Source organism: Segatella intestinalis (genome assembly GCF_029348455.1).
Lineage (GTDB): Bacteria > Bacteroidota > Bacteroidia > Bacteroidales > Bacteroidaceae > Prevotella.
On record NZ_JARJVV010000012.1, the window covers coordinates 57,672 to 115,342 of the forward strand.

The following is a 57,671-nucleotide window of genomic DNA, read 5'->3' on the forward strand; positions in this document are numbered from 1 at the left end:
CTTCGGACTGGTGGCAAGATAGACCACAGCCTCTGCCAAGGCGATACGTCCCTCGGGCCATCCTATCTTCATCACGGTATCGAAAGCCGCATTTGCCAACAACAAGGCATTGGGATTGGCCAATCCCACATCCTCACAGGCACTTATTACGACTCGGCGAGCGATAAATTGTGGGTCTTCTCCGCCTTCTATCATGCGTGCCATCCAGTATAAGGCTGCATCAGGATCGCTGCCTCGTATACTTTTGATAAACGCCGAAATGATATCGTAGTGCATGTCACCCTGCTTGTCGTAGGCCAGAGGATTCTGCTGCAGCTGTTCCTCAACCATCTTGTCGGTAATAACCACCTCGTCAGAACCTGCCGACTCTACCACCAACTCCAGGATGTTGAGCAACTTGCGGGCATCACCACCGCTGAAACGCATCAAGGCACCCATTTCCTGTAATTCTATATGCTTCTTCTTCAGTTCTATGTCCTCAGTCAAAGCCCTATGCAAGAGCTCCTCCAAGTCTTCCTTGTCCAACGACTTGAGCACGTAGAGCTGGCAGCGAGACAACAATGGGCGTATCACCTCGAAGGAAGGATTCTCCGTGGTGGCCCCAATCAGCGTCACAACTCCCTTCTCCACCGCACCTAACAGAGAGTCCTGCTGACTCTTGGAGAAACGATGAATCTCATCAATAAAAAGAATGGGTGAAGCAGAATTGAAGAACCTGCCGCTCTTGGCACGCTCTATAACTTCGCGTACATCCTTCACGCCACTGGTCACAGCACTCAACGTATAAAAAGGCACTTGCAGGGTCTGAGCCACTATCTGGGCAAGCGTGGTCTTGCCTACACCAGGAGGTCCCCAGAGTATAAACGACGATATTCGGCCTGCGTCAATCATCTTGCGCAGCACTGCTCCTTCGCCCACCAAATGTTTCTGACCGACATAGTCAGCCAATGTGCGGGGCCTCATTCTTTCTGCTAATGGTTCACTCATTATGTCTAAGATTATCTGTCATTTTTCTCATACAGTATTCGTCTTTTCTCATATATTACCATACCAGGACAAATCCTGCTTTCATGCAAAGGTAAACAAAAAAAATGAAACCCCAACAAAAAGAGTACTTTTTTATGAAAAACACACAGAAAAATTTGGATATTAAAAATATAGTATTTACTTTTGCAACTGAAAAAACATGTAACAACGATGAAGAAAGAAAAAGCATTGACACTCAAGACTCTGACAAAGAGCAACGTATGGGACATTCAGGAGAACGACGTGTTCCGTCTTTGGGAAGCTGCCGAGAAAGACGCCGACCTGAAAGACTGCCAGAACAAATACGTCGCTATTATCCGTAGCGCCTTCGAGATAGAGGAAGTGAAGATAAACAAGCCTGAAGTCATCGAAAAATATAATCAGCGTGGTTTCAAAGTGGGTGTTTTCCAAATCAACGACAACAAGGTGAAGTATGCCATCAAGAAGCGCCCCATCCTGCGCGTCACCGACCTGACATACGAGAACATCCGTCACATCAGCGCTGCCAAACTCATGGAGGTGCTTGAACGTAACTTTGGTGGTGGATGGGACAGTCTGCCACAGAGCATTCAGGACATTATCCAGAGTGGCTTTGAAATCAGCACCACAACTCTGCCTAAAGACCGACTGCACAAGGCTGGCGGACTGTATGAGAAGAAGGTAAACGACGGTTTCGAAGTTCTCGAGATTCCTAAGGGATCATGGACCGAGGCTATCTTTGCCAAGGAGAAACCTATGGTAGAGAAAGTACGCATGAGATTCGATGACGACGATGAGCTCGACCGCGAGGATGAGTTGGCTGACCGCGAGGAGGACGAGGATGAGGATGCACCAGAGATTGAAGACCACTACAACGATCCAGATGAGGACGATGACGCCTTCGATGACGACAAGTTGACAGAAGAAAGCTATCGCACCACCTTCGAAGATCCTGAGAACCTCGGTCTTGATGACGCAGAGGATGTTGCCGACGATGACGAATACTAAAACATCGAAAGCCACACGAGACTTGTAACATTACACATTATTATATATATATACATACAGAAATGAACGCATTAATTGGATTGATCGTACTCTTCGCAGTAGCTATCATCGGATGGGCTATTGCCGAAATGAAGTACAAAACCTTCACCTTTACACGTTCCGAGAAGGATGTAGAGGAAGAAGAACTATTGGAGAACGAGCATCGCGCACAGGAATTCAAGGAAATGAACATCCGCGACATCATGCGCAACAACTCCACCAATGGCTACAACGCAGTAGGATAATCACATCAAAAGAATGACTATCCAATACTTGATTATAGGTATCACATTGGCGGCATGCATCACGTATGCCGCCATTTGTATCTACCGGGCTGTCAGTTCCGCCCGAAAATGCAAGGATTTTCACTGCGCAGGCTGTGCTTTTTATAATAAATGTAAGAATAATCAGAAAAAAGCAAGAAAAAATTTGGTGGAATAAAATAAAAGCAGTACCTTTGCACTCGCTAATCAGAAATGATGTTGCAACGCTACAAGGTGTCTTAACCGAGCGGTTAGGTAACGGTCTGCAAAACCGTGTAGAGCGGTTCGACTCCGCTAGACACCTCAACAAAGGAAGCTTCTCTACAAGCTTCCTTTGTTGTTTATATAAACCCCGACTCGAATCTTTTTTCATCGAAACCACTTGTTTCTTATCTTTTTTTAGTAACTTTGCCACCACAATAACAGAAGACAACATGGATATCATCAACAAATACTTTCCGAACCTCACGGACAGACAGAAAGAGCAAATAGCGCAGCTTGACGCTCTGTACAGAGAGTGGAACGCCAAGATCAATGTCATCAGCAGAAAGGACATAGATAATCTCTACGAACACCACGTGTTGCACTCCATGGCTATCGCCAAAGCCATCAACTTCAAAGACAGAACCGAGATTCTCGATTTCGGATGCGGAGGAGGCTTCCCGGGTATTCCTCTTGCCATCCTCTTCCCTGAGTGCCGATTCAAACTCATCGACGGTACGGGCAAGAAGATTAGAGTATGCAACGAGGTGGCTGAGGCCATCGGACTGAAAAACCTCAAGGCTGAACACCTGAGAGGAGAAGAAGAAAAGGGGAAATATGACTTCGTGGTAAGCCGTGCAGTCATGCAACTGCCCGACTTGATGAAAATCATTAAGAAGAACTTCAAGAAGACACAGCAGAATGCCCTGCCCAACGGACTGCTCTGCCTGAAAGGAGGCAACCTGAACGAAGAGCTCAAGAGCTACAGCCGGGTGGCTGAAATTACACCACTGAGCACCTTCTTCGACGAAGAGTGGTTTGCACAAGACAAGCAGCTCGTCTACGTACCCTGCTAAGACACCGCAAGGAGACAAAGTAAAAAACATCCAAACAACAACCCTCAAAAAAATAGGAGAAAACTAAAATGTTACATATCGAACGATTCCAGTGCAACATGCTTTCTGAGAACTGCTACGTGGTGAGCGACGAAACCAAGGAGTGCGTCATCATTGACTGCGGAGCCTTCTATCCAGAAGAACGAAAAGCCATTACCGATTATATTACCGGGAATGGTCTCAACCCCATACACCTGCTGGTGACACATGGTCATCTTGACCACAACTTTGGCAACGACACCATCTATCAGGCTTTCGGACTTAAACCCGAGGTGGCACAGGCAGACGAACATCTAATGAAAAACCTGCAGCATCAAGCTGAGTCATTCTATCAGATGAAGATAGACACCGTGTTTCCACCAATCGGTCATTTCTTCGAGGACGGCGAGACCATACACTTCGGCAACCATGAGCTGAGCATCATCCCAACCCCTGGTCACTCTAAAGGTTCGGTCACCTTCTATTGCGAGGCAGAGGGTGTAGCCTTCACTGGTGACACACTCTTCCAAAATTCTATAGGAAGAACAGATTTCCAAGGCGGTTCGATGTTCCAGATTATCAACAGTCTACGTCTCTTGGCACAGTTGCCCGACAAGACCAAAGTGCTGCCAGGACATGGCAACACCACCACCATAGGCGAGGAACTCGCCCATAACCCCTATATGGACAGATAAGAATCAGATAGGTTTATCAACAACAGAAGATGAAACAAGCTAACAAGGCAGAGAAAATCATACTCGGCATAGACCCTGGCACAAATGTCATGGGCTATGGCGTAATAAGGGTCGTAGGCAACAAGGCACAGCTTGTGGTGATGGGCATCATCGATATGCGCAAAGAAAGCGACCCCTACCTCCGCTTAGGCAAAATTTTCGAACGGGTGACAGGTATTATTGACGAATACCTACCCGACGAAATGGCGATTGAGGCACCCTTCTTTGGCAAGAACGTGCAGTCTATGCTCAAGCTTGGACGGGCACAGGGAGTAGCCATCGCTGCAGCCATACATCACGACGTACCAATACACGAGTATGCTCCGCTGAAAATCAAAATGGCCATCACCGGACAGGGTCAGGCCTCCAAGGAGCAGGTGGCTGGCATGCTGCAGAGAATGCTGAAGATCAGCGACAACGACATGCCCAAGTTCATGGATGCGACCGACGCACTCGGAGCTGCCTACTGCCACTTTCTGCAGATGGGAAGACCCGAGACCGACGCGCCACACTACTCCAGTTGGAAAGACTTTGCCATACGCAACAGAGGCAAGGCTTCGACAACCGACAACACACTAACAGGCCCTCAGACCAAACTCCTGGGAGCTCTCAGGAAACATTAATATTAGACAGAAATGCAAACAATTATCAAGATTGAGAATGGCGTGACCCGTATGCCAGAATGGCGAATGGCAGAGCCTGTCAACTTTACAGCCTGTGAGGGCGAGCATATCGCCATCGTGGGAAGAAATGGTAGTGGAAAATCCATGCTGGTAGATATTCTTGTGGGCAGACATCCGCTGCTCATGCACGATCCCGTATACGATTTCTCGCCCAGCAAGAAAACGCTCGTGAGTGACAACATCAAGTATATTACTTTCCGCGACACTTACGGAGGCGACAACGACCGAACCTACTTTCTGCAGCAAAGATGGAACCAGCTTGAGATAGACGAGAATACGCCCATTGTGAAGGACAAACTGGAGGAAGCCTATCAGATGGCTGGCGAGGATACTCCCGAACGCAGAAAACTGCAGCAGCACATCTACGAGCTCTTCCATATGGACAAATTGCTCGACAAGTACATCATCCTGCTGTCAAGCGGTGAGTTGCGAAAATTCAAACTCGCCACCACCCTTTTCTCTGAGCCACGTGTGCTCATCATGGACAACCCATTTATCGGACTGGATGCCGATACTCGTGAACAACTCAAGCAGCTTCTTGCCACCCTCTCTGCCGAACGCGCCCTACAGGTTATCCTGGTACTCAGCAAGAGCGATGACATTCCGCAGTTCATCACACACATCGTGGAGGTTGACGGTATGAAGGTTGGCCGCAAAATGACAAAGCAGGAGTATCTCGACTTACGCAAGCCAGTTCCTGAGCATATCCTTTCGCCCGTCCAGCAACAGGCCATTATCGACCTGCCCTACAGCAATCGAGAATATCACAACCAGGAAGTGGTCAAGATGAACAAGGTAAGCATACGCTACGGACGTCGCACCATACTGAAAGAACTCGACTGGACAGTCATGAACGGTGAGCGATGGGCACTGAGCGGGCAAAACGGAGCAGGCAAGTCTACCCTTCTCAGCCTTATCTGTGCTGACAATCCTCAAAGCTATGCCTGCGACATCGCTCTCTTCGGAAACGCACGAGGAAGCGGTGAAAGCATTTGGGACATAAAGAAACACATCGGCTACGTGTCGCCAGAGTTGCACAGGTCTTATCAGCGCGACCTGCCTGTAATACGAATCGTGGCAAGTGGGTTGAAAGACTCAGTAGGTCTTTATGTGAAACCCAACGAAGAAGACTACGAGAAGTGCCGCTTTTGGATGGAAGTGTTTGGACTCAAAAACATGGAGGAACGTGGATTTCTGAAACTGTCGAGCGGAGAACAACGACTGGCCCTTCTGGCAAGAGCCTTCGTCAAAGATCCCGAACTACTCATACTCGATGAGCCCTTGCATGGACTCGACAACTACAACCGTCGACTGGTAAAGGACATCATTGAGGCGTTCTGTAAACGACAGAACAAGACTATGATCATGGTTACCCACTATAAGGAAGAACTGCCAGCATGCATAGACCACAGCATTTTCCTCATCCGACACGATGAGTAAGCCTGTGACTCCATTATAATAGAAACAAAAATCATAGAAACAATGAAAAAGTTCTTATTTCTTATAGCCGTATGCTGCCTCACTACGACAGCCACCAAGGCACAGGATGTGCTCAACGAGATAGTAAAGACTTCTCTCAGCATCACCAACGACACCACACTGAGCCGCGAGGTACGAAAGGCTGCTGTGTTCAAGTATGATGCCATGTCTTATCTGCGCTCCAAGGTGTTGCCCCCAAATGTTCTGTTGGAACAGAAGATCAGTGCCGACTCACTCAACGCATGTATCAAGATGCTCAATGAGCAGGCTTACGCCATGAACCAGTATGTAACTCTTTATCAAAAGCGACTCTCTGAAGCCAAGAAGCGCAACAAAGGCATGGTGAGAAGCCTCTTCAAGCAAGCCACCATCGACCACAAACTGTTCAACGACAGCGATACTGAAATCACACTGGCTTACTTCAACCGTTCCGACTACCCCATACAGTTCTGCCTCGACTGCGACTGGATCAAGACGCTCGCCTTCATCCGCTCTATCGACTGGAGCAAGATTTAGAGATTTGCATAGTCAACCCGTATTATAGCCCCAACTGGAATAGTAACTTATGTAATGTTATTATGTGGTTCTAAGCAATCAAAATCACATCAAACCACTATTACAGGGTAATACGTTTCTTATAAAAAAACAGCAGAGAGTAGTTTACAATAATCGGTAAACTACTCTCTGTTGTTTAGTTCTATCACATACAAAATCTCGTGCAGTACCGTAAAGCCACCGCACTTCACAACTTGCAGTTTCTTTGCAAGCTACAGAATATCTATGCGGTGTGTGTTATTTTTCTTATTGCTTTATCTTTAAAGCCAAATGCTTCAAAGTTTATTTCTTTTTCTTCAATGCCAGCTTTGGTATATGGATTTTCTGACCAGCCTTCACGTCGATAGCGCCGCCATTGACAGCCTCAAGATAACACTCCATACCTGGACCAAGATACAACTTGCTGATACTGCTCAAAGTCTGACCACTCTTGGCAACTATCGAATGATCCACACCCAAGATGCGATAAGCACCTGTTCGTACACGCGGATCGGCATCATACTTGCTTGCAGCCTGCACCTCCACTTTCTGCTTGGCTTCTTTCAAAGCTTTCTGCTTGGCAACTTCAGTCTGTTGCTTAGAGACAATCTCCTTTGCAGCAACTGCTTTTCTGAGGCTGTCAGACTGAGCGGCGGCATTCTGCTCATCAACTCCATTTAACACCTCAGCAGACTGAGCCAAACGAGCACTGTCTTGAAGCGCTTTGGTGCGCAAGTCATCCTTCTGAGCTTGTGCCAAACTGTCTTTCGCCATACGTAACTTCTGCATTTCCTCCAACTGCAAGGCAAGATGATTGCGTTGGGCTTGCATCTTACCATAGTTGAAAGCGAACCAGCCGATACCTCCTATCAAGAGAAAAATCAGAATAACAGCTACAGATATGACATAACGTGGAAGCATGAAATAATGCTTTCTATCTGATGAAGACTCTTCATCGTCCTCTTCGACAGTATTCTCAGGATTACCGACAGGGACAGCCTGCTTAGTTTGAGAAACTGGAGCCATCGTTTCGGGACGAGAGACTACAGTTTCCTCCTGAACAGAAGATGCTGTAACAGATTGAACGAGTACCTCCTTCACTACTGGCTGTTCGGGCTCTTTCACCTCAGCAACTGATTGCTCAGACAGATTGACCGCATCAGGAAGTTCGGGTTCTCGCACCTTTGATACTGGTTGTTCGGACTCTTGAGCATCAGCAACAAGCTGTTCTTTCTCTTTAATCTCTGATACAGGCACCTCAGCTTCCTCAGAAACAACAGATAAATCCTCTACCTGAACTGTTACTTCAGATACGACATCTTCCTTTAGCTCTGATTCGTCAGACATCTCAGCTACATCGGGAATGCTTTCCGCCTTATCTACGGGCGAAGTCTCCGACTCTTCAGCAATCTGTTGTTCATCAGAAGGTGCAGACACCTCCTCTTTGGCTTCGAAGGCAAACTTTCTGTCTATCTCGCTGAAATCAACACCATCGTTGACAACTACAGTCTCAAACTGAGCAAAGGGCTTATTGACAATTTCCTTCAGGATATTGTCAGGAGTGAAGGTTATCTTATCACGCCCGCCAATGATGATACGTTCGCCAGTATTGACATCCACACTTTCACGATCCTTGACAGACGTCACCTTGAAAGTACCAAGCCATCTTATTTTCAACTGCTTGTCAGACTGCATCACACCATTAGCCACATCAAACATCTGTTTGATGAAAGCCTCAGCCTCCAAAATGGTCATATTGTTCTTCTCGGCAAGAATCCTGGCAAGAATTGACATACTGGATCTATTCATCTCCTACTCCTCCATTCTTTAGTTTTTCCTTGATAGCAGCTACAGGACGAAAGGCAAGTACCAACTTGGGCGGTACGAGCTGACGCTTCTTGGTTGTGGGGTTGACAACCATGCGCTCCATACGCTTCTTAACCTCAAAAGTTCCAAAATTAGGAATAGCGACAGCCTCTCCCTCTTCGAACTGAGAGATCATTGCATCAATCACTTTTCTCACCAACTTCTGTGCATCCTCTTGCGAATAACCCGTCTGGCGAGCAAGTTCTGCTATGTATTCTTTATTGTTCATAATGATAAAAATCTATATGTGGATATTGGGAAGAATCCTTAAAATGCAAAATTAGTAAAATAATGACTAAAAACCAAACAAAATGGAGAAAAAGTGAAAGTTGCGAGGCTTTCACCCTGCAGTCAGCATGCGCCAAAAAGAGAAAAAGGAATACCAAGTTTTGACAAACTTGATATCCCCTTTGTTATGATTATGAAGCCACACACCGGAAAAGTGCAGGGCTACAAAGTTCTTTTTCACAAGATATTGAAATGGAAAGACGGAACTAATTGTTCACGCTACCACCCACAATATCGAGCAATTCATTCGTAATGGCCTGTTGACGACTCTTGTTGTACTGCAGGTTGAGCTCTCGCAAGAGTTCATCGGCGTTATCGGTTGCAGTCTGCATAGCTACCATTCGGGCTGCATGCTCACTGGCCTGACTGTCCAGAAGGGCTGTGTAAATCATCAGTCGCAACTGCTTAGGAATGAGCACACCCAATACCGTCTCCAAGTCTGGCTCTACGATGAAGTCATCGTTCAGAGGCTTTACCTCTGACATTTGGTGTTCATCATCCTCTACTTGTTTCTTACGCAAGTATTCCTGAGCCTTCGCCGTAACCACATTGGATGTGAGGTCGCGGTCGTTGTCTCCTCCTATAGCCTCAGTAGAGAGGTCGATAGGCAGGAAAGTTTTCTGTGTCAGGATTTGCGAGCCGGCACTCTTGAAGTGATGATAAATCATCTCCACCTTGTCGAGTTCGCCAGCAGCATACTGCTGAGCAAGTTTATGGGCGATGTCGGCACAAGCTTGTGCATTGGGATGGTCGGCAAGATCCATGAAGTTTCCGCCAGTCTTCAGTCCTAACTTCTGTGCCTTCTCAGCCACCTTTCTGCCTATAGGATAAACCATGATGTCGTCAATGCCTTGAGCCTTATACTCGTCCACCGCCTGCATCATCATCTTGATGACATTGGAGTTGAATCCGCCACACAAGCTGCTGTTGGAACTATAAACCACCAAAGCCACACGCTTAATTACCTTGTGCTCTACCTGCAACTCATGCTCCACATTGGGAGTACTGACCAAGAAACTCTTGAGGATATGCTCCAGCATATTCTCGTAAGGCAACATATTCTGAATAGCTACCTGAGCATGATGCAGCTTGCTCGAAGCAACCATCTTCATGGCACTCGTAATCTTACGGGTACTATTGACACTGGCGATGCGAGTTTTAATCTCTTTTAACGACGGCATAGGCTATTACGCTTTATATTGTCCTGCAACATTAGCCATGGTCTCCTCGATAACCTTGATACAGTCATCGGTAAGTTTACCATCTGCCAAAGTCTCGATAACATCGGAGTGCTGGCTACGCATAGCATCAAGGAACTGGTCCTGACACTCGCGAACCCTATCCATAGGCACATCGTGCATCAATCCGTGTACACCACAATAAAGTATGGCTACCTGCTCGCCTACTGGCATAGGGCGATACTGAGGCTGAACAAGGAGTTGGTCGTTCTTACGACCACGGTCCAAGGTCATTGCTGTCACGGCATCCATATCACTTGAGAACTTAGAGAAAGCCTCCAACTCACGATACTGAGCCATATCAATCTTCAAGGTACCAGCCACCTTCTTCATACTCTTGATCTGAGCAGAACCACCTACACGAGATACAGAGATACCCACGTTGATGGCTGGACGGAAGCCCTGGTTGAAGAGGTCGGTCTCCAGGAAGATCTGACCGTCGGTGATAGAAATCACATTGGTTGGAATATAGGCTGAAACGTCACCAGCCTGTGTCTCGATAATAGGAAGAGCTGTCAAAGAACCACCACCTCTTACCTTTCCCTTCATACACTCAGGCAGGTCGTTCATCTGCTCGGCAACTTCCTGCTGGTCGTTGATACGGGCAGCACGCTCCAAGAGACGAGAGTGGAGATAGAAGACATCACCAGGATAAGCCTCACGTCCTGAAGGACGACGAAGAATCAGTGATACCTCACGATAAGCCACAGCCTGCTTACTCAAGTCATCGTATACTACGAGAGCGGAATATCCACGATCGCGGAAATACTCACCGATAGCAGCTCCCGCGAATGGAGCATAATACTGCATCGCAGCAGGGTCGGCAGCTGTTGCACTTACAATAATGGTATAAGGCAAAGCGCCATGCTCCTTGAGGTTCTGTACCAATGCTGCAACGGTAGAGGCTTTCTGACCGATAGCTACATAAATACAATATACAGGCTTACCAGCCTCATAGAAACTCTTCTGATTGATAATGGTGTCTACTGCTATGGCAGTCTTACCCGTCTGACGGTCACCGATGATAAGCTCACGCTGACCACGACCAATAGGAATCATGGAGTCGACAGCCTTCAAACCTGTCTGCAAAGGTTCCTTTACTGGCTGTCGATAAATCACACCAGGAGCCTTGCGGTCCAAAGGCATCTCGAAAGAGTCGGTAAGATCAATATCTCCCAGTCCGTCAATGGCCTCACCCAGAGGGTTAACGACACGTCCTAAGAAATTGTCGTTCACGCGGATAGAGGCAATACGATGTGTACGCTTTACGCTCTGTCCCTCCTTGATGCCAGCTGTTGGACCCAAGAGGACACAACCTACATTATCTTCCTCCAAGTTCATGACAATTGCCATGGTGCCGTTCTCAAACTCAAGAAGTTCATTAGCCTCGGCATTACGAAGTCCATATATACGTGCCACGCCATCGCTGACAGTAAGCACTGTACCCACCTCGTCAAACTGCTGAGAGCCATTCACCTCCTGTAGTTGTTGCTGAAGAACTTCAGACACCTCACTTGGTTTAATTTTATCTGACATTGTTTGTTTACTTTAATTGTTATACGAGGAGTTAAGGAGTTGAAAGAAGTTGAGACTATACATATTCTCGTCTTCAAATTCATCCAATTTTAAGAAGTACTCCTAATTTATATCAGGCAAAAGGTGTTGATAGTAAACTCCTTTAACTCCTTAAAAACTTAACTACTCAAGAAAATTACTTTTTGAGCTGTGTCAGAATGTTGTTGAGCTTAGTCTTCACGCTCGCATCCATTCTGTAAGTATCGTACTCAAGGATAAAACCACCAATCAGTTCAGGGTTCACCTCAGTCTTGAACTCCACAGTACCTTGCGTTCTCTGTTCCACCATCTTGCGCATCTTGTCCTCAGTAGAGGCATCGACGGCAGTGGCGGTTATCAGCTTACCGCGGATGATGTTCTTCTGTTTCCTGTAAAGAGTGATATACGAAGCAGCCATGAATTGCAGGGTGCTCTCCCTATCCTCTTTCAAGACGAGAGCAATGAACTTCTGGCTCAACTCAGATGGCTTCTTGCCAAGAGCTGTAATGAGAAGTGCTTGCTTCTTGTCTTTGGAAAGCATAGGGTTGTCTATCGTAAATCTCAGTTCAGGCACGTCGATGTAGCTCTTGTAGAGCGTCTGCATCTCCTGATAAACCTGATCTTCGAGCTTCATGCCGAGTGCCGCCTTGATGAGGGCACGGGCATAACGCACCGATATTACACCTATATCCATAAGCTTTACTGTTTGTTGTCAGAAGAAACCTCGTCCAGCAGTCGATTTATCATATCCATCTGTGCCTTGTCATCGGAAAGCTTGGCTTTGAGAACCTTCTCTGCTATCTGAACAGAGAGTTCTGCCACCTGTCCACGTATCTCGCGAATGGCGTTCTGCTTCTCGTTCTCTATCTGCGTCTTGGCATCAGAGAGAAGTCGAGCACCTTCTTCGCGTGCCTTGTCCTGGGCTTTCTCTACGATGGCATCACGAGTTTCTGCAGCATCCTTGAGGATGGCAGCCTGCTTCTCGCGAGCTTCCTGCAAGATGGATTCACCTTCTTTTTGGATATTGGCAAGCTTCTCATTGGCTTCGTGAGCTTTACGCAAGCTCTCGTCGATGTAGTCCTTACGATCATTCACCATCTTAATGATGGCAGGAAATCCTGCCTTCCAGAGGATGAGGAAAACGATGAGGAAGACCAACGTCATCCAGAAAAGCAAACCACTATCAGGAATCAATAAATCCATATATACTGGTTAAAGTTTAACTTAAACGTTTTATTATTAACTAACTCTGATTGCTTTACAGTCCCCGTCCCTGTTCTTATCCTGTAAGGTGTAAACCTCTATAATATAAGGTATAGGTCTTAATATTAAGGTGTACGTCTCTCACATTAAAGACGAGGACCGCAACAGGCAATCATTACATAACGATTGCCAAGATGGCGATGATGACAGCGAAGAACGCAACACCCTCAACCAACGCAGCCGCGATAATCATAGAAGAACGAAGGTCGCCCATCTTCTCTGGCTGACGAGCCATGGCGTCCATAGCCTGGCCACCAATACGACCAATACCAATACCTGCGCCAATTGCGGCTAAACTTGCGCCAATTGCGGCACCTAACTTTGCGAGAGCATCTGCTGCTAATAAAAGTGATAACATAATCTTAAAATTTAAGTTGTTAATATTTTCTTGTTAATTGTCTTTGTTAATTAGTTCCGTAATGTTAGTTTTCTAAACCATATATTACTTCACTACCTCTGGCTCAGCCTCATGATGCTGCACATGAGCCAGCGAGATGAATACTGCACTCAGCATGGTGAACACCAACGCCTGAATGTAGCTTACCAATAATTCGAGGAGCATCATGAAGACACTCATCGCTACACTTACGATTGTCATACCCGTACCTGCCATATAGTTGACGATCATATCTTCACTGATGTTGAACATAATGAAAATAATAGCCGCAAACGCAAGAGCGATAGCGTGACCTGCCATCATATTGGCGAAGAGTCGGATAATCAAAGCCAACGGTTTCGTAAAGATTCCGAATAGCTCGATGAATGGCATCAATGGAACAGGCACCTTCAACCATGTTGGAACCTCAGGCCAGAAGATTTCCTTCCAGTACTCCTTGGTACCAGTGAAGTTGGTAATCAGGAATGTCGTCACACCGAAGAATGCGGTACAGGCGATATTACCTGTCAGGTTACCACCTCCAGGAGGGAAAGGAACGATACCCATGAGGTTGGCCACAAAGATGAAAAAGAAGCAAGTAAGCAACCAGGGTGCGTACTTGGGAGCCTCTTTACCGAGGGTAGCCTTGATCACATCGTCGTAAACCGACATGATAAACATGTGCATCAATCCCACAAATCCCTTAGGTGCAGGATCATCAACCTTGTGCTTCTTGCACCAGCGAGCTGGTATCAGTACACACAGCAACAAGACGATTGCATCGATGAAGAGCACGCAGACGGTTTTCGTGATGGAGATATCGAAAGGACGAACCTCCTGACCTCCCACCTTCTCTACAATCTTGTTGGGATTCGTCTGTGCGTCACCGTTTTTAATTACGAGATTAAATGGTCCGGGACGGTCGCCGTTAACGTCTCTCTCTTCAGAGAACTCGCTACTGCAGAACACGTGCCAGCCCGTTGAACTCTTTACGATGACAGGCAGATGAATCACTACGGGATGACCTCCCACCTCAGTGATATGCCATTCATAAGAATCCTTGATATGACCCCACAATATCTCTTTCACGTCGATGTTCTCCTTAGCTGATACCTGCAGAGGTGCCAACGTGAAGAGCAGCATCGCCATCAAGAGGAATTGCTTGAGATGTTTCATATTCTTTAATTCTTACTTTGTTTATTAATCTTGTTAGTTTCCGAGCCGTTTAAGAGAGTCGGCTCTTTTTCTCTACCCGTGCAAAGTAGATACAGTCGAACACGAGAAGTACGACATAGAAAAGGGCGAAGATAGCGGTAAAGCCTAAGATGTCCTGCTTGTCGCAAGTAAGCACATAGACGAGAAACACCAATGTGCCTGCCACCATCTTGACGACCAAAGCTGCCAGATAGAACTTGGCGAGATTAGCAGGCGAAGACTTTGCAACAGCCTTCCAGGCCTCACCATAAGCTGTACTTGCAACGAGCGAGAATATTGCACTCACTACCAAAGGTTTAACCACCTGAGCAAGGATATCATCGCATTGAGCCGACACCCTGCAGGCAAAGAGGATGGCAAGTGCCAACGCAGCTGTAAGCCACAGAGAAATCTGCTTGTACTTGATACCAGCCTGCCTGATGCTTTGCAAACGCATCTTTTCTTCTTTTTCCATTCCTAATCGAGAATTATTAATGCTTTATTGCTAATTCTTAATTTTAAATTATACTTCCACACAAAGGCTTACTTCGTTTTTCTTGCATTCTACGAATCCGCCGTTGATGTTCATTGTCTGTTTTCCTTCCTTGGTGGTGTATTCCACCTTTCCCACTTCTAACGAAGAGATGATAGGCGCATGGTCATTAAGAATCTCGAATGAGCCGAGAGTTCCTGGAACCAATACGCTTTCTACCTCACCTTGGAAAACTACCTTTTCGGGAGAAACTATCTTTAGCTGTAACATAATCCTTATATTTTAAAATGTTAAGTGTTAAATGTTAAGTGTTAAGTGTAAGCGTTAAATGATTCGTGTCTGAATCTCTAACGACATAGCATTTGGATACTTCACACTTCACTTCTCACCTTTTAGGATTATCCTTGTGCTGCTGCGAGCAACTGCTTAGCTTTCTCCTTTGCATCCTCGATAGTACCTACATTGAGGAACGCCTGCTCTGGCAGATCGTCCACCTCGCCGTCGAGGATGGCATTGAAGCCCTTGATAGTTTCTTCGATTGGAACCATCACACCCTTCAGACCGGTGAACTGCTCGGCAACGGTAAATGGCTGACTCAAGAAGCGCTGTACTCGGCGAGCACGGTTCACAGTCAGCTTATCCTCATCCGAGAGCTCATCCATACCGAGGATGGCAATGATGTCCTGCAACTCATTGTAACGCTGCAACAACTGCTTTACTCGCTGAGCACAATCATAATGTGCTTTGCCCACAATCAGCGGGTCGAGAATACGAGAGGTAGAACCCAGTGGGTCTACAGCCGGATAGATACCCAGAGAAGCGATCTTACGAGAAAGCTCAGTAGTGGCATCCAGATGAGTAAAGGTTGTAGCAGGAGCAGGGTCGGTCAAGTCATCGGCAGGCACATAAACAGCCTGTACTGAGGTGATAGAACCATTCTTGGTAGAAGTGATTCGCTCCTGCATGGCACCCATCTCTGATGCCAAAGTTGGTTGATAACCTACGGCTGAAGGCATACGACCCAACAGCGCAGAAACCTCAGAACCAGCCTGAGTGAAACGGAAGATGTTATCGATGAAGAACATAATATCGGCAGCCTCACCATTCTTTCCTCCATGATCACGGAACTCCTCGGCTACGGTCAAACCAGAAAGCGCCACAGAAGCACGTGCCCCAGGAGGCTCATTCATCTGACCATACACCAAGGTGGCCTGACTCTTGGCAAGCTCTTCCTGGTCGACAAGAGAAAGATCCCACTTGCCTTCTTCCATGGCCTTGCGGAACTTCTCGCCATACTTGATAACGCCAGACTCGAGCATATCTCGAATCAGGTCATTACCCTCACGGGTACGCTCACCTACTCCAGCGAACACAGAGTAGCCGTTGTGTCCCTTGGCAATATTGTTAATCAACTCCATGATAAGCACAGTCTTTCCAACACCGGCACCACCGAAAAGACCAATCTTACCACCCTTCATGTAAGGCTCGAGCAAGTCGATCACCTTGATACCGGTGGCAAGCATCTCCTTGTGCGTAGAGAGCTCATCAAACTTCGGAGCCGCACGGTGGATAGGATAAGCGCCTTTCATGTCCAATTCTTTCATACCATCAATAGGATGTCCGATGACATTCATCATACGGCCCTTGATTTGCTCTCCGGCAGGCATCAGAATTGGGTTGCCTGTAGAGACAACTTCCAATCCACGCTGCAAGCCGTCGGTGTTGTCCATGGCTACGCAACGAACTGTGTCCTCACCGATATGCTGTTGCACCTCGATGACCAGGTCACGTCCGTCTGGGCGTTTCACCTTCAGAGCTTCGTGAATCTTAGGAAGCACCTTCTCTGGATTCTCGCCCTTGGTATCGAAATAAACGTCGATAACAGGACCAATAATCTGAGAGATACGTCCGTTAATTTGTGACATAAGCTATTTTTTTTAATGTTAGTATATTTATTTTTATTCTGACTTGCTGCTATTAAGGTTCTGAACTCATACGAGAGTATGAAAGTTCAGCACAGACTCTTGGCATCAAGTAGTTTGCATGCAAAAGTAACAAACATTCGCGGAAACGCCAAATTAAAGAGAAGTTTTATTCGCCTTTAAACCATTTTTAGTCCCCTTTAAACCATTTTATAAAACAGTTTTTGTCTTTATATTATACATTTTAAGTTGCACCGTATATGATGACCGGAGTTTGTCATATATTGTGACCAAGGCTTGCCATATATTGTGACCAAGCTTGGTCATCTATGATAACCAGGGATTACACCTTAATATATATAAGAGGAACATTACTGCTTTATAAAATGATTATTCTTATATTTCCTCCACATGTAGTGTATGATGAGTTGGGATTAGATACTCAACTCGTCAAGCACCTTGATCAACTTGCGGTCGAAAGGTTTGTCGGAACGGATGGCTTCTGACAGAGGAACATAAACCACCTCGTTGTTTCTTACACCTACCATCACGTTTCTCTGTCCCTGCATAATGGCCTCTATAGCTCCACAGCCAGTACGGCTGGCAAGGATACGGTCGCGTGCAGAAGGACGACCGCCACGCTGCAAATGACCCAAGATAGACACACGCACATCGAACTCAGGGAACTCCTTGCGTACACGGTCTGCATAATAAAGCGCGCCACACTTAGGACTCTCCGATACGATAACGATACAACTCTTCTTTGATTTACGAATACCACGCTCCATAAACTGGGCCAGCTGGTCGACATCGGTAGAGTCTTCAGGAATAATAGCAGCCTCCGCACCACTTGCAATAGCACTGTTCTGTGCCAGGAAGCCAGCATCACGACCCATCACCTCTACAAAGAAGATGCGCTCGTGGCTCTGAGCAGTATCACGTATACGGTCTACACATTCTACTATCGTATTCATGGTAGTATCGTAACCGATGGTATTGTCTGTACCATAAAGGTCATTGTCAATCGTTCCTGGAAGACCAATACAGCAGATATCAAAGTCGCGCGCCAGATTCATAGCACCAGTAAGCGATCCGTTTCCGCCGATAACAACAAGTGCATCGATTTCTTCTTTCTGTATGGTCTCAAAAGCTTTCTGACGACCTTCGTCAGTCATGAACTCCTTAGAGCGGGCTGTCTTCAGAATAGTTCCACCCGTACCAATAATACCACTTACATTTTCTGTTGTAAAAGTCTTGATCTCGTCATTAATCAATCCGTCGTATCCACGAAAAATTCCTTTTACCGTATAGCCATTATAGATGGCCGAGCGAGTAACGGCACGAATAGCCGCATTCATACCTGGTGCGTCTCCACCAGATGTCAGTACACCAATCGTTTTAATCTTTGCCATAACCAAATACCTTTATTTGTAGTACGTTATTTTATGATAATATTTATTTTTTATTGATTTCGTTCAAAAAATGGACATGTTCTTCTTTCCTTATTATCTAATGTCCTTGTTACTGCATCAGCCATAGAAATCCGAGTCCTATGATGCCTCCCACCAAGGCTTTCCAGCCTACATGACGGAAGAACCAGCCTACATGCATGCGCTCCATCTTCATCAATGCCAAACCACTCATTGTTCCAATACCCAAGATGTTTCCACCTGCCATTACGCAGAAGGCTACGACCCTCCAATACAAACCATTGCAACTGTAGACGGTAGAGAGTTCGGATGCCAAGCCTGTTTGTCCCATCTCGTCAGGAAGCGAGAAGAAATTGATGGCAGTCGCAAAATTGTCGAGCACCGTACTCAACACGCCCGCAGCCACTCCATGAAGCCAAACGAAAGGCTGACTATCATTAACACCCAAGTATTCCATCAACTCATCGTATGCTCCAGTTTCCTTCACAACACCTACAGCCAACATGATGCCCATCACAAAGAGAATCATCTGAATGACACCATATTGCAGCACACGAGGCGTACGGCGGTCGACCATTGCATCCATGTTCATCAGCTTGCGATTGAAAATCTCGTTGACAATCCACAAGACAGACAACACACACAGAGCCCCCAAGAAAGGACTCAGTTTGGAGATATTATGGAAGGTCGGGATAAACCACAGTCCACCGATACCCACAAAGAGCATGAGAAGACGCTGCCATACATTGAGTCGGGTATCATCGCCTCGATAAGGCATGACGATCCATTCGGTGTCGACACGCTCGGGAAGACTTCTCGATATCAGATAAGTAGGAACCAACCAGGTCGCAAGACAGGGCAGCAAAAGTGACATAGAGTAACTGGTGGCCGTTACTGCTCCACCGTTCCACAGCACCAATCCCTCAGGATTGCCGATAACAGTCAGCGCACCTCCACAATTGGCAGACAGCAAGATGGCGCTGCCATAAAACATACGCTGTCTGCGACTGGGAATAATACCATGCATGATGGTAAGCATCATGACAGTAGTGGTCAGGTTGTCAAGATTGGCAGAAATAACAAATGTCACCACAGAAAGTGTCCAAATCATACGCTTGCTATTACGGGTGCGAAGCAACTGGCGGATAAAATCGAAACAACCATTATTGTTGAGAATTTCAACAATCGTCATCGTCGCCAACAGGAACAAGACTATCTCTGCAGCTCTTCCCACATATGGCAGGAAGACAAAACGGGAAATAAAGCTCTTGACTGTTGCGCTGGATTCTGGGATGGCAGGAGTCTGACTGTGCAGATAGCTCGAAAAATCATAAGCATGCTGACTGGTTACGAAATCCATACCAAAACAAATATACAAAACCCATCCCACCGTACCAGCAAAAATGGCCACGGCAGCACGGTTCACCTTGGTAATATTCTCCGTTGCTATAAGGAGACATCCCAACAATAATATGGACACAATGACTATCGTCATATAACTATGCTCTCTTTATTTAAACGCAAAATTAACAATTAATCTGAAATAACAAGCACTTAGCTGCAAAAAAAATCAATTGTTTCATGGAAAAGTAACATATTGCAACATTTTACCATCCATTTTGCTATGTTGAGATAGCAAAAAGCAACTTGTTTGTATTTAAAAATCGAATGACAAATAATCGCAAACAACAAGAGAAAGTTTACTTTTCCTCTCTCTTCAGCAACCAAAATCGTTAAACCACAGTTCAAAGCGGCTTCAATAGTCAATGAAGCCTATTTCGTAGAGCAATGAAAGCGGCTTCGTAAGCAGTTGAAGCCTATTGCATTATTCTGATAGAAACTATCAAAAAATATAGTTGACCACTTTAAACTTTATTAACATCGCCCTACCTGCAAGGGACACATTTGTGCTCTTTAAGGAACATTTTACCGCAAAGGAAAATTACACAGAATGGAAATAATATGGTCAACTGTTTAAGCACTAATCCTTATCCCAGAAATAGAATTTACACAGCAAGCTCCTGCGTAGAAAAAATGACAAAGAAAAAGGTCGCTCCCAAAGGGAACGACCTTTATTCTTTTCATCGAAGAAGATGAGTTGAAGCGAGAATTAAGCCTCTGCAGGAGCCTCCTCAGCAGGAGCAGCCTCCTCAGTAGCTGCAGCCTCAGCCTCTGCCTTAGCAGCAGCCTCAGCAGCCTTCTTGTCAGCTACCTTCTTAGCGATTGCTTCATTTACTTTCTTCTCAGCCTCGAGCTCCTTAGCAGCAGCATCCTTCTTTGCCTTAGCCTCGTTCTCGCGAACAGCAGAAGCCTTAGCATCCTTGCCATTCTTCCAAGCATCGAAACGCTTCTGAGCCTCAGCCTCATCGAAAGCGCCCTTCTTTACGCCACCACGGAGGTGCTTCATCAGGTAAACGCCCTCGCCCTTGAGGATGTTACGTACTGTGTCTGTAGGCTGCGCACCTGTCTCTACCCAGTAGAGGGCACGATCGAAATTCAAATCTACAGTAGCAGGATTGGTGTTAGGGTTGAAAGTACCAATCTTCTCAGTAAATTTACCATCACGTGGTGCTCTAACGTCAGCGATTACGATGCTATAGAAAGCATAGCTCTTACGACCGCCGCGCTGCAATCTGATTTTTGTTGCCATTTTTTTTAAATTTTATTTATTTGAGGTTTGAATTTTATGCTGTTATCACGTAACAGCCGTGCAAAGGTACGGCTTTTTTCCATACCTCACAAGTTTTTTCTTTTATTTTTCTTCTTTTTTAACGTATTCTGTCGGCTGCTCTGACCAGTTTCTCATCATCTGCCACTCCTTTTCGTGCCAATACAACCATAATGATGGCAATAAGTGGCAGACAGGCAGCAAACTTCACCTCTACATTTCCTTCCACCTCGGGCACTGTCACCATGCCGAAAAACAGCAAGGCATAATCTATGTACCACAATACAGAGAACAACAGATTAGTGGCACAAAGTGACAACTGCAGCTTGCGGTTTTTATACAGGAATATTGTCACCAACGACAAGGCTGTAGAGACAGCAAGCAAAATAAAAAGAGGCAGACAGGTGCCCGACACAGTAATCGTTCCGTTGTCATCTACGAAACCAAGGTTGTAGAGAGAAACAACTCCTCCCATTCCCTCTGGCAGAATGACACCTATCGGCATAAAGAAGCACAGCAAACTGGCGATGACAGCAACGAGCAGAAACAATGTTTGTTTGCGTTGTATCATATTCTTTACTGTTTTTAGAAATCCAAAGAGTCCTTTTTGCTTGTCATATTGTCCTTAGAAGGATCGCGCCAGTAGATGTTGCCTTCTACAAACTCCTGTGTAGCAAGCAATGTTGGCTTTGGCAGTTTCTCATAATAACGAGAAATCTCAATCTGCTCACGGTTTTCGAAAACCTCCTCCAAAGAATCGTTATAAGAAGCAAACTCCTGAAGTTTCTTGCTCAGGTCTTGCTTGATCTCAACAGATATCTGGTTGCTACGCTTTGCGATAATGGCCACACTCTCGTAGATATTGCCAGTATTGTCACAAAGGTCCATAATGTTGCGGGTCACGGTATTTACCGGTGCTTTTGATTTCTTGTAATCCATAATCTTGCTTTTATTCTATTTTATTTTCTTTATTTCATTATTTATTCTCTAATTTGCTGTAGCTGTCCTCGGGATGTGCTTTCTCAAATTCCTTGCATTTGGCAATAAACTTTTCGGCAGTAGCACGCTCCTTTGAGTCAGGATACTCGTTGATGAATCCGTAGCACTCGTCCTCTGCATCCTGATATCGCTCCAACTGCTTGCTCTCCACACTCATCTTGGCGAGTTCGTACTTGCCCTTCATAATCAGAATGGCAAATTCCTCGCGCTTGTTGCTGTAGGGATAGTCCTTCAAGGCGTTCTGTGCAGTCACGATACAAGCCTCATAGTTGTTTCCGCCACTGGTACAGTTGCCAAAGTATGTACCCAGATCATAATAGAGTTTAGCATTCTTGTACTCCTTCTCTACCAAGAGGTCCTGCAAAGCAAACAAGCGGTTGGTTGCCTGTTTCTTCAGTTTCGCATCGGGATAAAGATCCAGATATTCCTGAAAAGCAGCTATGGCCGACACGGTGAGCGACTGGTCAAGGCGAGGCTCGGGCGCATTCTTGTAAAGACTCTCTCCTACATAATATTTGGCATTCTCTGCATAAATGCCTTTTGGATAAGTCTGATAATACTTCTTGAAATACTCCGAAGCTGTTTCATAGTCACGCAAGCCATACTCAGCCATTGCCAACATATAGAGACACTCTTCAGCCTCTGTACTGCCCTTCTTCAGAGTTACCAGTTCCTGAAGCAATGTTACTGCACGGGAATACTTTCCTGTGGCATAGCATTCCTTTGCATACTCATATTTAAAGTTGTAATTGTCAGATTTATAAACCTGATTAAACTGGTTGGCGCAGCTCGTCATGAGCAACGCAACACATGCTGTGATTAAAACAGTTTTCTTCATAGGTCACGTTTTGAGTTGCAAAGTTACAGATATTTTGCTTATCCGCAAAGGAAAAAATACATTTTTTCGCAATTTATTAGTCTTTATAACGATTAATGCTCTTTTTTTTGTACTTTTGCAATTTAAAAGACAGTGCATTCACAACTTATTCGTAAGAAAAATGCATGATATCTAAAAAAACAGGAACAGAACATGAACTTTAAGCTGACATCCAAGTACCAGCCTACAGGCGACCAGCCACAGGCCATCAGACAGCTCACCGAAGGCATAGAGCAAGGTGAGCCGGCACAGGTTCTGCTCGGAGTAACAGGCTCGGGCAAGACTTTCACAGTGGCAAACGTCATTGCCAACGTAGGAAAGCCAACCCTCGTGCTGAGCCACAACAAGACTCTTGCAGCACAGTTGTACCAGGAAATGAAAAGTTTCTTTCCAGAAAATGCTGTAGAGTACTATGTGTCTTACTACGATTACTATCAGCCAGAGGCTTACCTGCCGACAACGGATACTTATATCGAGAAAGATCTTGCCATCAACGACGAGATAGACAAGTTGCGCCTGGGGGCTGTATCGGCTCTGCTTTCCGGACGGAAAGATGTCATCGTGGTGTCTTCTGTCTCGTGTATTTATGGTATGGGAGGTCCTACTGCCATGCAGGAGAACATCATCAAGATAAAGAAAGGGCAGCAACTCGACAGGAACGAGTTTCTGCGACAGTTAGTGGATGCCCTGTATGTAAGAAACGATATCGAACTGCAACGTGGCAACTTCCGTGTCAAGGGCGAAACTGTAGATATCTTCATGGCTTATAGCGACAATGTGCTGAGAGTTACCTGGTGGGACGACGAGATAGACTCTATCGAGGAGGTGGACTCTCTCACCTATCACCGGTTGGTTTCGTTTGATGCCTATGAAATTTATCCTGCCAACCTCTTTGTCACCACCAAGGAACAAACCGAGAAAGCCATACGCATGATACAGGATGATCTGGTTGTGCGCGAGCAGTTCTTCAAGGATTTGGGCGACAACATCAAGGCACAGCGCATCAAGGAACGAGTGGAATACGACATGGAGATGATCAAGGAATTGGGACATTGCTCGGGTATCGAGAACTATTCGCGGTACTTCGACGGTCGACATGAGGGCGAACGTCCCTACTGCCTGCTCGACTTCTTCCCCAAAGACTTCCTGCTGGTAGTAGACGAGAGTCATGTCAGCATTCCGCAAATAGGAGCTATGTATGGTGGCGACCGCGCCCGCAAGCAAAACCTGGTGGAATATGGTTTCCGTCTGCCAGCAGCCTTCGACAACCGTCCGCTTACCTTCGATGAGTTTCACAGCATGATACATCAGGCCATCTATGTAAGCGCCACTCCCGCCGACTACGAGTTGAGAGAGTCGGAGGGTGTTGTAGTAGAACAACTTATTCGTCCTACAGGTTTGCTTGACCCAGAGATAGAAGTACGCCCCAGCGAGAACCAAATAGACGACCTGCTCGACGAGATACTTACCCGTACCCATCGCAATGAGCGAGTACTTATCACAACCCTGACCAAGCGAATGGCTGAGGAATTGACAGAATTCTTGCTGAACCACAGCGTGAAGGCAGCCTATATACATAGTGATGTGGCCACACTCGACCGAGTAAAAATCATGAACGACCTTCGTGCTGGCGTTTATGACGTTTTGGTGGGAGTCAACCTGCTGCGAGAAGGACTCGACTTGCCGGAAGTATCACTTGTTGCCATCCTCGACGCAGACAAGGAGGGCTTCCTAAGAAGCCACCGCTCTCTTACTCAGACTGCAGGACGTGCCGCCCGAAATGTGAACGGAAAGGTAATCATGTATGCAGATAATATCACAGAGAGTATGCAACGCACCATTGATGAGACTGCCCGTCGCCGTACTATCCAGTTGCAGTATAATGCCGACCACAACATCACTCCTCGCCAAATAGTGAAGGCTATCACATCGGCCCTGCCTACTTCTAAAGAAACAGAACCTACAACCAGTATGCAAAAGACAGCAGCCCAGCGCGTATATATCGAACCAGAGGGAGCCTCCTTCGCAGCCGATCCTATCGTGCGCAGCATGAGCAAAGAGGAACTGCAGAAGAGTATTGCCAACACGACAGCTCTCATGAAACAAGCTGCCAAGGACCTCGACTTCATGCAGGCAGCGCAATATCGCGACGAGATTATCCGCCTGCAGAAAGAGCTGGAGGAAAAAGAAGCGTAAACCACATACATGTCCAGACCTCTTCCAAAAAAATAAAAGACACACTGGCAAAGACACTGATTTGGACAAAACTATATAAAAATTTCATCAAATGGAATCTCTACAAAAAGACTATTCAAATGACAGTTTCTTGAGTCTTCCTCTCAGCGTCTCTGCTTCCGATTTACGGATAGAGAGAGTGATAGAACAGGTGTTGTCATATTCCTGACTCACAATACGGGGTTGCATTTCCTTGACAACCCGCATCACATCATTCATCATCACATAAGGGAAATCATACTTCACCAGTTCTTCCACCTGTCTTGTCTCTTGTACGGAGTCTTCTATGGCCAAGGCTGCAGCAGCCTTGTATGCCACAATGAGTCCACCTGTTCCCAGGTTGACACCACCATAATATCTCACCACAATAATCAAGATATCAGTAAGGTCGTTGCTGTTAATCTGTCCCAAGATTGGTTTGCCTGCCGTACTGCTCGGCTCGCCATCATCATTGGCCCGAAACTCAGTCCTCTCAGCCCCAAGCATATAAGCATAGCATACATGTCGGGCATCATAATACTTCTTGCGGTAAGAGGCAACAATCTCCTTCACCTCATCAAGTGTTTCCACATGATGTGAAAAAGCAAGGAACTTACTCCGTTTTTCAGAGTAAGTCCCCTCGCCTATTTTATTTGTTATAGTCTTATATTCGTCAATCACCGTACAAATGTTGAAATTCGTATTCTTTATTTAAGTTTGTGAATAATGAGTCCGCTGCGTAACTTAGGCTCGAACCATGTAGCCTTAGGAGGCATTATTTTTCCACTGTCAGCAATATCCATAATCTGTTGCATTGTGACAGGATGCAAGGCAAGAGCCATACGCATCTCTCCACTGTCTACACGACGCTTCAACTCACCTAAACCACGAAGACCTCCAACGAAATCAATACGCTTGTCGGAACGCAAATCCTTAATGCCCAATATCTCGTCAAGAATCAATCGGGAAGAAATATCCACATCCAGCACCCCGATAGGATCGCTGTCATCATAGGTTCCTGGCTTGGCAAATAGTCCATACCATTTTCCGTCCAGATACAAGAGAAAAGAGTGAAGGGCAGCAGGCTTGAGAACATCCAATCCAAATTTATCAATAGCCTCCTCAACAGACATTTTCTCATAACAAGGTATTCCATCTTCCTCGCCCGACACATTGACATTGACTGCGTCAATCTCTATGACCTCGAAGTTCTCTGTCAACTTGTCAAGGAACTGATCGGAAGTAAGACCATTCAGGTCTTTCACGACACGATTGTAGTCGAGAATGGTCAACTGACTGGCCTGGAAACAAACTGCCATGAAGTAGTTGTACTCTTCCTTACCGGTATGATTGGGGTTCAGCTTTGCCTTTTCTGCACCCACGAGTGCGGCAGCAGCAGAGCGATGATGCCCGTCGGCAATATATAGACTTGGCATCTTGGCAAACTCTGCCGTAATTGTAGCAATATCCTTATCGTCGCCTACCACCCAGAACTGATGACGAAAACCGTCGATAGGAGCTATGAAATCATATTCGGGTGTAGTCGCAGCATAACGCATCAATATCTCGTTGAGAACAGCGTTATCGGGATAAGCAAAGAACACGGGTTCGATATTGGCATCGCATACACGCACATGCTTCATGCGGTCTTCCTCCTTGTCGCGACGAGTAAGTTCATGCTTCTTGATAACACCTGTAAGATAATCATTCACGTAGGCACCAACGACCAGACCATATTGTGTCTTGCCGTTCATAGTCTGCGCATAGATATAATACTGTTCCTTGTCGTCCTGCTTCAGCCAGCCGTTTTTCTGAAACTTCTTGAAATTTTCAGCAGCACTTTCATAGACGCGCGGATCATACTCTGAGGTACCAGGTTCGAAGTTGATTTCTGGTTTGATGATATGATAAAGACTCTTCTCATTATCACCAGCCTCTTCACGGGCTTCCTCAGAATTGAGGACATCATATGGACGAGACTCCACCTGTTCTACAAGGTCCTTAGGAGGTCTCACTCCCTTGAAAGGTTTAATAATTGCCATAATAGTTTTCTTTGAGGTTTTGAATATTGAAACCCAATCGGTCATCAGACCCAAGAGATGGGCTTACATCATAATTGTTTATATCCTATAAAACGCAAAAAACTTTGAGACTTGACCAAGAACCATGATGACGACCTTACAAAAAAGTAATCATCCTGCTCTGTGTTCAAATCTCAAAGTCCTATATCAGTTTACTTGTTTACCTGGAACTTTGTGCAGCCGTCCTTGAAGAAGGCATTGATTTGCTTGGCAGCAGCAATACCTGCATTGATATTTGCCTCAGCAGTCTGCGCTCCCATCTTCTTAGGTGTAGAGAAATAACGACCTTCAAACTGTGCAAAGTCGGCATCAGCATCAGGCTTGATGTCTGTGATAAACTTCAAGTCCTCACGCTCTGCAAGAAGCTTTAACAATTCAGGTTCATTGATTACTTCCTTGCGGGCTGTATTGATAAGAATACCACCCTTTGGCAACTGATTTACAGTCTTATAATCGATACTCTTGATGGTTTCAGGAGTTGCAGGAATATGAAGCGATACAATATCGCAAGTCTGGAACAACTCATCCTGGCTCTTTACAGCATGAACACCTGCAGCCTCAATTACGTCGGCAGGACAGAAAGCATCATAAGCAGCCACTTCCATACCAAAGCCCTTAGCAATGCGAGCTACGTTTCGGCCTACATTACCAAAAGCAAGGATACCTAATTTCTTACCCTTCAACTCAGAGCCGGCCTTTCCATTATAGAAGTTACGTACGGCAAAAACGAGCAAGCCGAAAACAAGCTCTGCTACTGCATTAGAGTTCTGACCAGGAGTATTCTCAGCCACTACATGATGGGCAGTAGCTGCAGCCAGGTCGATATTATCATAACCAGCACCAGCACGAACAATAATCTTCAGATTTTTGGCTGCCTCGAGAACCTCGGCATCAGCCTTGTCTGAACGAATGATCATTGCATCTACGTCTTTCACCGCATCGAGAAGTTGCGCTTTCTCTGTATATTTCTCAAGCAGAACCAACTCATTGCCTGCTCCTTCTATTTCTTTCTTGATACCCTCTACAGCAGCTGCTGCAAAAGGTTTTTCTGTTGCAACTAAAACTTTCATAATAATAATTGAATAATAAAATTCGAAAGTTAATATAAAGATGATATAAAAGAGGAGGTCGGATGCTGTAATCAGACAGTTTGCTCAACAGCAGCATCCGCCCATCTATTTTCAACTTGGATTAATGTTGTGCCTCAAAGTCCTGCATGGCCTTGACGAGTGCGTTGACACCCTCCATAGTCATGGCGTTGTAGCAGCTTGCACGGAAACCACCCACAGAACGGTGACCCTTGATGCCCACCATACCACGTTCAGTAGCAAACTCAAAGAAAGGCTTCTCCAACTCTGCATACTCATCGTTCATTACGAAACAGATGTTCATCAAAGAACGAGAAGCTTCTTCAACAGTACCCTTAAACAACTTGTTGCGGTCAATTTCAGCATACAAGACCTCAGCACGCTCATGAGCACGCTTGTCTGCAGCCTCCACACCACCATTCTTTTTCAACCAGCGAAGATTCTCCATCAAAGAATATATAGGAACTACAGGAGGTGTATTGAACATACTTCCCTTGTCTACATGGGTACGATAATCAATCATAGTAGGCAACTCACGTGGAGCCTTACCCAACATATCGTCCTTGACAACTATCACAGTAACACCCGCCATAGAAAGATTCTTCTGTGCACCTGCATAGATAGCAGTATACTTGGAAACGTCTACAGGACGGCTCATGATATCTGAACTCATATCCGCAATCAGTGGGACCGCAACATCAGGATCACGACGCAACTCAGTACCATATATAGTATTGTTGGAAGTGATGTGCAAATAATCAGCATCAGCAGGAACGTTGTTCTCAAACTGTGGATAATAGCTGAAGTTGGCCTCGGACGATGATGCGATCTCAACGACCTCACCAAAATGCTTAGCCTCTTTCATCGCCTTCTTGGCCCAAGTACCAGAATTAACGTAGGCTGCCTTCTTGATGAGGAAGTTAGCAGGAATCTGCATAAACTGTAACGAGGCACCACCACCAAGGAAGATTACGGAATAGCCCTCAGGTATATCGAGAAGTTCCTTGAAAAGGGAGACTGCCTCGTCAACAACTGGCTGGAAATCTTTTGCACGGTGGCTGATTTCCATCAATGAAAGACCAGAACCATTAAAATCCAAAATCTGCTTAGCTGTGTTCTCAATCACTTCGCGTGGAAGCATTGATGGACCTGCATTAAAATTGTACTTCTTCATCTGTTGTTTATTTAAGTTTTAGTGTAATGTTCTCCTTTATTGGAAAAATACATCGGCGAAATTACAATTAATATTTGAAACTACCAAATATTTCTGCACATTTTTAGCATTTTGAGCAAAAAACTAACAATTTATCACTCCATTTCTAAAAAAGCATGCATATTCATGCAGTTTACCTCACTTCTTCTACAACTGTCCTGATGCCTTTAATCTTCTCGCCTGCTACTTGTCGGAGCACCTGTCTGAGGCGTGGACGTGCCACAGCAACATAGGCATATCTTTCTTTTACGTCTATCTTTCCAATCTCTGTAGTCGTAAGACCTCCTTTTTTACAGAGGAAACCTACAATATCGCCCTTGCTTATCTTGTCTTTCTTGCCCTTGCCGATATAGAGCGTTGCCATTCGTGGAAGAGCAGGCGCAGGCAGTTCGGCCGGAATCTCATAATCTTCCACCTCAGCATCAACATACTCAGGAATGCTTTCTGTAGGTCCCAACAGGAAATAGGCTTTACCTTTCGACTCCCATCGTGCAGTTCTTCCCACACGGTGTATGTATCCGTCCTCGCTCTCGGGAAGATGATAGTGAACGATATTGTCGATATTAGGAATATCAAGTCCACGCGAAGCCAAATCGGTGCTTACAAAAATGTTGGCACTGCCATTGCTGAACTTGTAAAGCGCATCCTCACGCATCTTCTGTTCCATACCTCCATGGAAGCAGGAGGTAGAAAAGCCTTCCTGACGCAAAAACTGGTCAGTACGCTCCACACTGTCTCGATAGTTGAGGAACACGATACTGCTTTCATCCCCAAAGCTGCGAAGTAACTTCGACAAAGCCTCAAGCTTATCTTTCTGCTCACTCCTTACCTTATATATATGTACACGCTCAGGAACCTGCTCGTCATCCAGCCGATAGTCAACCTTCTCTACCCTTCCCATATGCACAAACTGCGGGATGGCTTCAGCCTCTGTAGCAGAAAGCAGGATACGCCGTTCCAGATGTGGCAAGGATTGCAAGAGTCTGCTCATCTCGTCCTGAAAGCCCATCTCTAAACATTTATCAAACTCATCGATAACGAGATACTTGACATGCTCGGCAGAAAGGTTTCCTTTATCCAGATGATCGTTGAGACGTCCTGGTGTACCGAAAATGATCTGCGGTCTTACCTGACGCATCACCCTATGTTCATCCATCGTCATTCTGCCTCCATAGCAAGCCATGGCACGCAGACCACTTCCCATATCCTTGAGAACAGTAGCCGACTGCAGGGCAAGTTCTCTTCCTGGTGTAACCACAATAGCCTGCGGCATATCATCGCCAGCATCCACCAGTTGGGTAAGGGGCAAGAGATAGGCCAGGGTCTTTCCACTTCCCGTAGGCGAAAGCACCACCACATCTTTGTCACTTCGTAACAAGGCATGCATTGCATCTTGCTGCATGGCATTAGGGGTTATCCCCATTTTATCTAATATTGATTTCATTTTAAATATTCTAATGTGTTGAATTAAAATAAATGATGACATCATCCCTTCTATTTCATCAGTCGGTCGATTTCATCAAACTCCTTTCCCTTGTTCAGATTGAGGTAAATTGTATACAGGGGCAAAGCCCATTTCTCCTGAGCACCAGGCTCCATTTTACGAAATTTCTCTAAATAGGGCAAAGCTTTTTGGTAATAACCAGTTAGCTCCTGATGACGTTTGCGCGACAGATATGTATTTTTGTCGAGCTCCACCGCCATATTGAAGTAAGCCAATCCGGCATTGTAATACACCTCGGCAATACTGTCATTGCGCTGTATCAGTTTGTTACTCAACTCAAGGCTTTCTTTGTTTTTTCCCTGATTAAGCAAAATTGTGCTTTTAGTGAAAAGATAAAGTCCGCTCTCAGCATCAACCTGCAAAGCCTTGTCTACTACAGCCATTGCCGAATCAAGTTGGTTCTGCTTCGTATAATACTCAATGAGTCGTGGGAAGAAGAACGGGAACTTAGGTGCATGCTCGAATCCTTCCTCAAGAGTCTGCAGATAACGGACCGTATCTTTCTCCAGTTTATAGGTCTCTGCCAAGAACTGGAGCATATAGTCGTAATGAGCCGTATCTTTCAGGGCTTCATAAGAGTGATGAAGTGTTGCCTTGGGATTCTTCATCTTGTATCCACAATACACAGCCCAGTAAGCCGCTGAAGGCAGATATTTGTCATGCTGCTGATAATCGTAACCTTCGAAGAGAGGAATATGCGCGCACGAGATATATTTGTCGAAGAACCTGTAAGCCTCGGCATAGTTCTGCTTACGCACAAACCAACTACCGCCATTGTATAGGTTGGGACGTATCTGGTTGAGATATTCGGCATGTCCCTTCCTTGATTCTATCTCCACCTTTCCTTTACGGTTGGGTATGCTTTCTACCGAGTCGATTCCCTCGGCTATGACAAAAAGCTGACGAGTCAGACTGAACAATTTCGCCGTATCATATTTCTGCTTCAGATACAACTGCTCATTGCCCTGCTCATATTGTTTCCTCACGGCATCGTAGAGCACAGCCCATATCTTACGGTTGGCACGGTTGGCAGAATCGAGCAACAGTTTTTCCATATTCTTCTGTGCTTGGTCGAGGTTTTTCCCGGCCTTGACCAAATCTTTAGCTGCAGCAATCTCCTTCTTCTGTGCCTGCACAGGCTGCACATAGAGCCATGCCATACCTGTCAGCAGACACAGCATACATACGAACTTCTTGAGTCTTGTCAATCTTCTATTATATATTATCAATCGTCTCAATATAATCAATATTCTCATCAAATATTTAGTTCTAATTACTTACCTATTGCCATACTGATAATAATACCAATATGTATTTCCATATGTATCTCGCAGGGCAGCCTGCGTCTGCATAGCATCAGCAAACTTATGTTCCAAAGCCTGATAGTCCTGGAAGTCGGCCTCCATCACATCATCGTGCAGCACTACCATAGGATGAGTACGCCTGTGCACATAGAGCACAAGAGCCTCTTTATAGTGTTTTGGCAAAGGAATACTGTCGGCAATATAGGTGCGTTTTATCTCTGCCACAAAGCGGTCGAGATTCTTGTCGAGCAACAATCCACACAACAGATAGTCCTTAGGCATACGCAGTTTGTTTCCTGCGGTCTTGTTTTGTCTCATCCAGCGTGGCGTTTGCCACATCATTGCCTTGACAGTAACACCATCAGGAATCATCGCCTTGCTTCCTCCCATGAGCGGATATTCGAACAGATGCTCTCCCATGCTTCCGCAGCGATGCAGACAAGCTATACGCAACATGGTCAGCGAAGAGTCGGTGTCCTGCGACTTGTGTCCCACCTTCAAAGCCTGATCATACTTGCCTTCTTTCATGAACCGTTCCATCTTCATGCGCTCATGGAACACCCTGTCGTTGTTGGCCACGAGAATGGTGAGCAGCATCATAACCAAAAGCTGCAACAAGTTTTGCCAAGTGAGTTTTGTAAACCAACCTTCATTATGAGGCAAAGGCTCGAAAGGTTCCACCTGTCTTGCCACCCACATGCCAGTCCCCCATAGCGCGAGCAGCAAAGGGATTATCCACCACCAGGCTCCCAAACTATGATGCTCATCAAAGTCGACCGGAATATCGGTCAATACTGTAAGCATCAGCATCGATGGGAAATAAGTCAAGGCATGGAATCGACGCTTTACCTGTGTAAGGGTACACACACCCATCTGCAGTAGAAACAATGCCAACGTAAGGAGAATGGGTGCCAGTACATAGCTGTAGGTCGTCATTCCTTTCGAAAGCACATATTGTGCTACTGCCAACACATCATCCTGAAAACAATCCAGGTAAAGGTATGTAAACGATATAAAGACAATAGCCATGGTGAAGCGCATCTCCACCATGCTATTCTTTTTATTTCTCATTCTTTTCAAATTTCTATCTTAATTTTTCTTCAACACCAAGGCCGATCGTGCAGGCAGATAGAGCTTGAGCCACTCCTTACGGTCGCCCACATAAAGAGGATCGTAGGTTGTGAGATGAGTCATGGAATCATCATTGAGCCCATTTCCTCCAAACTCCTTGTTGTCGGTATCAAGCACTATACTGTAAGCACCTGTTGGTACAAGAAAACCATAGTCTGTAAACGAGCGCGTTGGCGAGAAGTTGAACACAAAAAGAAGGTCACCTCTCATATATGCCAACACCTGGTCGCCGTCGTTGTGCCATATCTCCTGCACCGGTGTCTTATTGAAGTTTTTCTCACTTTTGATGGTTTTGATCATTGCCTTATCAAAATCACCCAAGTAGCAGTAGCACAGTTCCTTGTTGTCGACCAGGTTCCACTGCCTGCGTGCATACTTGTAACTCCATCCGTTGCCCTCACGAGGGAAATCAATCCACTCAGGATGTCCGAACTCGTTGCCCATGAAGTTGAGATAGCCTCCATTGATGGTAGAAGCTGTCACGAGTCTTATCATCTTATGCAGGGCAATTCCTCGATGTGCCATGTCGTTTTCATCTCCCTTCTTGAAATGCCAGTACATGTCGGCATCGATGAGTCTGAAGATAATGGTCTTGTCGCCCACCAAAGCTTGGTCGTGGCTCTCGCAATAGGATATTGTCTTTTCGTCAGCACGGCGGTTCTTCACTTCCCAAAAGATGCTGCTTGGTTTCCAAGCCTCATCGGGCAGTTCCTTGATGGTCTTTATCCAGTAGTCTGGGATGTTCATCGCCATTCGGTAATCGAAGCCATAACCTCCATCTGTAAACTTTGCTGCCAGTCCTGGCATTCCGCTCACCTCTTCGGCAATGGTAATGGCATGCTTGTTCACCTCGTGAATCAGCAGATTGGCGAGGGTAAGGTAACAGATGGCGTTGTCATCCTCGTGTCCGTTGAAATAGTCGCCATATCCCATAAAGGCCTCTCCGAGTCCGTGCGAATAATAGAGCATGGAAGTCACTCCGTCAAAACGGAATCCGTCGAAGTGGAATTCTGCGAGCCAGTACTTACAGTTGCTCAACAGGAAGTGTATTACCTCGTCCTTTCCATAGTCGAAGCACAGGCTGTCCCATGCCGGATGCTCATGCCGGTCGCCAGGATAGAAGTATTGGTTGGGGTCGCCAGCCAGATTGCCCAATCCCTCAACCTCATTCTTTACTGCATGCGAGTGCACAATATCCATGATAACAGCAATTCCGTTCTGATGGGCAGTATCGATGAGTGACTTCAGCTCCTCGGGAGTTCCGAAACGACTGCTGGCAGCAAAGAAACTGCTCACATGATAGCCAAAGGAACCATAGTAAGGATGTTCCTGAATGGCCATGATCTGTATACAGTTATAACCATCGGCAATGATGCGTGGCAGAACCTTCTCCTTAAACTCAGTATAAGTTCCCACCTTTTCTGCATCCTGTCCCATACCGATGTGACATTCGTAGATAAGCAGAGGCGATGTATTAGGTCTGAAAGACTTTTTCTTCCAGGTGTAAGGCTCAGGATTCCAAACCTGAGCCGAGAATATCTTGGTCTGCTCGTCCTGTACAACACGCTGCGCCCATGCAGGAATTCGCTCACCTTCTCCACCCTGCCAGTGAACCTTCATCTTGTAAAGGTCACCATGCTTGATGGCTTTCTCTGATAGTTTCAGTTCCCAGTTGCCTGTACCGCTGATACGCTTTGCCTTGTACTTGGGGCATTCCTTCCAGTCGTTGAACTCGCCTATCAGATATATCTCAGTAGCATTGGGAGCCCACTCACGGAACACCCATCCACGGGCTGTTTTGTGCAGCCCAAAATAGTCGTAGCCATTGGCGAAGTCGTTGAGTGTCTTCTTGCCATTCTGTGTCAGCTGTCCCAACTTCCACAAAGCATGTTCGTGCCTGCCTCGTATGGCGCCCTCATAGGGTTCCAGATAGGGGTCGTTCTTCACCAGTCCGATATGCTTGGGCTGTACAGTCTTTTTTGTTTTTGACTTTACTCCTTTGGCAGGAGTGGTAGTCTTCTTTGTTGCCATAATAGATTATTTAAAGTTGAAAGTTGAAGGTTAAAAGAAAATTGTTGCGAGCAACTAAGCCTTCACCTTGAATATAGCTTTGTGAATATCACCTTCACCGATGCATGGCTGATGACCGTCCTGTGGCCAGAAGATGGCAAACTCGCCTGGCTTGCAGTTTACATAAGTCTCTGCCTTTGCTCCTGGATATTTTGTGACATCCTTCTCTGCGTTGTACTCTGCTTCTGGCAGATCGGCAAGAGGCAGATATCCATAAGTCTCATTATTGTCGAGTGGTATCTGTATGTCGAGCATATTCTTGTGTGTCTCAAAAACAGCCTCGTCAGCAGTCTTTCCGTGAGCTGTAGTGATGTTTACAAACAAGTCTTTATCCTTGATGAAGTGCTTGCCTGCCTCCAACTTGTTCAGATCATTTTCCTTGATGAACTTCACTACTTCCTCGAAAAGAGGATTCAGAGAAACATATTTCTCCAGATTGTCTAATGTATCTACTACCATATCGTTTAAAATATTGAAAGTTACTATTTTGTGTCTGATATTTGCTTGTTATTATTTTACTCAACTTCCGCTGGGTTCAAAAGTTATAGAAATTAAAGAATCTATCTCTTCCTACGGTCGTTAGAAGTTATAGCATATAGCCTTGGAGGGCTACACCTTTTTATATTATATATAGATAGGCATCTCCACCTTTTATATAGATAGGCATCTCTGCCTTAATATGATACTTGTTCGACTCATCTATGATGACAGCGTCGACTCATCTATTAAAGGCGATGGCTTTCTGATTTTATTCCTCAAATCGCTTTCCGTTCTCGTAATAGCCTTTTGCAGTAACCTGCCCGTTGCGGTCTTTCTCTACAAACTTTCCATCACGCCTGTCGGCACGATAAGTTCCCTCAAAGCGCTTTCCGTCTTTCGTCTCCTCGATACAGAAGCCTTCACGACGTCCTCCACGATACACTCCCTTGAAGCGATTTCCATTTGCATAGTGAATAATCACCTCGCCGTCTACCAATCCCTTTTTGAAGTCCCCCTCGAAGACATCGCCATTCTTCTTTGTCAGTTTGCCTCTTCCGTTCTGTACATCGTCCATCCATGAACCTACATACATGTCGCCATTCTTCCATACAAAGGTTCCCTGACCCGAGCGCTGTCCGTCGTTGAACTGTCCTGTGTACTTTGAGCCATTGGCTGCGCGGAAGATGCCTTCGCCCGTACGCTCGCCCTGTACATAATCGCCTTCGTAGACATCACCATTATGGAACTTATATATTCCTTTTCCATCCTGTATGTCGTCTTTCCAGTCGCCTATATATATGTCGCCATCAGCATATTTGAAGGTTCCCTTCCCAGAGCGTTGGTTGTCCACCCAACTGCCTTCGTAGGTGGTTCCGTCTCCCCAGTTGAAGAAACCTGTACCATTCTTCATGTCGTTCATCCACTGTCCACGATAATATGCCCCTCCGGCATAGGTATAGGTTCCTCTGCCCTGTCGCTTGTCCTTATACCAGTCACCGTCATATTTGTCACCATTGTAATAGTACATGATGCCATGTCCGTGCTGATAGTCGCGGAACCAGAGTCCTACGTATTTATTATTGTTTTGGAAATAGAAAGTACCCTTGCCGTGCTGCTGGTCCTGCATCCACTGGCCTTCATACTTCTCGCCGTCAGAGAAAGTATAAACGCCATAGCCCTCTCGCTTGCCTTTGAGGTAATTGCCCTCATAGGTATCGCCATTTGGGAACACAGTAGTTCCCTTTCCCTGTGGCTTTCCACTGACCATTTCGCCTTTATACTGTCCTCCGTCCTTGGTGGTACAGGAGCCTAATGAAATCTTCTGAGCTCCTGCCGACAGGGGTATAAAAAACAGCATCCATGCTGCTATCCGTATCTTGTAATTCATATTTTTCTATTTGTTTGACCTCCAAAGTTATATATTTTCCGGCAAACAGCAAAATAGATTAAGCAAATTTAACTCAAGTAGCATGTTTGCTATTTCTCAAATTTCGCAAACGGGGAAGTTGAATTTAAAAACAAAAAGAGCGTACCACAAGCAGAACACTACTTATGATACACTCTTTGTCGTATTATTATGCCTCTTTCATTTGGCGCAACAGCTCTTTCTGTCTGTCATTCAGCGTGGTTGGCAACTTCACGTTGTATGTAATCATCAAATCGCCAAATGTTCCGTCACCACGGTCGCATCCTTTTCCACGAACCCGAACCTTGGTTCCGTTCTGCGTTCCAGGCTTAATCTTGAGTTTGATTTTCGAACCATTGCTCAATCTGATAATCCCCTCGCCACCCAGCAAGGCCGTATACATATCGATGTTTACGTTCATCAGCATTTCTCCTGTGCTTTGACGCATATTCTGCGAGCCATATTCCGTTCCGCCACCAAAGCCATCAAAGCCTGCACCTCCAGAACGGCGACGAGCGCCACCGCCAAATAGGTTCTCGAAGAAACTGCTGAATCCACTACCGCCCGAACCAAAATTGCTGAAGTCGAAGCCCTCGAAAGGATTTCCTCCTGCTGAGCCTCCAGCTCCGCCAAAGCCTCCGAAGCCTCCTGCCCCGCCAGCCTGCTCGTAGGCAGCAGCATTCTTCCACTGCTCACCATATTTATCGTATTTGGCTCGCTTGTCAGGATCGGAAATCACGTCGTATGCCTCATTGAGCGCCTGGAACTTAGCCTTTGCCTTAGGGTCATTAGGATGCAGGTCGGGATGAAACTGTTTGGCACGCTTGCGATAAGCCGCGCGCACATCATTTTGTGGTATATTCTTGTCAACACCCAAAATCTTGTAATAATCTACGAATGCCATATTCTTTTGTCCTCCATATTTATTTTAATAACTTTTCTCTAACAAAAAGTATGCCTGTTTGACTTCTTTTTTGTAATTTTGCACTGTAAAACAAAAAATGGCAGATTATGAAACAAATTCTGACAGCGCTGCTCCTGGCGCTCACATTCAATTCTCAAGCTATGGCACAACAGAAAACCATTAAAATCAGAGTTGTAGAAACCAGCGACGTTCACGGCTGTTTCTTCCCATACGACTTTATCAACCGCAAGCCCAAGGCGGGTTCGCTGGCAAGGGTGTCGTCGTATGTCGACTCGCTGAGACAAGAATACAACGACCGACTCATCTTGCTCGACAATGGCGACCTGCTACAGGGACAACCCACCTGCTACTATTACAACTACATCAATACCAAGGCACGCAACGTGGCTTCTGACGTACTCAATTACATGAAATACGATGCCGAAACCTTCGGCAACCATGATGTAGAGACAGGACACGCCGTCTACGACAAGTGGGTGAGCGAGCTGAAATGCCCTGTCTTAGGAGCCAATATCATCAATACCAAGACAGGCAAGCCTTACGTCAAACCCTATGTCATACTGGAACGTGAGGGAATAAGAATCGCCATCTTGGGCATGATCACTCCAGCCATCCCCAACTGGCTCACCGAGAACCTATGGAGCGGCATGCGTTTCGAGAATATGGTGACGAGCGCACGCCAGTGGATGGAATACATACAGCAAAACGAACAGCCCGATGTAGTGATAGGACTCTTCCATAGCGGTAAGGAAGGAGGCATCCAGACACCCGAATACGACGAGGACGCCTCTATGAAGGTGGCACGCGAGGTTCCGGGATTCGACTTGGTACTCTTTGGTCACGACCACACACGCCATGCCGAAACCATCACCAATGTAGCTGGCAAGCAGGTGGTTTGCCTCGATCCTGCCAACAATGCCATGAGTGTGGCAGATGCAGAGATTACGGTAACCATAGACGAACACCAGTTGCATGGCAAGAAACTTCACATCCTGCAGAACAAGAGTGTGGAGGGAAAAATAGCCGATGTGACAGATTGTCCTGTCGATGAGAAGATGCTGAAGATTTTCGAACCACAGATAGCCGAGGTAGACAAGTATGTAAGCAAGCAGATTGGCACATTCAAGAACACCATCTACAGCCGCGACTCCTACTTCGGAAGCAGCGCCTTCAACGACTTCATCCTCAATCTGGAGTTGCAGATTACCCATGCCGACATTGCCTTCAATGCTCCTCTGCAGTTCAACTCCTCCATACAGGCAGGCCCTATCTGCGTGAGCGATATGTTCAAGCTCTACAAATACGAGAACCAACTCTACGTAATGCGCCTCACAGGCAAGGAGATACGCCGCCACTTGGAGATGAGCTACGACCTGTGGGTCAACACGATGAAGAGTCCCGATGACCATCTCCTGTTGCTCGACCAGCAGACGCAAGGCGACCAACAGCGCTTAGGCTTCAAGAATTTCTCGTTCAACTTCGACAGCGCTGCAGGCATCGACTACGAAGTGGACGTCACCAAGCCCGATGGAGAAAAAGTACGCATCCTTGGCATGAGCAACGGCGAGCCTTTCGATGAGAACAAATGGTACAAGGTGGCTGTAAACAGTTATCGGGGAAATGGCGGAGGAGAGCTGCTCACACGTGGCGCAGGCATTCCAAAGGACAGTCTTGAATCACGTATCATCTGGCGAAGCGAGCGCGACCAGCGCTACTATCTGATGCAGGAAATAGAGAAAATGGGCACCGTAGACGCCAAGCCCAACAACAACTGGCGATTCGTTCCCGAAGAATGGGTAAAGCCTGCTGCAGAGCGCGACTTCGAACTGCTCTTCAAAAAGAAATAAACTCACTCGAGGAGTTAAGGAGTTAAGGAGTTAAGGAGTTAAGGAGTTAAGGAGTTAAGGAGTTAAGGAGTTAAGGAGTTAAGGAGTTAAGGAGTTAAGGAGTTAAGGAGTTAAGGAGTTAAGGAGTTAAGACAAATGCTTTAGTGGACTTGAAATTAAACATTAAACACTAAACATTTCCTCCAAAGCTGTTGGCTTTAACTTCTGAACGACCGAAGGGAGTGATAACTTCTTTAACTTCTATAACTTCCCGAAAATTAACTTTCCCCAAAAACGAACAACTTCTGAACTTGCTAAAGTTCAAAGAAAGAATCTCAACATAAAGAATAAAGAAATGACCTATTGGTTTATATTTTGCAAGACCGACCTCTTGCTGCAGAAACAGGCAGACGGAAGCTACACCATTCCCTGCTCTGAAGAGAGTCCGATAGAACTCAAGCCCTGGACCCATGTTCTCAACATCAGTCCTATGGAAGACGGAACCGAGGTAAAGGCTTTCACCATCGACACCCCCGTCACCGACAATCCCAACTATGAGATGTGCGGACTCCGTCCCAGTTACTACAAACTGAGCAGAGACCTGTACCTCAAGGCAGGAAAATGCCATGAACTCATCTACTGGGACCAGAACACACAGTTCTGCGGAATATGCGGAGCACCCATGAAGATGTCGACCGATATCAGCAAGAAATGCACTCAATGCGGCAAGTCGGTATGGCCCTCGCTCGCCACTGCCATCATCGTCCTCATACGCAGGGGAGAGGAAGTCCTTCTGGTACATGCCCGCAACTTCAAGAGCGACTTCTATGGACTTGTGGCTGGCTTTGTCGAGACTGGCGAAACCCTTGAGCAAGCCGTACACCGTGAAGTGATGGAAGAGACAGGACTCACCATCAACCACCTGAAGTATTTCGGTTCTCAGCCCTGGCCATATCCCAGCGGGTTGATGGTAGGCTTCACCGCCGACTATGTAGATGGAGAAATCCATCTGCAGAAAGAAGAACTCTCACGCGGCAAGTGGTTTACCAAGTACAATCTGCCCACCATTCCCGAAAAACTCTCCATTGCCCGACAGATTATCGATGCCTGGCTCGAAGAACAAAAGTCTAATCTATAATAACAATGAATAGCAAAGAGAAACTCTGGAATGCCAATTACATCAAGGTGATGACAACAAACTTTCTGTTGTACTTCGCCTTCTATCTCCTCACCCCGCTCCTGCCCCTCTATCTGAGCGAAACTTTTGGAGCCACCAAAGACACCATAGGCATCGTACTGAGCGGCTACACCGTGGCAGCCCTTATCGTGCGCCCATTTTGCGGCTATGTGGTAGACAGTTTCTCGCGCAAGAAAGTGCTCATGCTGTGCCTTTCGGGCTTTGCCGTCTTCTTTGCCGGATACATAGCAGCAGGCACAATCCTCATGTTTGCCATTTGCCGAACATTGCATGGCGGACCCTTCGGAGCCGTCACCGTAGCCAACAGCACCTGCGCCATCGACGTGCTGCCTTCCAGCCGGCGAAACGAAGGCATCGGACTTTATGGTCTCAGCAACAACTTCGCCATGGCAATAGCTCCATCCATCGGCATCTATCTGCACAACATGGTAGACAGCTACATGATACTCTTCTGGATAGCTTTCGTCGTAGCGATAAGTGCAGTGCTCATCGCATGGACTATCCGGTTGCCCGAAAAAGACATCATTCGCAACAAAGAGAAATTGTCGCTCGACCGCTTCTTCCTCACCCGTGCATGGCTCCTCGCCATCAATATCGCCATGTTTGGCTTCTGCTGGGGCGTATTGAGCAACTATCTCGCCATCTACAGCAAGGAGGTTTTGTCCATCACAGGAGGAACAGGCACTTATTTTGCCCTTCTCTCTATGGGTCTTTTCAGTTCTCGTCTGCAGGGCCGTAAAGCCCTCAGCCAAGGCAAGTTGACACAGAATGCAGCCGAGGGAATGCTCATCTCACTCGTTGGCTTCACCCTCTTTGTGGCCATTCCCCATCCAGTGGCATATTACCTCTCTGCCATCCTTATCGGACTGGGCAACGGGCATCTCTACCCTGCCTTCCTCAACATGTTTGTCCACGTGGCACGACACGACCAGCGAGGCACTGCCAACAGCAGCATTCTTACGGGATGGGACCTTGGCTTCGGCATAGGATGTCTGTTGGGCGGAATCGTTGCCGAACACTTTGGATACACTGCCACCTTCTGGATGGTGGCTGCCGAGAATGCCGTTTCTGTAATCCTCTTCTTCCTTGCCTCACGCCAGTTCTTCGAAAGAAGGAAGATCCTGAAAGACTGAGACTTCCGCTAACTTCTCTTATCTTTCCAGCCAGTAAAGTTCATACTGTTAAACTTTCATAATTGAAAGCAAAAAAGCGTACATAAACTTGCTTTTTTGGAATTATTACAATATCTTTGCAGACATAAGTTGTAAGATACGCTGCTAAGATTATTAGCAATATAACTCAAATTTATTAACATTAAAAACAAAGACATCATGAAAGAACTGAAAGGAACCAAAACCGAGAAGAATTTGTGGGAAGCATTCGCAGGCGAATCGCAGGCCCGCAACAAGTACACCTACTTTGCCAGCAAGGCCAAGAAAGACGGTTATGTGCAAATAGCCAACATTTTTGAGGAGACAGCAGCCAACGAGAAGGAACACGCCAAACTGTGGTTCAAGTACCTCATAGGCGGCGAGATAAAGAGCACAGCCGAGAACCTCTTGGCAGCAGCCGAGGGTGAGAACAGCGAGTGGACCGATATGTACAAGCGCATGGCAGAAGAGGCTCATGCAGAAGGATTCGAAGAAATCGCTGCCAAGTTTGAGATGGTGGCAGAGATAGAAAAGCACCATGAGGAGCGCTATCGCAAATTACTGAAGAACGTAGAGGACAAAGTGGTGTTCTCGCGCGACGGCGACTGCATCTGGCAGTGCTCCAACTGCGGGCACATCGTAGTTGGCAAGCAGGCTCCTGAGGTTTGCCCTGTTTGCAACCATCCACAGAGCTACTTCCAGATAGAAGCTCGCAATTATTAAATCAACTGAGTCCACTTGAAAAAGTCATTTTTACGAAAATCAGCTATTGATTGTCAATATGTTACAAAGACAAAAAATACGATTTTCGACTTTATCAAGTGGACTCATTACTTTTAGAATGGAAGATCGTCTGCACTGCCTGTCTCAGCAGAAGCAGCAGGAGCAGCAGAAGCTGGAGGGAAAGGAGCAGTGGCTCCAGCTGCAGGAGCAGCTGCTACAGGAGCACCTGCTGGTGGGAACGGAGCACCAGCTGGCTGCATTCCGCCAGCCATGGCAGCAACAGTATTAGGATCTACGTGCTGAACATTCCATGCACGAATATTATTAAACCAGCGGCCATTATATTCGTGAGCATCGATATCAAAGGATACCAAGATCTCTTCGCCGCTCTGAATATTAAACTGTGCCAAGCGTTCGGCTCCGAAGACATCGAAGACCAACTTCTTGGGATACTGCTCATGAGTCTCAATGACAAACGACTGTGATTTCCACTCACCTCTTGCAGAGACACCGCTTCTTTCAGGCAAAACGGCAATAACCTTTCCTTGTAATTCCATATTATAATAATGTTTGAATAATGATACTTAAACTTTCCTCTCGAGAAACTATTCACACCCGCAACTCACAACAGAGGTGAAAGATGAAGAAAGTTTTCTCTTTAGACTGCGAAATTACTAAAAATAGTTCATAAACTGAAACTTTTTATCGATTTTTTTGTACGTCATCGATATTTTTTGTATTTTTGTGGTCAGTAAGAAAAGAAATGTAGAACATAAACAAAATTATAAACACTCATGAGATTTGTTTTATCAAGCTCTGCCCTGAGCAGTAGGCTCAACATGCTTGCGAAAGTAATCAGCAGCAAGAATTCCTTGCCCATCCTCGATTGCTTCCTTTTCCAGGTTGCTAACAATGTGATGACCATCACAGCAAGCGACAGTGACAACGTGATCAAAAGCGTCATCGACCTGACTGAATGTGAGGGAGAAGGCGAATTCTGCATCCCCAACAAGGTGATTCTCGACGCACTGAAAGAGTTGCCAGAGCAGCCTCTCACCCTGGACGTGACCCCCGACAGCTACGCCGTGAAAATCGTTTACCAGAACGGTTTGTACAACTTCACAGCGCAGAGTGCTGAGGACTATCCTCGCACACAGAGCATGACCGATGCAGCCAATTCTATCATGATACCTGCCACCGTCCTGATCGACAACATCTCCAGAAGCCTGTTTGCCACAGCCAACGACGAGTTGAGACCTATTATGAACGGTGTGTACTTCGATTTAACCCCCGACGCACTCGCCATTGTAGCAAGCGACGGCCATAAGTTGGTACGCAACAAGAACTTCTCTATCACAAGCGAGACTCCTGCTTCGTTCAATCTTCCCAAGAAACCAGCCAACCTGCTGAAGAACATTCTTACCAAGGACGGCGGTGACGTGCTTATCAAGTTCGACGACAGAAATGCCGAGATCAAATACAACGACGGAGTACTTAACTGCCGACTGATAGACGGAAGATATCCTAACTACAACTCAGTGATTCCTACCGACAATCCAAGTCAGACCACAGTAGACCGCCGTGCCCTTCTCAGCGCCTTGCGCCGTGTGCTCCCCTTCGCCAGCGAGAGCAGCCAGTTGGTTCGTCTGCACATGGAGAATGGCCACTTCGAAGTATCTTCCGAGGATATCGACTTCGCCACATCAGCCAAGGAACAGCTCTCTTGCGAGTACACCGGCACACCTATGAGCATCGGTTTCAAGGGCAGCAGCCTCATGGAGGTTCTGAGCAATCTGAACAGCGACCAGGTTGTCATCATGTTGGCAGACCCAAGTCGTGCCGGCATTATCGTTCCTGCCGAGCAGCCTGAGGACGAGGACGTGCTGATGCTGATTATGCCAATGTTGCTCAACGACTAAAATAATAAAAACATATAATGAAATTAAATCTTAAAAAGCCCTTAGTAGTCTTCGACCTGGAGACTACGGGGCTTGATATGGTTAAAGACCGTATCATCCAGATGTCGTATATCAAGGTCATGCCCGACGGTAGCGAGACTCGTAAGAATCTCTACGTAAACCCCGGAATGCCTATACCCGAAGAAGTCGTCGCCCTTACCGGCATCAGCGACGAGGATGTGAAAAACGCACCTACATTCAAGCAGCTGGCAGCCAACTTGCAGAAGGAGTTTGAGGGATGCGACTTTGCAGGCTACAACTCCAACCGTTTCGACGTGCCTATGCTCGCCGAGGAATTTCTGCGTGCAGGCATCGACTTCGACTTCAGCAAGTGCCGCCTGATAGATGCGCAGACCATCTTTATGAAGATGGAACGCCGCAATCTTGCTGCCGCCTACAAGTTCTACTGCGGCCGAAAGATGGAGGAAGACTTTGAGGCCCATCGTGCCGACCAGGACACCGAAGCTACTTACCGAGTGCTCATGGGCGAGCTGGACAAGTATGCTCCCGGAGTACAGGAAGAACCAGAGCGTGTTCTCAACAACGACATGGACGAGTTGGCCAAGTTCTCCATGCAGAACGACAACGTCGACTTTGCCGGCCGCATCATCTGGCAGGAGCTGAAAGATGCTCAGGGCAACGTGCTTACCGACGAACAGGGAAATCCACGCAAGCATGAGGTGTTCAACTTTGGCAAATACAAAGGCTGGGACGTGGCAGAAATCCTGCACAAAGATCCAGGCTACTACACATGGGTATTGGGCAGCGACTTTACCTACAACACCAAGCAGGTGCTTACCCGCATCCGTCTGAGGGAGTTCAATAAAAGATAAAGTCATGTTCTCAACTTTCGCTGGACGAGTTATTTTTCAAGGAGTTAAGAAAGATTCCTTCCAGCGAAGGTTCAACCATCAAATGTTCAAATCAGAAAAATGAGTCTTAAAGGAAAGAAAATAGTACTGGGCATCACTGGCTCGATAGCAGCCTACAAATCTTGCCTCATCATAAGAGGCCTCATCAAGCGGGGAGCCGAAGTGCAGGTTGTCATCACACCTGCCGGCAAGGAGTTCATCACTCCCATCACGCTCTCTGCCCTTACCCATAAACCCGTTGTCAGCGAGTTCTTCTCGCAGAGAGACGGTACATGGAACTCGCATGTCGACCTCGGCCTCTGGGCTGACGCCATGCTCATTGCGCCCTGTACGGCTGCCACAATGGGAAAGATGGCAAACGGCATCGCCGACAACATGCTCATCACTACCTATCTGTCGATGAAGGCCCCTGTCTTCATCGCTCCAGCCATGGATCTCGACATGTACAGACATCCGTCCACCCAGCACAACATGCAAACACTCCTGAGCTACGGCAACAGAATCATCGAGCCAGCCTCCGGATTCCTGGCAAGCGGACTGGAGGGCAAGGGACGCATGGAGGAACCCGAGATCATCGTCGACAGTCTGGACCGTTACTTCGATGAACAACAGCAGCAGGACCTCAGTGGCAAGAACATCATGATCACTGCCGGTCCTACCTACGAGAAGATAGACCCCGTAAGATTTATCGGCAACTACTCATCGGGCAAGATGGGATTTGCCCTTGCCGAGGAATGCAGAAAGCGAGGCGCCCACGTCACGCTGATAGCAGGCCCAGTGGCGCTGCAATGCGACAACGACATCAGACGCATCGATGTGGAGAGCTGCGAAGAGATGTACGAGGCTGCCACCCATGAGTTTACAGGCTGTGATGCAGCCATCCTCTGTGCGGCAGTAGCCGACTTCCGTCCAGCCGTTGTTGCCGACAGGAAGATCAAGCGCGAGAAGGACGACCTGGTGCTCACCCTGGCTCCCACCCACGACATCGCAGCAGCCCTTGGACAGATGAAGCAGAGCCACCAGCGCATCGTGGCTTTTGCCCTGGAAACCAACGACGAGGAAACCAATGCCGAGAAGAAACGCAGGAAGAAGAATGCCGACTTCATCGTGCTGAACTCCACACGCAATGCCGGCACCACCTTCCGCACCGACGACAACCAGATAACAATCATATCCGAGAAAGGCAAGAAAGAATATGAGAAAAAGCCGAAGACTGAAGTGGCTCGCGATATCATTGACGAGCTGGCTGGCATGCTGTAGTTACGGCCTCCAGGCACAGGAACTGCAAGCCAAAATCACCATCAACCATGCTCAGATACAGGGCACGGACAATGCCGTATTCGACAACCTGCAACAGACACTCGAGCAGTTTGTCAACGACCGGCAATGGACCCATCTGCAGTTTCAGAAAAACGAGCGCATCAACTGCAACTTCAACATCACGGTGACAAAATACGCCAAAGACCAGAACCTCTTCACGTGCAAAGCGCTGATACAGGCCAACCGACCCGTATACAATGCCGCCTACACCACTACTATATATAATAATGTGGACGAGAACTTCACGTTCAACTTTGCACAGTTCGACCAGCTGGACTTCAACGAGGAGAATCTCGACAACCAGCTCACAGCTCTCTTTGCCTATTATGCCTACCTCATCATCGGACTCGACCTCGACACCTTTGCGCCCATGGGAGGCGAGGATGTGCTGCAAAGATGCATGAACCTCACCAACAATGCACAAAACCTGTCGTACCCGGGCTGGAAAGCCTTCGACGACAACAGAAACAGATACGCCATCATAGCCGACTATCTCGACGGAGGAATGCAACCCTTCCGACAGATGCAGTACGACTACTACCGCAAGGGACTCGACGAGATGGCCAACAATGCCGAGCGAGGACGCACGGAGATTACGACCACGCTCGAAACCAATCTGAAGAAAGCAAAGGAGAACAAACCGCTCAGTCTGCTGCCACAGATATGGACCGACTACAAGAAAGATGAGTTGGCAAACATCTACAAGGGCAAGGGCACACAGAAGGAGAAAGAGAGCATCTACGAACTGCTCTTCAACATCAATCCTTCGCAGAATGCCCAATGGGACAAAATAAAGCAATAAAGAAACCGACAACATGCTCAAACAGCTATACATCAAGAACTTTACACTCATCGACGAACTCGACATCCAGCTGCATCCAGGCTTCTCCGTCATCACGGGCGAGACAGGTGCAGGCAAGAGCATCATCCTGGGTGCCATCGGTCTGCTGCTCGGCAACAGAGCCGACACCAAGGCCATCAAGGCAGGATGCGACAGATGCACCATCGAGGCACACTTCGACCTGTCGAGATACGACATACAGAGCTTCTTCGCTGAGCACGATATCGACTATGACGCCGACGACACCATCATCCGCCGCGAGCTGACAGCCGCAGGCAAAAGCCGTGCCTTCATCAATGACACACCCGTTTCGCTCAGCCTGATGAGAGAGCTGGGCGAAAGCCTGGTCGACATCCACTCACAGCATCAGAACCTGCTGCTGCAGAAAGAGGATTTCCAGCTCAACGTGGTTGACATCATCGCTCAGGACAGCAAGTTGCTGGGCGACTACAGGGCCACATACAATCAGTATCACCAGGCCAGGCAGCGACTCGCCAAGTTGGAGGAAGAGATAGCGAAGAGCCGTGAGAACGAAGAGTTCCTCAGATTCCAGTACAAAGAGCTCGACCACGCCCAGTTAGAGGAAGGCGAGCAGGAATCGCTGGAACAGGAAGCCGAGACACTGACTCATGCCGAGGACATCAAGACTGCCCTCTACGAAGCCGACAACACGCTGACCAATGAGGACGGAAGCATACTCGAAAGGCTGAAGTCCACCTGCCAGCAGCTCGCATCCATCAAGGAGGTCTATCCCGCCATAACAGAGGCTGCCGAAAGACTCGACAGCAGCTACATCGAACTGAAGGACATCGCTCAGGAGATAGGCACCAACGTCGACCGCGTCGACTTCGAACCGGCAAGACTCGACGAGATCAACAGCCGGCTCGACACCATCTACTCGCTGCAGCAGAAGTTCCATGTACAGGACATCAATGCCCTGATAGAAATCAGAGAGCACCTCAAGCAGCAACTCGACCACATCGGCAACAGCGACGAGGAGCTGGCAGCCCTGCAGCAGGAGGCCGAGCATTGGCTTTCCAAGGCAGAACAGGCGGCCAGGAAGCTCACCGAGCTACGCACCAGGACAGCCAGGAAGATAGAAACCGAGATGCAGCAAAGACTCGTGCCGCTGGGCATTCCCAACGTGCGTTTCGAGATCAGCTTCACCGCCAAACCACTCTCACCCGACGGAGCCGACAAGGTCAACTTCCTCTTCAGCGCCAACAAGAGCACACCTCTGCAACCCGTCAGTCAGGTGGCTTCGGGTGGCGAGATAGCCCGTGTGATGCTCTCACTCAAGGCAATGATCAGCGGAGCCGTCAAGTTGCCAACCATCATCTTCGACGAGATCGACACAGGTGTAAGCGGAAAGATAGCCGAGAAGATGGCACAGATCATGGCAGAGATGGGCGAACTCGACCGCCAGGTCATCTCCATCACCCACCTGCCACAGATTGCCGCCATGGGCAGACATCACTACAAGGTGCTGAAGGAAGAAACCCCACAGGGCACACGTTCCCACATGACGGAACTCACCGAGGAGCAAAGAGTAAGCGAAATAGCGCAGATGCTGAGTGGAAGCGACATCACCGAGGCCGCCCTCGCCAATGCGCAGGAACTGCTCAGAAGCTATCGCAAATAAATGCTATTGTGGGCATGAAATTAAACATTAAAAATATATGAAAAGACTGTACATCATCATTGCTGCCATGATCATAAGCATATCAGGCATCATGGCACAACCAGGGCCAGTACAGAAGATGGCAAAGAGCGTCTTCACACTGACCACATTCAACAAAGACGGACAAATCATCGCCTCGACACAGGGCGTGTTTATCGACAATAAGGGAACAGCCATCAGTACCTTCAAACCATTCATCGGAGCCACCAAGGCCACTATCGTAGATGCCAGCGGACGCTCTACAGACGTAGACGCCATCCTTGGCGCCGACGAGCTCTATGATGTCGCCAAGTTCAGGATCAAGGCATCCACAGCCGCTGCCACCCTGGCGAGCAGCACCACACCTGCAGGAAGCAAAGTGTGGCTCGTTCCCTACTCCATCAAGAAGCCAGCCTTCCAGCAGGAGGAGATCAGCAGCGTAGAGACATTCAACAACACCTACAACTACTACATCTTCATCACCACGGTGCCCGAGAATGCCATCGGCTGTCCCTTTGCCAACAAGGACGGACAGGTCATCGGACTGATGCACAGCAACGGATCGGTGACAGCCATCGATGCACAGTACGCCAAGCAGCTCAAGGTGACAGGACTCTCCACCCTCGATGCCGCACTCCGCGAGACAGGCATCCGCACAGCCCTGCCCGACACCGAGCAGGAGGCTGTCATGATGATGACACTGAAGAAGGGACAGATAGCCTCCACCGACTTCGATAAGTATGTCGACGAGTTTATCGGCAAATTCCCGGCATCCGCCTACGGATACAAGGAAAAAGCATCCCGGCTCTCCAACGAGGCAAAATATGAGGAATCATCAAAGCTGATGGAGGAATGCATCAAGAAGGCAGCCAAGAAGGACGAGGCTTACTCAGCCTATGCCGACATCATCTATCAGAAGGCAGTGTACAAGGGCGACTCCATCTATTCCGCATGGAACATCGACAAGGCCATAGAGATGATACGCAAGGCATACAGTATCAACGCCCTTCCTGCCTACAAGCATCAGGAGGCGCAGTACAGCTACTTCAAGGGCGACTATCAGCAGGCACTCAGCATGTTCCTCGACCTCACCAAGACCAACATCAACAGTGGCGAACTGTATTACGAGGCAGCCCAGTCGAAAGCCCAGCTCAATGCACCCGCCGGCGAGATAGAGGTGCTGCTCGACAGTGCCATCGCCGTAGGACAGAAGACAGGACTGGCAGCTCCCTACTATCTGGCGCGTGCACAGTTCTTCGACCGCAAGGGCGAATATCGCAAGGCGCTGCCCGACTACAACCAGTACGACTCCCTGACCCATACCGTAGACCCCACCTTCTTCTATGCCCGCTACAAGTGCGAGACGAAGTTGCGTATGTGGCAACAGGCGCTGCTTGACATAGCCCGCACCTGCTACTTGGCGCCCAAGGAGCCCACCTACTTTGCCGAATGGGCAAGTCTCGACCTCCGCGTCAAGCGCATCGACGAGGGCATCAGCGCCGCCAAGGCCTGCATCAACCTCGCTCCCGAATATGCCGACGGCTATCTGCTCTTGGGTCTGCTGCAGCGCGAGAAGGGACTGAAACAGGAAAGCATCGAGAACCTCAAGAAGGCACAGGAGTTGGGTGACACCCGTGCCGAAGAATATCTCAAGCAATAATTTTATCGGCTTCCATGCCCCTGTCAACGAGATAAAGTTGAGTGATAAACACTTAGCGGACAGCAATAACAGCAAATAATCCCGAAAATATTTGGTAGATTGCAAAAAAAGCAGTAATTTTGCATCCGCATTAAGAAACAGAGTATGGTTCCGTAGCTCAGTTGGATTAGAGCAACAGCCTTCTAAGCTGTGGGTCTTGGGTTCGAACCCCAACGGAATCACTCTCATCATGATGCAAAGCAGGTGATATGATCATTAGATTGTATCACCTGTTTTGTTTTAGTACATCCGAAATCGAAAATGACTAATGACTAATGAGCGAGTCATAGAACGTTTTCATCAATCTAAGTATTTATCAAAGTTTCGTCAAGAAGATTTTTGTCTTTGTCAAGAATTTGAGAAACAACGTTCGGCGTCCGAAGGGGAAGCCAATTTAAGAATTTTTCTACAAATGCCTTTGCTTTTCTGTCGGCATTTTCTATTTTGCTACGTGCGGTGAACGTTAATTCTCTGTTTCTCAAATTCTTGACTAAAAATACTCTTGACTAAAAATTATTCTCCGTCACCAGTGCCGCCGCCTTCGGTCTGAGAGCCGCCACCACCCTGGGTATTGTCGGTGCTGCCGCCAGTCTGAGAACCGCCGCCGCCAGTCTGAGAGCCGCCGCCTTCGGTAGTGCCGTCAGTAGAAGGAGAGGCAGGCTTGCTGATGTCGACGTTGTCCTTGCCCTGCTTGATGGCCTTGATGACGGCAGCCTGTGCGTCACGGGATGCAACGAGGTTGAACTCTGCGTCGTCACGGAGAGACTTGAACTCTGCGCCTGGCTCCCAGATCACCTTCACACCAGTGATGTTCTGAGCATTGAAGGCGTTGGGGTCCTCCACACCCTTGCTGGAGAGAGAAACGGAGAAGTCACCGAGGTCGCCGAGGCGGATCTTCTTGCCCTCAAGCAACTGCTCTCGCATACAGTCGACGGTGAGGTAGAGGATGGCTGCGATGTCTGCCCTGCTGTACACGCTGCCGTGGCTTGAGATGTGGCGGGAGAACTTGTCGATGTTCATCACTCCGGTGTACTGTGCGACGGCGAAGGCGTTCTGCTTCTCGGTCTTCACGAGTGCGAGGTCGGCTGGCTGCGGAGTCTTGCCCTCCTTCTTTGCCTGGTTGATGCGTGACTTTGCCTGGTTGATTTCAATGAGGTTTGCGTTCACGCTGCGCTTTACGATGCTGTAATTAATCATAGTTCTGTAGGTTTTTGAATGATAGTTTAATACTTTGTCAGCTGCCCGATAGTGCCACCTTTTGGGTCTTAATAGATGACCGGCGCCTGTCGTCTATTGTGACCGCCCTTGGTCGTAATAGATGCCTCCTGCGAGGCTCCCTGAGCACTTTCATTGGTTGACGGTGCAAAGAAAATGCAAACGAGCGCAATGAAAGCTTGCTTTCAAATTGCCGAGTGCTGCTTTTCTTCTGCAAAGATACGACATTTTTCGGCTGTTTGTTCAAAAACGGGGGTAACTTGTTAAGCAAAGCAGGTTAAAAATGACAAGAAACAGTGCTGTAAGTTGCTGTGTATGTGTGGAATACGAAAACTTCGATTTTTTGCGTATTACCATCAGCTTTATAAAAGCGAACAACTTATTTTTTAGTCATTAGTCATTAGTCATTAGTCATTAAGGAATTTTGAAAATTCGATTTTTATCCAATAAAGAATATATAATAAATATATATATATTTATTATATATTCTTTATTGAGTTTTTTCCATTTTTCTTAATGACTAATGACTAATGACTAATGACTGATTTTACTGAAAGAGTACGCAGTAAAGTAACATTACATATTTATCATCCAAACGGCAGTGCAGAAACGGGAAAAAAATCATATTCAGAACTCCAGACTTTTCTTAAAATCTGTTCATGAAAAGGTAAGTAAAAGTCTTTAAATTAACAATATACAACATAAAAGAGAAAAGTTAGCTCATATTTAACTTTTACTATGTATACTTATTGCAGTTTCCAATCCGTGAATTTGTATAAATATACTAAGCCACATTATCAAGGCAGAATGTATAAATATGCGTTATTGAGAAAACAGGAATTTTCGGTGCAAAGAACGCAGTAAACAGATTTTACAAAAACTGCATCTTCTTCTCGCTTTTCACAGTCATCAATATCACATAATGAAAGCCGTCAGCGAAAGCAAACCGTCTTGCCACATCGACATTTATTTCTTTCTTTCCGTCTCATCGACGCAGGAAACGGCGGATGGCAAACCAGAAGTAGAATGCCAAGAGGACATAACCCACATAATATAGTGTGCAGAGACTGAAGATGATGTAATCGACTGCACAGACTCCGACAAGACCTCCCAGATACAGGATGGCATCGCCAAGACTGAGACGATGCTTTACCTCGTCGAGACAGGCCAATGCCAATATCAATATCGCCCAAACAGACGCCAGGAAGAATCCCAACACACGGGGTACGGCAAAGGGATTGAGAGTGGGATGAAAATAGAAATGACGCCACATCTCGGGTGCAAACAACTGGATGGTGGCATAGAAAGCCGCTGAGAGCGACACCATCAGCACCAATGCCGTAGGATATGGCGAGTCGATGTCGTTGAAATGAACGATGCGCGCATTGCTGTGGGATATCTTGCGCAGAAGATAAGCCACAGAAATCAACACGATGACGATCATGAAGATGAGCAGGTGGGTGTTGCTGAAGATGAGGATGAACTGAGAGATGGGATCGTCGGGGACGACACGGGGCAACAGACGGGACTCGTGTGTCCAGCCAAACTCATTCTCCTCGGTGGCCAACTGTACCCATACGGAGTCTTCTGCGTCCTGGGGAATGATGCGTATGTCGGAAACGACCAGCAGGCAGTGCTTCCTGACGGCAAAGGAGTCGATGCGCAGATGGTTGACATACTCCTCTGGCTGCTGACGTATCAGCATGAGTGAGTCGGAACTGACTACAAAGTTGTATTTGTTGGTGTAATGATGCGTGGAGGAAAACGAGATGGAGTCGAGTTGCCGGTCGCTGTACTCTATCAGGGCGGCATGCTGAGCCTTGCCACCATGACGATGATAGCAACCGCTGAGCAGCAACAGCATGCCCAACAGACAACAGGTAATCCATGTATTTCGTTTTACTTTGCTCATATATCATTCTTTTTTCAACGCTCAGAATACACATTCATTTGGCATTCGTTGCAGGCAAACTGGAGGCGGAACTTCCTGCCGTCGCCCAGACGAAGGAAGAGCGGTTCCTTCCACGTGGGCTTGCGCCCTCCCCGCTTCACACAATAGCCCAACGAATAACGCAAACAGTGGCGGCACTGCATCAGCAGAACCTCCTCCTGCCGCTCTGCCCCGTTGCGCAGCTCGAAGGCATAGCCTGGCTTCGCCATGCCGTGTGCCTGATAGAAAGAGCGGGCACTCTGATTGGCGATATTGTAGAGATAGCTGTACTTGGCGTATTCCGGCTGCCATGCCTTTGCGGGCGATGTCTTGTCGGCGGAAGCCTCTGTTTGTGATGCCTCCGGGGCTGCAACGGCTCCCGACAGGGCTGACACCAAAGAACGGCGCAGGTCGGTAAGCACACTGCTGGGGATGAAATACTGGTCGGCTGCATTGCGAATCTCCACCTCACGGCACTCATAGATGGTGCCGCCCAACTTGCTGAGTTGTTTGATGATATTCTCGCGCTGCGGCTTTTTCGCCATGCTGTGCTCAAAGGCTACGGCTTCGGTAGCCATGTATTCCAAGGAGGCATGCTGCTCGGCATCTCCGCTCACGAATGGGGTCTTTCCCTGCTCCTTGCAGTAATAGGCAGTGGCTGAGAAGCCGCTCACAGCGTCCTCATCGTACAAGTCGAAGACAATCTTGACAGGAATCTTCCGTTCTGCCGTTCTGCCTGCCAATATCCTGCTGAAAGCGACGTCGTTGTTGCGATAGAGCGCCACTCCGGGACGCAGATGACGAGGCATCTCTAAGGGGAAGAGGCGGTTGCCCTCGGCATGGTTGACACGGAAGCCTTCCAGCTCGCGCTCGTCATTGATGAAACACAAGCCGTCGCCATTGGCAAAGCTCGCCACGGATGCTACATTGAAACTGTTGCCGCGCAACTCCTTCACCTTTCCCACATACTCGCCGATGGCCTTCGGGGTGTCGAAGGAGGTGATGTCCATCTGTCTGCCACGAAGGAAATAATGGGTAAAACCACGGTTGAAAGTCTTCTTCAGGTTGGGCTCGAAAGCATAGCGGGGTCTGCCCAGCGATGGACGCTCATACTCGCCGGGGCGCTGGCGGCAGATGTCGTCGAGGCGCTGGCTGTAGGCTGCCACCACATTCTTCACGTAGTCGGCATCCTTCAACCTGCCTTCGATCTTGAACGAGCAGGCTCCGGCGTCTGCCAAGGCCTCCAGGTTGTCTATCTGGCACATATCCTTGAGGGACAGCAGATGGCGCTGATGCTCGATCTCCTGTCCGTCGGCATCGAGAAGGTCGAACTTCATGCGGCAGAACTGGGCGCACTCGCCCCTGTTGGCAGAGCGGCCGAAACAGTACTCTGACGCATAGCACACGCCGGAATAGCACACACAAAGCGCACCATGGACGAACACCTCGAGCTCCATATCGGGCACGGCGGCATGAATGGCCTCTATCTCACTGACCGAGAGCTCGCGAGCCAATACTGCCCGATGAAAGCCCAACGACTGAAGCCACTTCACCTTGTCGGCAGTCCTGGTGTCGCACTGGGTGCTGGAATGCAGTAACTCTGTCCACCCGCCCTCTGTCGACAGAGGGCCCTCGCCCTGAAGGGCATAGAGCACACCCATGTCCTGCAACAGCAGGGCATCGACACCGGCTGCCTGCAACTGCTGAATCATCTGCAGGGTGTCCCTGATCTCGGAATCGTAGACTATGGTGTTGACCGTGACATGCACCTTGGCATGAAACTGATGGGCGTAGTCGCACAGCTGACGGATATCCTCGATCGAGTTACCCGCAGCCGCACGGGCACCAAACTTGGGTGCTCCGATATATACGGCATCTGCGCCATGGTCGATGGCTGCGATGCCGCACTCTAAATTTTTGGCAGGTGCCAGCAATTCCAAAGTTCTCATTCTTCGCTTTTTCGCTTCTTCGCTTTCGCGCTTACTTGATGTCATCAATATTATAAGGTGTCTCCTGGTAAACGTAATAGTTGATCCAATTGCTGTAGAACAGGTTGGCATGCGCCCTCCAGGTCACCATGGGCTCCTCGGTGGGATCGTCGTGATAATAATAGTTCTTGGGCAAGTCGACGTCATCACGCTTGCCCAGGTCGCGACGGTATTCCTTGTCGAGTGTGTCGGGAGCGTACTCCAAATGGCCCGTGACAAAGAACTCCCTGCCGCCACGTGCCATCACGATGCTTACACCGCTCTCGGGCGACTCGGCTATGATGTCAAGCCCCGGCACCTTCTCAATGTCCTCGCGTCGCACCTCGGTATGGCGGCTCTGCGGCATGGCGAACCAGTCATCGAAGCCACGGAAGATAGGCAGCGAGGGGTCGAGGGATTTCTGTCGGAAGATGCCAAACATCTTCTTGCTGAGTGGATGCTTGGGTACGCCATAGAAATGGTAAAGTCCTGCCTGCGCGCCCCAGCAGATGTAGAGTGTGGAGGTGACATGGGTACGAGCCCAGTCGAAGATCTGCTGAATCTCGGGCCAGTATTCCACGTCCTCGTACTGCATGGTTTCGATGGGTGCACCCGTCACGATCATGCCATCAAACTTCTGCTTTGACAGTTCGGCAAAGTCTTTGTAGAACATCATCATGTGCTCGATGGGGGTGTTCTTGGGAGTATGGCTCTTCAGTTTCATGAAGTACACCTCTATCTGCAGTGGTGTGTTGGAGAGCAGTCTGACGAGATCGGTCTCCGTTGTTATCTTCAGCGGCATGAGGTTGAGCACTACGATACGCAGGGGGCGAATCTCCTGACTGTGCGCCCTGCTCTCGTCCATGACGAAGATATTCTCGTGCTTCAGCAGCTCTATGGCTGGCAA

Annotated in this window: 52 protein-coding genes and 2 tRNA genes (2 of these 54 cut by a window edge); 20 read left to right on the plus strand and 34 right to left on the minus strand. The window is 47.4% G+C overall.

Annotated elements, in window-relative coordinates; translation table 11 throughout:
* Positions 1-987: the 5' portion of a replication-associated recombination protein A gene (locus tag P3T48_RS09380; RefSeq protein WP_276506522.1), read on the minus strand. It extends 285 nt beyond the left edge of the window; the window shows 987 of its 1,272 coding nt (coding positions 1-987); the start codon lies at positions 985-987; the stop codon falls past the left edge of the window.
* A gap of 210 nt (positions 988-1,197) precedes the next feature.
* On the opposite strand from P3T48_RS09380, the gene P3T48_RS09385 reads away from it, so the two are divergent.
* The 8 genes from P3T48_RS09385 (at position 1,198) to P3T48_RS09420 (ending at position 6,803) form a co-directional block, all read left to right on the plus strand.
* Entirely contained in the window at positions 1,198-2,013 is an 816-nt protein-coding gene (locus P3T48_RS09385) for a hypothetical protein (protein ID WP_276506523.1), read from the plus strand.
* 62 nt (positions 2,014-2,075) lie between these two features.
* Positions 2,076-2,297: a hypothetical protein gene (locus P3T48_RS09390; RefSeq protein ID WP_022253213.1), complete on the plus strand. Its 222-nt coding sequence runs from the start codon at positions 2,076-2,078 to the stop codon at positions 2,295-2,297.
* Positions 2,298-2,548: 251 nt separating this feature from the next.
* A tRNA-Cys gene (locus tag P3T48_RS09395) sits at positions 2,549-2,619 on the plus strand.
* 130 nt (positions 2,620-2,749) lie between these two features.
* A complete protein-coding gene (gene rsmG, locus P3T48_RS09400) occupies positions 2,750-3,373 on the plus strand; it encodes a 16S rRNA (guanine(527)-N(7))-methyltransferase RsmG (protein WP_217758631.1) in 624 nt (207 codons plus the stop codon).
* Between the two features lie 68 nt (positions 3,374-3,441).
* Entirely contained in the window at positions 3,442-4,086 is a 645-nt protein-coding gene (locus P3T48_RS09405) for an MBL fold metallo-hydrolase (protein WP_158463436.1), read from the plus strand.
* Between the two features lie 29 nt (positions 4,087-4,115).
* On the plus strand, positions 4,116-4,748 hold the full coding sequence (ruvC, locus tag P3T48_RS09410; RefSeq protein WP_276506524.1) for a crossover junction endodeoxyribonuclease RuvC: 633 nt from the start codon (positions 4,116-4,118) through the stop codon (positions 4,746-4,748).
* A 12-nt stretch (positions 4,749-4,760) separates the two neighbouring features.
* Positions 4,761-6,248 (plus strand): ATP-binding cassette domain-containing protein, encoded by a 1,488-nt coding sequence (locus P3T48_RS09415; RefSeq protein WP_217758633.1) that lies wholly within the window; start codon positions 4,761-4,763, stop codon positions 6,246-6,248.
* Positions 6,249-6,290: 42 nt separating this feature from the next.
* On the plus strand, positions 6,291-6,803 hold the full coding sequence (locus P3T48_RS09420) for a hypothetical protein (protein ID WP_158463439.1): 513 nt from the start codon (positions 6,291-6,293) through the stop codon (positions 6,801-6,803).
* A 321-nt stretch (positions 6,804-7,124) separates the two neighbouring features.
* Here P3T48_RS09420 and P3T48_RS09425 read toward each other — a convergent pair whose 3' ends face one another.
* From P3T48_RS09425 to P3T48_RS09505, 17 genes are all read right to left on the minus strand, one after another.
* Positions 7,125-8,630 carry an HU family DNA-binding protein gene (locus P3T48_RS09425; RefSeq protein ID WP_276506525.1) on the minus strand — a complete coding sequence of 502 codons (1,506 nt, stop codon included), beginning with the start codon at positions 8,628-8,630 and terminating at the stop codon, positions 7,125-7,127.
* Positions 8,623-8,916 (minus strand): HU family DNA-binding protein, encoded by a 294-nt coding sequence (locus P3T48_RS09430; protein ID WP_022253220.1) that lies wholly within the window; start codon positions 8,914-8,916, stop codon positions 8,623-8,625. Before P3T48_RS09430 ends, P3T48_RS09425 begins: the two co-directional genes overlap by 8 nt.
* A gap of 265 nt (positions 8,917-9,181) precedes the next feature.
* The gene (locus tag P3T48_RS09435) at positions 9,182-10,156 is read right to left on the minus strand and encodes a F0F1 ATP synthase subunit gamma (protein ID WP_276506526.1); all 975 of its coding nucleotides are present in this window, start codon (positions 10,154-10,156) and stop codon (positions 9,182-9,184) included.
* Between the two features lie 6 nt (positions 10,157-10,162).
* Positions 10,163-11,749, minus strand: a complete 1,587-nt coding sequence (gene atpA / locus P3T48_RS09440; protein ID WP_022253222.1) for a F0F1 ATP synthase subunit alpha — start codon at positions 11,747-11,749, stop codon at positions 10,163-10,165.
* A 175-nt stretch (positions 11,750-11,924) separates the two neighbouring features.
* The gene (locus tag P3T48_RS09445) at positions 11,925-12,461 is read right to left on the minus strand and encodes a F0F1 ATP synthase subunit delta (protein ID WP_022253223.1); all 537 of its coding nucleotides are present in this window, start codon (positions 12,459-12,461) and stop codon (positions 11,925-11,927) included.
* Positions 12,462-12,466: 5 nt separating this feature from the next.
* Positions 12,467-12,970, minus strand: a complete 504-nt coding sequence (atpF, locus tag P3T48_RS09450; protein ID WP_022253224.1) for a F0F1 ATP synthase subunit B — start codon at positions 12,968-12,970, stop codon at positions 12,467-12,469.
* Positions 12,971-13,145: 175 nt separating this feature from the next.
* A complete protein-coding gene (gene atpE, locus P3T48_RS09455) occupies positions 13,146-13,388 on the minus strand; it encodes an ATP synthase F0 subunit C (RefSeq protein WP_022253225.1) in 243 nt (80 codons plus the stop codon).
* An 84-nt stretch (positions 13,389-13,472) separates the two neighbouring features.
* On the minus strand, positions 13,473-14,582 hold the full coding sequence (atpB, locus tag P3T48_RS09460; protein ID WP_217758637.1) for a F0F1 ATP synthase subunit A: 1,110 nt from the start codon (positions 14,580-14,582) through the stop codon (positions 13,473-13,475).
* A 49-nt stretch (positions 14,583-14,631) separates the two neighbouring features.
* Positions 14,632-15,075, minus strand: coding sequence for a hypothetical protein (locus P3T48_RS09465; RefSeq protein WP_276506527.1), 444 nt, complete (start codon positions 15,073-15,075; stop codon positions 14,632-14,634).
* Between the two features lie 48 nt (positions 15,076-15,123).
* The gene (gene atpC, locus P3T48_RS09470; protein WP_217758639.1) at positions 15,124-15,363 is read right to left on the minus strand and encodes an ATP synthase F1 subunit epsilon; all 240 of its coding nucleotides are present in this window, start codon (positions 15,361-15,363) and stop codon (positions 15,124-15,126) included.
* A gap of 128 nt (positions 15,364-15,491) precedes the next feature.
* Positions 15,492-17,018, minus strand: coding sequence for a F0F1 ATP synthase subunit beta (gene atpD, locus P3T48_RS09475; protein WP_276506528.1), 1,527 nt, complete (start codon positions 17,016-17,018; stop codon positions 15,492-15,494).
* A gap of 431 nt (positions 17,019-17,449) precedes the next feature.
* On the minus strand, positions 17,450-18,427 hold the full coding sequence (pfkA, locus tag P3T48_RS09480; RefSeq protein WP_022253230.1) for a 6-phosphofructokinase: 978 nt from the start codon (positions 18,425-18,427) through the stop codon (positions 17,450-17,452).
* Between the two features lie 109 nt (positions 18,428-18,536).
* Complete coding sequence (locus tag P3T48_RS09485) at positions 18,537-19,940, minus strand: SLC13 family permease (RefSeq protein ID WP_276506529.1); 1,404 nt, start codon at positions 19,938-19,940, stop codon at positions 18,537-18,539.
* A 615-nt stretch (positions 19,941-20,555) separates the two neighbouring features.
* The gene (locus P3T48_RS09490) at positions 20,556-21,095 is read right to left on the minus strand and encodes a 30S ribosomal protein S16 (protein WP_022253316.1); all 540 of its coding nucleotides are present in this window, start codon (positions 21,093-21,095) and stop codon (positions 20,556-20,558) included.
* 118 nt (positions 21,096-21,213) lie between these two features.
* On the minus strand, positions 21,214-21,684 hold the full coding sequence (locus P3T48_RS09495) for a DUF4293 domain-containing protein (RefSeq protein ID WP_276506530.1): 471 nt from the start codon (positions 21,682-21,684) through the stop codon (positions 21,214-21,216).
* A 14-nt stretch (positions 21,685-21,698) separates the two neighbouring features.
* Entirely contained in the window at positions 21,699-22,052 is a 354-nt protein-coding gene (locus tag P3T48_RS09500) for a DNA-directed RNA polymerase subunit omega (RefSeq protein WP_276506531.1), read from the minus strand.
* A gap of 37 nt (positions 22,053-22,089) precedes the next feature.
* On the minus strand, positions 22,090-22,950 hold the full coding sequence (locus P3T48_RS09505; RefSeq protein WP_276506532.1) for an outer membrane protein assembly factor BamD: 861 nt from the start codon (positions 22,948-22,950) through the stop codon (positions 22,090-22,092).
* Positions 22,951-23,142: 192 nt separating this feature from the next.
* On the opposite strand from P3T48_RS09505, the gene uvrB reads away from it, so the two are divergent.
* Entirely contained in the window at positions 23,143-25,185 is a 2,043-nt protein-coding gene (gene uvrB / locus P3T48_RS09510; RefSeq protein WP_276506533.1) for an excinuclease ABC subunit UvrB, read from the plus strand.
* 111 nt (positions 25,186-25,296) lie between these two features.
* Here the strand turns inward: uvrB and P3T48_RS09515 are convergent, their stop codons facing one another.
* The 11 genes from P3T48_RS09515 to P3T48_RS09565 form a co-directional block, all read right to left on the minus strand.
* The gene (locus P3T48_RS09515; protein ID WP_276506534.1) at positions 25,297-25,884 is read right to left on the minus strand and encodes an IMPACT family protein; all 588 of its coding nucleotides are present in this window, start codon (positions 25,882-25,884) and stop codon (positions 25,297-25,299) included.
* A gap of 26 nt (positions 25,885-25,910) precedes the next feature.
* A complete protein-coding gene (locus P3T48_RS09520; RefSeq protein ID WP_276506535.1) occupies positions 25,911-27,245 on the minus strand; it encodes a DUF1015 domain-containing protein in 1,335 nt (444 codons plus the stop codon).
* Between the two features lie 191 nt (positions 27,246-27,436).
* Complete coding sequence (locus P3T48_RS09525; protein ID WP_217757495.1) at positions 27,437-28,354, minus strand: NAD(P)-dependent oxidoreductase; 918 nt, start codon at positions 28,352-28,354, stop codon at positions 27,437-27,439.
* Between the two features lie 121 nt (positions 28,355-28,475).
* On the minus strand, positions 28,476-29,546 hold the full coding sequence (gene serC, locus P3T48_RS09530; RefSeq protein ID WP_158463452.1) for a 3-phosphoserine/phosphohydroxythreonine transaminase: 1,071 nt from the start codon (positions 29,544-29,546) through the stop codon (positions 28,476-28,478).
* A 172-nt stretch (positions 29,547-29,718) separates the two neighbouring features.
* Positions 29,719-31,029, minus strand: a complete 1,311-nt coding sequence (locus tag P3T48_RS09535; RefSeq protein WP_022253306.1) for a DEAD/DEAH box helicase — start codon at positions 31,027-31,029, stop codon at positions 29,719-29,721.
* 50 nt (positions 31,030-31,079) lie between these two features.
* On the minus strand, positions 31,080-32,270 hold the full coding sequence (locus P3T48_RS09540; protein ID WP_276506557.1) for a tetratricopeptide repeat protein: 1,191 nt from the start codon (positions 32,268-32,270) through the stop codon (positions 31,080-31,082).
* Between the two features lie 96 nt (positions 32,271-32,366).
* Positions 32,367-33,464 carry a DUF6057 family protein gene (locus P3T48_RS09545; protein ID WP_276506536.1) on the minus strand — a complete coding sequence of 366 codons (1,098 nt, stop codon included), beginning with the start codon at positions 33,462-33,464 and terminating at the stop codon, positions 32,367-32,369.
* Positions 33,465-33,482: 18 nt separating this feature from the next.
* The gene (locus P3T48_RS09550; protein WP_276506537.1) at positions 33,483-35,555 is read right to left on the minus strand and encodes an alpha amylase C-terminal domain-containing protein; all 2,073 of its coding nucleotides are present in this window, start codon (positions 35,553-35,555) and stop codon (positions 33,483-33,485) included.
* A 54-nt stretch (positions 35,556-35,609) separates the two neighbouring features.
* Positions 35,610-36,053 (minus strand): NanQ anomerase/TabA/YiaL family protein, encoded by a 444-nt coding sequence (locus P3T48_RS09555; RefSeq protein ID WP_276506538.1) that lies wholly within the window; start codon positions 36,051-36,053, stop codon positions 35,610-35,612.
* 289 nt (positions 36,054-36,342) lie between these two features.
* Entirely contained in the window at positions 36,343-37,461 is a 1,119-nt protein-coding gene (locus tag P3T48_RS09560) for an MORN repeat-containing protein (protein ID WP_276506539.1), read from the minus strand.
* Between the two features lie 187 nt (positions 37,462-37,648).
* Positions 37,649-38,383 (minus strand): J domain-containing protein, encoded by a 735-nt coding sequence (locus tag P3T48_RS09565; RefSeq protein WP_276506540.1) that lies wholly within the window; start codon positions 38,381-38,383, stop codon positions 37,649-37,651.
* Between the two features lie 107 nt (positions 38,384-38,490).
* On the opposite strand from P3T48_RS09565, the gene P3T48_RS09570 reads away from it, so the two are divergent.
* The 4 genes from P3T48_RS09570 (at position 38,491) to rbr (ending at position 43,302) form a co-directional block, all read left to right on the plus strand.
* The gene (locus P3T48_RS09570; RefSeq protein ID WP_276506541.1) at positions 38,491-40,251 is read left to right on the plus strand and encodes a bifunctional metallophosphatase/5'-nucleotidase; all 1,761 of its coding nucleotides are present in this window, start codon (positions 38,491-38,493) and stop codon (positions 40,249-40,251) included.
* 256 nt (positions 40,252-40,507) lie between these two features.
* A complete protein-coding gene (gene nudC, locus P3T48_RS09575) occupies positions 40,508-41,368 on the plus strand; it encodes an NAD(+) diphosphatase (RefSeq protein WP_276506558.1) in 861 nt (286 codons plus the stop codon).
* A gap of 5 nt (positions 41,369-41,373) precedes the next feature.
* Positions 41,374-42,561, plus strand: a complete 1,188-nt coding sequence (locus tag P3T48_RS09580; RefSeq protein ID WP_022253297.1) for an MFS transporter — start codon at positions 41,374-41,376, stop codon at positions 42,559-42,561.
* 198 nt (positions 42,562-42,759) lie between these two features.
* Complete coding sequence (gene rbr, locus P3T48_RS09585; RefSeq protein WP_158463460.1) at positions 42,760-43,302, plus strand: rubrerythrin; 543 nt, start codon at positions 42,760-42,762, stop codon at positions 43,300-43,302.
* Positions 43,303-43,415: 113 nt separating this feature from the next.
* Here the strand turns inward: rbr and P3T48_RS09590 are convergent, their stop codons facing one another.
* Positions 43,416-43,859 (minus strand): DUF3127 domain-containing protein, encoded by a 444-nt coding sequence (locus tag P3T48_RS09590; protein WP_158463461.1) that lies wholly within the window; start codon positions 43,857-43,859, stop codon positions 43,416-43,418.
* A 237-nt stretch (positions 43,860-44,096) separates the two neighbouring features.
* Between P3T48_RS09590 and dnaN the strand changes: the two genes are divergently transcribed.
* From dnaN to P3T48_RS09625, 7 genes are all read left to right on the plus strand, one after another.
* Positions 44,097-45,221, plus strand: coding sequence for a DNA polymerase III subunit beta (gene dnaN / locus P3T48_RS09595; protein WP_276506542.1), 1,125 nt, complete (start codon positions 44,097-44,099; stop codon positions 45,219-45,221).
* Between the two features lie 17 nt (positions 45,222-45,238).
* Entirely contained in the window at positions 45,239-46,093 is an 855-nt protein-coding gene (locus P3T48_RS09600) for a 3'-5' exonuclease (RefSeq protein WP_276506543.1), read from the plus strand.
* Positions 46,094-46,192: 99 nt separating this feature from the next.
* Positions 46,193-47,392, plus strand: a complete 1,200-nt coding sequence (gene coaBC, locus P3T48_RS09605; protein ID WP_276506544.1) for a bifunctional phosphopantothenoylcysteine decarboxylase/phosphopantothenate--cysteine ligase CoaBC — start codon at positions 46,193-46,195, stop codon at positions 47,390-47,392.
* Positions 47,328-48,254 carry a type IX secretion system protein PorD gene (porD, locus tag P3T48_RS09610; RefSeq protein WP_217757514.1) on the plus strand — a complete coding sequence of 309 codons (927 nt, stop codon included), beginning with the start codon at positions 47,328-47,330 and terminating at the stop codon, positions 48,252-48,254. The genes coaBC and porD overlap by 65 nt, the downstream gene beginning before the upstream one ends.
* A 13-nt stretch (positions 48,255-48,267) precedes the next feature.
* Positions 48,268-49,935 (plus strand): DNA repair protein RecN, encoded by a 1,668-nt coding sequence (gene recN, locus P3T48_RS09615; protein ID WP_276506545.1) that lies wholly within the window; start codon positions 48,268-48,270, stop codon positions 49,933-49,935.
* 37 nt (positions 49,936-49,972) lie between these two features.
* On the plus strand, positions 49,973-51,613 hold the full coding sequence (locus tag P3T48_RS09620; RefSeq protein WP_276506546.1) for a tetratricopeptide repeat protein: 1,641 nt from the start codon (positions 49,973-49,975) through the stop codon (positions 51,611-51,613).
* A 146-nt stretch (positions 51,614-51,759) separates the two neighbouring features.
* A tRNA-Arg gene (locus tag P3T48_RS09625) sits at positions 51,760-51,834 on the plus strand.
* Between the two features lie 331 nt (positions 51,835-52,165).
* On the opposite strand, the gene P3T48_RS09630 is transcribed toward P3T48_RS09625, so the two are convergent.
* The 4 genes from P3T48_RS09630 to metA form a co-directional block, all read right to left on the minus strand.
* On the minus strand, positions 52,166-52,849 hold the full coding sequence (locus P3T48_RS09630) for an HU family DNA-binding protein (RefSeq protein WP_276506547.1): 684 nt from the start codon (positions 52,847-52,849) through the stop codon (positions 52,166-52,168).
* A gap of 1,003 nt (positions 52,850-53,852) precedes the next feature.
* Positions 53,853-54,779, minus strand: a complete 927-nt coding sequence (locus P3T48_RS09635; RefSeq protein ID WP_276506548.1) for a zinc ribbon domain-containing protein — start codon at positions 54,777-54,779, stop codon at positions 53,853-53,855.
* A gap of 14 nt (positions 54,780-54,793) precedes the next feature.
* The gene (locus P3T48_RS09640) at positions 54,794-56,746 is read right to left on the minus strand and encodes a peptidase U32 family protein (RefSeq protein WP_276506549.1); all 1,953 of its coding nucleotides are present in this window, start codon (positions 56,744-56,746) and stop codon (positions 54,794-54,796) included.
* A 31-nt stretch (positions 56,747-56,777) separates the two neighbouring features.
* Positions 56,778-57,671: the 3' portion of a homoserine O-acetyltransferase MetA gene (gene metA / locus P3T48_RS09645; protein ID WP_276506550.1), read on the minus strand. 24 nt of this gene lie beyond the right edge of the window; only the last 894 of its 918 coding nucleotides appear in the window; its start codon lies beyond the right edge, outside the window — the gene reads right to left on this strand; its stop codon occupies positions 56,778-56,780.

What these genes read in the sequence shown, in the direction of transcription:
- P3T48_RS09385 (WP_276506523.1), top strand. Translation starts at nt 1,198, where the DNA reads ATGAAGAAAGAAAAAGCATTGACACTCAAGACTCTGACAAAGAGCAAC.
- P3T48_RS09390 (WP_022253213.1), top strand. Translation starts at nt 2,076, where the DNA reads ATGAACGCATTAATTGGATTGATCGTACTCTTCGCAGTAGCTATCATC.
- rsmG (WP_217758631.1), top strand. Translation starts at nt 2,750, where the DNA reads ATGGATATCATCAACAAATACTTTCCGAACCTCACGGACAGACAGAAA.
- P3T48_RS09405 (WP_158463436.1), top strand. Translation starts at nt 3,442, where the DNA reads ATGTTACATATCGAACGATTCCAGTGCAACATGCTTTCTGAGAACTGC.
- ruvC (WP_276506524.1), top strand. Translation starts at nt 4,116, where the DNA reads ATGAAACAAGCTAACAAGGCAGAGAAAATCATACTCGGCATAGACCCT.
- P3T48_RS09415 (WP_217758633.1), top strand. Translation starts at nt 4,761, where the DNA reads ATGCAAACAATTATCAAGATTGAGAATGGCGTGACCCGTATGCCAGAA.
- P3T48_RS09420 (WP_158463439.1), top strand. Translation starts at nt 6,291, where the DNA reads ATGAAAAAGTTCTTATTTCTTATAGCCGTATGCTGCCTCACTACGACA.
- P3T48_RS09425 (WP_276506525.1), bottom strand. Translation starts at nt 8,630, where the DNA reads ATGAATAGATCCAGTATGTCAATTCTTGCCAGGATTCTTGCCGAGAAG.
- P3T48_RS09430 (WP_022253220.1), bottom strand. Translation starts at nt 8,916, where the DNA reads ATGAACAATAAAGAATACATAGCAGAACTTGCTCGCCAGACGGGTTAT.
- P3T48_RS09435 (WP_276506526.1), bottom strand. Translation starts at nt 10,156, where the DNA reads ATGCCGTCGTTAAAAGAGATTAAAACTCGCATCGCCAGTGTCAATAGT.
- atpA (WP_022253222.1), bottom strand. Translation starts at nt 11,749, where the DNA reads ATGTCAGATAAAATTAAACCAAGTGAGGTGTCTGAAGTTCTTCAGCAA.
- P3T48_RS09445 (WP_022253223.1), bottom strand. Translation starts at nt 12,461, where the DNA reads ATGGATATAGGTGTAATATCGGTGCGTTATGCCCGTGCCCTCATCAAG.
- atpF (WP_022253224.1), bottom strand. Translation starts at nt 12,970, where the DNA reads ATGGATTTATTGATTCCTGATAGTGGTTTGCTTTTCTGGATGACGTTG.
- atpE (WP_022253225.1), bottom strand. Translation starts at nt 13,388, where the DNA reads ATGTTATCACTTTTATTAGCAGCAGATGCTCTCGCAAAGTTAGGTGCC.
- atpB (WP_217758637.1), bottom strand. Translation starts at nt 14,582, where the DNA reads ATGAAACATCTCAAGCAATTCCTCTTGATGGCGATGCTGCTCTTCACG.
- P3T48_RS09465 (WP_276506527.1), bottom strand. Translation starts at nt 15,075, where the DNA reads ATGGAAAAAGAAGAAAAGATGCGTTTGCAAAGCATCAGGCAGGCTGGT.
- atpC (WP_217758639.1), bottom strand. Translation starts at nt 15,363, where the DNA reads ATGTTACAGCTAAAGATAGTTTCTCCCGAAAAGGTAGTTTTCCAAGGT.
- atpD (WP_276506528.1), bottom strand. Translation starts at nt 17,018, where the DNA reads ATGTCACAAATTAACGGACGTATCTCTCAGATTATTGGTCCTGTTATC.
- pfkA (WP_022253230.1), bottom strand. Translation starts at nt 18,427, where the DNA reads ATGGCAAAGATTAAAACGATTGGTGTACTGACATCTGGTGGAGACGCA.
- P3T48_RS09485 (WP_276506529.1), bottom strand. Translation starts at nt 19,940, where the DNA reads ATGACGATAGTCATTGTGTCCATATTATTGTTGGGATGTCTCCTTATA.
- P3T48_RS09490 (WP_022253316.1), bottom strand. Translation starts at nt 21,095, where the DNA reads ATGGCAACAAAAATCAGATTGCAGCGCGGCGGTCGTAAGAGCTATGCT.
- P3T48_RS09495 (WP_276506530.1), bottom strand. Translation starts at nt 21,684, where the DNA reads ATGATACAACGCAAACAAACATTGTTTCTGCTCGTTGCTGTCATCGCC.
- P3T48_RS09500 (WP_276506531.1), bottom strand. Translation starts at nt 22,052, where the DNA reads ATGGATTACAAGAAATCAAAAGCACCGGTAAATACCGTGACCCGCAAC.
- P3T48_RS09505 (WP_276506532.1), bottom strand. Translation starts at nt 22,950, where the DNA reads ATGAAGAAAACTGTTTTAATCACAGCATGTGTTGCGTTGCTCATGACG.
- uvrB (WP_276506533.1), top strand. Translation starts at nt 23,143, where the DNA reads ATGAACTTTAAGCTGACATCCAAGTACCAGCCTACAGGCGACCAGCCA.
- P3T48_RS09520 (WP_276506535.1), bottom strand. Translation starts at nt 27,245, where the DNA reads ATGGCAATTATTAAACCTTTCAAGGGAGTGAGACCTCCTAAGGACCTT.
- P3T48_RS09525 (WP_217757495.1), bottom strand. Translation starts at nt 28,354, where the DNA reads ATGAAAGTTTTAGTTGCAACAGAAAAACCTTTTGCAGCAGCTGCTGTA.
- serC (WP_158463452.1), bottom strand. Translation starts at nt 29,546, where the DNA reads ATGAAGAAGTACAATTTTAATGCAGGTCCATCAATGCTTCCACGCGAA.
- P3T48_RS09535 (WP_022253306.1), bottom strand. Translation starts at nt 31,029, where the DNA reads ATGAAATCAATATTAGATAAAATGGGGATAACCCCTAATGCCATGCAG.
- P3T48_RS09540 (WP_276506557.1), bottom strand. Translation starts at nt 32,270, where the DNA reads ATGCTGTGTCTGCTGACAGGTATGGCATGGCTCTATGTGCAGCCTGTG.
- P3T48_RS09545 (WP_276506536.1), bottom strand. Translation starts at nt 33,464, where the DNA reads ATGAGAAATAAAAAGAATAGCATGGTGGAGATGCGCTTCACCATGGCT.
- P3T48_RS09550 (WP_276506537.1), bottom strand. Translation starts at nt 35,555, where the DNA reads ATGGCAACAAAGAAGACTACCACTCCTGCCAAAGGAGTAAAGTCAAAA.
- P3T48_RS09555 (WP_276506538.1), bottom strand. Translation starts at nt 36,053, where the DNA reads ATGGTAGTAGATACATTAGACAATCTGGAGAAATATGTTTCTCTGAAT.
- P3T48_RS09560 (WP_276506539.1), bottom strand. Translation starts at nt 37,461, where the DNA reads ATGAATTACAAGATACGGATAGCAGCATGGATGCTGTTTTTTATACCC.
- P3T48_RS09565 (WP_276506540.1), bottom strand. Translation starts at nt 38,383, where the DNA reads ATGGCATTCGTAGATTATTACAAGATTTTGGGTGTTGACAAGAATATA.
- P3T48_RS09570 (WP_276506541.1), top strand. Translation starts at nt 38,491, where the DNA reads ATGAAACAAATTCTGACAGCGCTGCTCCTGGCGCTCACATTCAATTCT.
- P3T48_RS09580 (WP_022253297.1), top strand. Translation starts at nt 41,374, where the DNA reads ATGAATAGCAAAGAGAAACTCTGGAATGCCAATTACATCAAGGTGATG.
- rbr (WP_158463460.1), top strand. Translation starts at nt 42,760, where the DNA reads ATGAAAGAACTGAAAGGAACCAAAACCGAGAAGAATTTGTGGGAAGCA.
- P3T48_RS09590 (WP_158463461.1), bottom strand. Translation starts at nt 43,859, where the DNA reads ATGGAATTACAAGGAAAGGTTATTGCCGTTTTGCCTGAAAGAAGCGGT.
- dnaN (WP_276506542.1), top strand. Translation starts at nt 44,097, where the DNA reads ATGAGATTTGTTTTATCAAGCTCTGCCCTGAGCAGTAGGCTCAACATG.
- P3T48_RS09600 (WP_276506543.1), top strand. Translation starts at nt 45,239, where the DNA reads ATGAAATTAAATCTTAAAAAGCCCTTAGTAGTCTTCGACCTGGAGACT.
- coaBC (WP_276506544.1), top strand. Translation starts at nt 46,193, where the DNA reads ATGAGTCTTAAAGGAAAGAAAATAGTACTGGGCATCACTGGCTCGATA.
- porD (WP_217757514.1), top strand. Translation starts at nt 47,328, where the DNA reads ATGAGAAAAAGCCGAAGACTGAAGTGGCTCGCGATATCATTGACGAGC.
- recN (WP_276506545.1), top strand. Translation starts at nt 48,268, where the DNA reads ATGCTCAAACAGCTATACATCAAGAACTTTACACTCATCGACGAACTC.
- P3T48_RS09620 (WP_276506546.1), top strand. Translation starts at nt 49,973, where the DNA reads ATGAAAAGACTGTACATCATCATTGCTGCCATGATCATAAGCATATCA.
- P3T48_RS09630 (WP_276506547.1), bottom strand. Translation starts at nt 52,849, where the DNA reads ATGATTAATTACAGCATCGTAAAGCGCAGCGTGAACGCAAACCTCATT.
- P3T48_RS09635 (WP_276506548.1), bottom strand. Translation starts at nt 54,779, where the DNA reads ATGAGCAAAGTAAAACGAAATACATGGATTACCTGTTGTCTGTTGGGC.
- P3T48_RS09640 (WP_276506549.1), bottom strand. Translation starts at nt 56,746, where the DNA reads ATGAGAACTTTGGAATTGCTGGCACCTGCCAAAAATTTAGAGTGCGGC.